This window comes from Mucilaginibacter sp., from assembly GCF_041660805.1.
Lineage (GTDB): Bacteria > Bacteroidota > Bacteroidia > Sphingobacteriales > Sphingobacteriaceae > Mucilaginibacter.
Genome location: NZ_JBAZVP010000004.1, coordinates 346,029 through 396,656, shown reverse-complemented (window position 1 = coordinate 396,656; position 50,628 = coordinate 346,029). Strand labels below are relative to the sequence as shown.

General features: G+C 42.4%; 47 protein-coding genes and 1 riboswitch (1 of these 48 cut by a window edge). Of the genes, 20 read left to right on the top strand and 27 right to left on the bottom strand.

Going from position 1 to position 50,628, the window contains the following annotated elements; genetic code table 11:
• The 5 genes from WC743_RS08840 to WC743_RS08820 all read right to left on the bottom strand — a co-directional run.
• The coding region (locus tag WC743_RS08840; RefSeq protein ID WP_373011563.1) for a DUF892 family protein at positions 1–397 on the bottom strand (397 nt) is incomplete at its 3' end.
• Positions 398–561: 164 nt separating this feature from the next.
• The gene (locus WC743_RS08835) at positions 562–1,332 is read right to left on the bottom strand and encodes a Ku protein (RefSeq protein ID WP_373011562.1); all 771 of its coding nucleotides are present in this window, start codon (positions 1,330–1,332) and stop codon (positions 562–564) included.
• Positions 1,333–1,395: 63 nt separating this feature from the next.
• Positions 1,396–2,727 carry an APC family permease gene (locus WC743_RS08830; RefSeq protein ID WP_373011560.1) on the bottom strand — a complete coding sequence of 444 codons (1,332 nt, stop codon included), beginning with the start codon at positions 2,725–2,727 and terminating at the stop codon, positions 1,396–1,398.
• An 89-nt stretch (positions 2,728–2,816) separates the two neighbouring features.
• Positions 2,817–3,551 (bottom strand): SDR family oxidoreductase, encoded by a 735-nt coding sequence (locus WC743_RS08825; protein ID WP_373011559.1) that lies wholly within the window; start codon positions 3,549–3,551, stop codon positions 2,817–2,819.
• 92 nt (positions 3,552–3,643) lie between these two features.
• On the bottom strand, positions 3,644–4,303 hold the full coding sequence (locus WC743_RS08820) for a Crp/Fnr family transcriptional regulator (RefSeq protein ID WP_373011558.1): 660 nt from the start codon (positions 4,301–4,303) through the stop codon (positions 3,644–3,646).
• 14 nt (positions 4,304–4,317) lie between these two features.
• Between WC743_RS08820 and WC743_RS08815 the strand changes: the two genes are divergently transcribed.
• A complete protein-coding gene (locus WC743_RS08815; RefSeq protein ID WP_373011557.1) occupies positions 4,318–5,610 on the top strand; it encodes an HAD-IB family phosphatase in 1,293 nt (430 codons plus the stop codon).
• Positions 5,611–5,643: 33 nt separating this feature from the next.
• Here WC743_RS08815 and ispF read toward each other — a convergent pair whose 3' ends face one another.
• Entirely contained in the window at positions 5,644–6,126 is a 483-nt protein-coding gene (gene ispF / locus WC743_RS08810) for a 2-C-methyl-D-erythritol 2,4-cyclodiphosphate synthase (RefSeq protein WP_373011556.1), read from the bottom strand.
• The gene (gene porV, locus WC743_RS08805; RefSeq protein WP_373011555.1) at positions 6,126–7,301 is read right to left on the bottom strand and encodes a type IX secretion system outer membrane channel protein PorV; all 1,176 of its coding nucleotides are present in this window, start codon (positions 7,299–7,301) and stop codon (positions 6,126–6,128) included. The genes ispF and porV overlap by 1 nt, the downstream gene beginning before the upstream one ends.
• Before the next feature lie 222 nt (positions 7,302–7,523).
• Here porV and WC743_RS08800 point away from each other — a divergent pair, with 222 nt between their 5' ends.
• Positions 7,524–9,161 carry an SUMF1/EgtB/PvdO family nonheme iron enzyme gene (locus tag WC743_RS08800; protein ID WP_373011554.1) on the top strand — a complete coding sequence of 546 codons (1,638 nt, stop codon included), beginning with the start codon at positions 7,524–7,526 and terminating at the stop codon, positions 9,159–9,161.
• Between the two features lie 77 nt (positions 9,162–9,238).
• Here the strand turns inward: WC743_RS08800 and WC743_RS08795 are convergent, their stop codons facing one another.
• From WC743_RS08795 to upp, 4 genes are all read right to left on the bottom strand, one after another.
• Positions 9,239–10,093 (bottom strand): UDP-2,3-diacylglucosamine diphosphatase, encoded by an 855-nt coding sequence (locus WC743_RS08795; protein WP_373011553.1) that lies wholly within the window; start codon positions 10,091–10,093, stop codon positions 9,239–9,241.
• A gap of 253 nt (positions 10,094–10,346) precedes the next feature.
• Complete coding sequence (locus WC743_RS08790; RefSeq protein WP_373011552.1) at positions 10,347–10,877, bottom strand: DinB family protein; 531 nt, start codon at positions 10,875–10,877, stop codon at positions 10,347–10,349.
• Positions 10,874–11,602, bottom strand: coding sequence for a YjjG family noncanonical pyrimidine nucleotidase (locus tag WC743_RS08785; RefSeq protein WP_373011551.1), 729 nt, complete (start codon positions 11,600–11,602; stop codon positions 10,874–10,876). Before WC743_RS08785 ends, WC743_RS08790 begins: the two co-directional genes overlap by 4 nt.
• Positions 11,603–11,714: 112 nt before the next feature.
• The gene (gene upp / locus WC743_RS08780) at positions 11,715–12,359 is read right to left on the bottom strand and encodes a uracil phosphoribosyltransferase (protein WP_373011550.1); all 645 of its coding nucleotides are present in this window, start codon (positions 12,357–12,359) and stop codon (positions 11,715–11,717) included.
• A gap of 248 nt (positions 12,360–12,607) precedes the next feature.
• Here upp and uvrB point away from each other — a divergent pair, with 248 nt between their 5' ends.
• The 4 genes from uvrB (at position 12,608) to WC743_RS08760 (ending at position 17,902) form a co-directional block, all read left to right on the top strand.
• Positions 12,608–14,632 carry an excinuclease ABC subunit UvrB gene (gene uvrB, locus WC743_RS08775; RefSeq protein WP_373011549.1) on the top strand — a complete coding sequence of 675 codons (2,025 nt, stop codon included), beginning with the start codon at positions 12,608–12,610 and terminating at the stop codon, positions 14,630–14,632.
• A 141-nt stretch (positions 14,633–14,773) separates the two neighbouring features.
• Entirely contained in the window at positions 14,774–15,025 is a 252-nt protein-coding gene (locus WC743_RS08770; protein ID WP_373011547.1) for a DUF4834 domain-containing protein, read from the top strand.
• 5 nt (positions 15,026–15,030) lie between these two features.
• Positions 15,031–15,327: a hypothetical protein gene (locus tag WC743_RS08765; RefSeq protein ID WP_373011546.1), complete on the top strand. Its 297-nt coding sequence runs from the start codon at positions 15,031–15,033 to the stop codon at positions 15,325–15,327.
• Positions 15,328–15,415: 88 nt separating this feature from the next.
• Positions 15,416–17,902 carry a YfhO family protein gene (locus WC743_RS08760; RefSeq protein WP_373011544.1) on the top strand — a complete coding sequence of 829 codons (2,487 nt, stop codon included), beginning with the start codon at positions 15,416–15,418 and terminating at the stop codon, positions 17,900–17,902.
• A 184-nt stretch (positions 17,903–18,086) separates the two neighbouring features.
• Here WC743_RS08760 and WC743_RS08755 read toward each other — a convergent pair whose 3' ends face one another.
• Positions 18,087–18,836, bottom strand: coding sequence for a glycosyltransferase family 2 protein (locus tag WC743_RS08755; protein WP_373011542.1), 750 nt, complete (start codon positions 18,834–18,836; stop codon positions 18,087–18,089).
• Complete coding sequence (locus WC743_RS08750) at positions 18,833–20,110, bottom strand: glycosyltransferase family 4 protein (protein ID WP_373011541.1); 1,278 nt, start codon at positions 20,108–20,110, stop codon at positions 18,833–18,835. Before WC743_RS08750 ends, WC743_RS08755 begins: the two co-directional genes overlap by 4 nt.
• Before the next feature lie 115 nt (positions 20,111–20,225).
• Between WC743_RS08750 and WC743_RS08745 the strand changes: the two genes are divergently transcribed.
• Positions 20,226–20,759 (top strand): serine acetyltransferase, encoded by a 534-nt coding sequence (locus WC743_RS08745; protein ID WP_373011540.1) that lies wholly within the window; start codon positions 20,226–20,228, stop codon positions 20,757–20,759.
• Positions 20,759–21,505 (top strand): class I SAM-dependent methyltransferase, encoded by a 747-nt coding sequence (locus WC743_RS08740; protein WP_373011538.1) that lies wholly within the window; start codon positions 20,759–20,761, stop codon positions 21,503–21,505. Before WC743_RS08745 ends, WC743_RS08740 begins: the two co-directional genes overlap by 1 nt.
• Positions 21,506–21,798: 293 nt before the next feature.
• Here WC743_RS08740 and WC743_RS08735 read toward each other — a convergent pair whose 3' ends face one another.
• A complete protein-coding gene (locus tag WC743_RS08735) occupies positions 21,799–22,863 on the bottom strand; it encodes a branched-chain amino acid aminotransferase (protein WP_373011537.1) in 1,065 nt (354 codons plus the stop codon).
• A gap of 267 nt (positions 22,864–23,130) precedes the next feature.
• On the opposite strand from WC743_RS08735, the gene WC743_RS08730 reads away from it, so the two are divergent.
• Entirely contained in the window at positions 23,131–23,586 is a 456-nt protein-coding gene (locus tag WC743_RS08730; RefSeq protein ID WP_373011536.1) for a hypothetical protein, read from the top strand.
• A gap of 12 nt (positions 23,587–23,598) precedes the next feature.
• Here WC743_RS08730 and WC743_RS08725 read toward each other — a convergent pair whose 3' ends face one another.
• Positions 23,599–24,552, bottom strand: a complete 954-nt coding sequence (locus WC743_RS08725; RefSeq protein WP_373011535.1) for a tryptophan 2,3-dioxygenase family protein — start codon at positions 24,550–24,552, stop codon at positions 23,599–23,601.
• Between the two features lie 107 nt (positions 24,553–24,659).
• Positions 24,660–24,724: riboswitch (Fluoride riboswitch) on the top strand.
• Between the two features lie 28 nt (positions 24,725–24,752).
• Here WC743_RS08725 and WC743_RS08720 point away from each other — a divergent pair.
• Both WC743_RS08720 and WC743_RS08715 read left to right on the top strand, forming a co-directional pair.
• Positions 24,753–26,087, top strand: coding sequence for a voltage-gated chloride channel family protein (locus WC743_RS08720; RefSeq protein ID WP_373011534.1), 1,335 nt, complete (start codon positions 24,753–24,755; stop codon positions 26,085–26,087).
• A gap of 60 nt (positions 26,088–26,147) precedes the next feature.
• A complete protein-coding gene (locus WC743_RS08715) occupies positions 26,148–26,624 on the top strand; it encodes a universal stress protein (protein WP_373011533.1) in 477 nt (158 codons plus the stop codon).
• Positions 26,625–26,891: 267 nt separating this feature from the next.
• On the opposite strand, the gene WC743_RS08710 is transcribed toward WC743_RS08715, so the two are convergent.
• The 8 genes from WC743_RS08710 to WC743_RS08675 form a co-directional block, all read right to left on the bottom strand.
• Positions 26,892–30,266, bottom strand: a complete 3,375-nt coding sequence (locus WC743_RS08710) for a glycosyltransferase (RefSeq protein ID WP_373011532.1) — start codon at positions 30,264–30,266, stop codon at positions 26,892–26,894.
• A 46-nt stretch (positions 30,267–30,312) separates the two neighbouring features.
• Positions 30,313–30,474 (bottom strand): FeoB-associated Cys-rich membrane protein, encoded by a 162-nt coding sequence (locus WC743_RS08705; RefSeq protein WP_373011531.1) that lies wholly within the window; start codon positions 30,472–30,474, stop codon positions 30,313–30,315.
• Between the two features lie 70 nt (positions 30,475–30,544).
• Positions 30,545–31,738: a hypothetical protein gene (locus WC743_RS08700; protein WP_373011530.1), complete on the bottom strand. Its 1,194-nt coding sequence runs from the start codon at positions 31,736–31,738 to the stop codon at positions 30,545–30,547.
• Between the two features lie 234 nt (positions 31,739–31,972).
• The gene (locus tag WC743_RS08695) at positions 31,973–32,836 is read right to left on the bottom strand and encodes a type 1 glutamine amidotransferase (protein ID WP_373011529.1); all 864 of its coding nucleotides are present in this window, start codon (positions 32,834–32,836) and stop codon (positions 31,973–31,975) included.
• Positions 32,837–32,932: 96 nt separating this feature from the next.
• On the bottom strand, positions 32,933–34,030 hold the full coding sequence (locus tag WC743_RS08690; RefSeq protein ID WP_373011528.1) for a carboxylate-amine ligase: 1,098 nt from the start codon (positions 34,028–34,030) through the stop codon (positions 32,933–32,935).
• A gap of 6 nt (positions 34,031–34,036) precedes the next feature.
• A complete protein-coding gene (locus WC743_RS08685) occupies positions 34,037–34,498 on the bottom strand; it encodes a DUF4262 domain-containing protein (RefSeq protein ID WP_373011527.1) in 462 nt (153 codons plus the stop codon).
• 141 nt (positions 34,499–34,639) lie between these two features.
• Positions 34,640–35,719, bottom strand: a complete 1,080-nt coding sequence (locus WC743_RS08680; protein WP_373011526.1) for a RimK family alpha-L-glutamate ligase — start codon at positions 35,717–35,719, stop codon at positions 34,640–34,642.
• A gap of 103 nt (positions 35,720–35,822) precedes the next feature.
• Positions 35,823–36,530: an esterase family protein gene (locus WC743_RS08675; RefSeq protein ID WP_373011525.1), complete on the bottom strand. Its 708-nt coding sequence runs from the start codon at positions 36,528–36,530 to the stop codon at positions 35,823–35,825.
• 234 nt (positions 36,531–36,764) lie between these two features.
• On the opposite strand from WC743_RS08675, the gene WC743_RS08670 reads away from it, so the two are divergent.
• The 8 genes from WC743_RS08670 (at position 36,765) to WC743_RS08635 (ending at position 46,452) form a co-directional block, all read left to right on the top strand.
• Positions 36,765–37,577, top strand: a complete 813-nt coding sequence (locus WC743_RS08670) for an alpha/beta hydrolase (RefSeq protein WP_373011524.1) — start codon at positions 36,765–36,767, stop codon at positions 37,575–37,577.
• Positions 37,578–38,643: 1,066 nt separating this feature from the next.
• The gene (typA, locus tag WC743_RS08665) at positions 38,644–40,455 is read left to right on the top strand and encodes a translational GTPase TypA (RefSeq protein WP_373011523.1); all 1,812 of its coding nucleotides are present in this window, start codon (positions 38,644–38,646) and stop codon (positions 40,453–40,455) included.
• A gap of 540 nt (positions 40,456–40,995) precedes the next feature.
• Positions 40,996–42,312, top strand: a complete 1,317-nt coding sequence (locus WC743_RS08660) for a flippase (RefSeq protein ID WP_373011522.1) — start codon at positions 40,996–40,998, stop codon at positions 42,310–42,312.
• Positions 42,309–42,962, top strand: a complete 654-nt coding sequence (locus WC743_RS08655; RefSeq protein ID WP_373011521.1) for an FkbM family methyltransferase — start codon at positions 42,309–42,311, stop codon at positions 42,960–42,962. The genes WC743_RS08660 and WC743_RS08655 overlap by 4 nt, the downstream gene beginning before the upstream one ends.
• Before the next feature lies 1 nt (position 42,963).
• Positions 42,964–43,737 carry a class I SAM-dependent methyltransferase gene (locus tag WC743_RS08650; protein WP_373011519.1) on the top strand — a complete coding sequence of 258 codons (774 nt, stop codon included), beginning with the start codon at positions 42,964–42,966 and terminating at the stop codon, positions 43,735–43,737.
• 54 nt (positions 43,738–43,791) lie between these two features.
• Positions 43,792–44,718: a glycosyltransferase gene (locus WC743_RS08645; protein WP_373011518.1), complete on the top strand. Its 927-nt coding sequence runs from the start codon at positions 43,792–43,794 to the stop codon at positions 44,716–44,718.
• A 231-nt stretch (positions 44,719–44,949) separates the two neighbouring features.
• The gene (locus tag WC743_RS08640) at positions 44,950–45,192 is read left to right on the top strand and encodes a hypothetical protein (protein WP_373011517.1); all 243 of its coding nucleotides are present in this window, start codon (positions 44,950–44,952) and stop codon (positions 45,190–45,192) included.
• A 165-nt stretch (positions 45,193–45,357) separates the two neighbouring features.
• On the top strand, positions 45,358–46,452 hold the full coding sequence (locus WC743_RS08635; RefSeq protein ID WP_373011516.1) for an AI-2E family transporter: 1,095 nt from the start codon (positions 45,358–45,360) through the stop codon (positions 46,450–46,452).
• A 2-nt stretch (positions 46,453–46,454) separates the two neighbouring features.
• Here WC743_RS08635 and recO read toward each other — a convergent pair whose 3' ends face one another.
• From recO to WC743_RS08620, 3 genes are read right to left on the bottom strand one after another with little or no spacing between them, the layout of a single operon-like run.
• Positions 46,455–47,180, bottom strand: a complete 726-nt coding sequence (gene recO, locus WC743_RS08630; RefSeq protein ID WP_373011515.1) for a DNA repair protein RecO — start codon at positions 47,178–47,180, stop codon at positions 46,455–46,457.
• On the bottom strand, positions 47,170–47,535 hold the full coding sequence (locus WC743_RS08625; RefSeq protein ID WP_373011514.1) for a diacylglycerol kinase family protein: 366 nt from the start codon (positions 47,533–47,535) through the stop codon (positions 47,170–47,172). Before WC743_RS08625 ends, recO begins: the two co-directional genes overlap by 11 nt.
• A gap of 57 nt (positions 47,536–47,592) precedes the next feature.
• Complete coding sequence (locus tag WC743_RS08620; RefSeq protein ID WP_373011513.1) at positions 47,593–49,134, bottom strand: CotH kinase family protein; 1,542 nt, start codon at positions 49,132–49,134, stop codon at positions 47,593–47,595.
• Between the two features lie 182 nt (positions 49,135–49,316).
• Here WC743_RS08620 and WC743_RS08615 point away from each other — a divergent pair, with 182 nt between their 5' ends.
• Positions 49,317–50,093: an SDR family NAD(P)-dependent oxidoreductase gene (locus tag WC743_RS08615; RefSeq protein WP_373011512.1), complete on the top strand. Its 777-nt coding sequence runs from the start codon at positions 49,317–49,319 to the stop codon at positions 50,091–50,093.
• Positions 50,094–50,148: 55 nt separating this feature from the next.
• Here WC743_RS08615 and WC743_RS08610 read toward each other — a convergent pair whose 3' ends face one another.
• Positions 50,149–50,628, bottom strand: partial view of a DUF3667 domain-containing protein gene (locus WC743_RS08610; RefSeq protein WP_373011511.1) — the 3' portion only. The gene runs 303 nt beyond the window's last position; only the last 480 of its 783 coding nucleotides appear in the window; its start codon lies beyond the right edge, outside the window — the gene reads right to left on this strand; it ends in the stop codon at positions 50,149–50,151.

Below are 50,628 nucleotides of genomic sequence, written 5' to 3'. Positions count from 1 at the left end.
AGGCTGATATGATGCCGGCATCACGGGTGATGCTACCGTCTTCGGTGCTTTCAACTATTTCTTCCGATTCTTTAATCAGGCCGGCCATAGCTTCACATTTTTTGGCAACAGCTTTTTTATTTATCGATTGAAATACCTGCTCTAACCGTGTTACCTGATTTTCGGTTTGCATAATGTGGTTTTCAATAGCACCGCGCAATTCATCAGTGGTAGATTTTTTGGCTAACTTGGCTAAGGCCTTTGTCAGGTGTTTTTCGGCCCAGTAAATATCTTTTAGTTCATCAATAAACAATTCATTTAATGCTGATTCTTGTACAGCAGTAGTTGTTTCAGGGGCCCTTTTTACTCTGGGCATTTTAATCGCTGCCTTTTTAGTTGGTGTTTTAGTAGTTGCCATATTTGTAAATGTTTATGTTTTGGTATGTTATAATTTAACATAAATTCCATTTATTGGTTTTGAAAATTATACTAATTATTTATATATTTAATTATAACGATTATTTATTATTGTATAACGCTCCCCAAAGGCTGTTTGCACACCTAACAATTATCTATAACTAATTACGCGCCTTTCTTGGCGGTAAGGCTTTGCATTAGCTGACTATACAGATCTGTACCGGTAGTTTTATGTGGTTTAAGTTTTTTGACAGTAGCACGTTTACCTTTTGCTTTTGCCTTAATTATCTTTAGTAACTCATCGGTGTACTCATCTTTAAATTTCGATACATCAAAATCTTCGGTATATTGGTTAATGAGCGCCAGGCCAACGTCCAGCTCTTTTTTGCTCACGTTTACATCATCGGCAATGTTCAGCTCATCGGTATCTCTAATTTGCTGCCCAAAACGAATACGGGTTATAACCAAAACATTTTTTACCGGGTGTACAATACAAAGGCTTTCGGTGCTGCGTAGCACAAAACGGGCCAGGCCTGCCTTCCCTGATTTTTTTAGGGCCTGGAGCAATAACGCATAAGCTTTGTTGTTTTTAGTATCCGGCTCGGTATAGTACGATGTTTCGTAAAACATGGGGTTAACATCGGCTATATCAACAAAGCTTTCAATCTCTACTACTTTGCTTTTTTCAGGGGCGGCAGCTTCAAAGTCAGCCTCTTCCACTATTATATAATCATCGTTAAGCTTGTAGCCTTTAACTATTTTGTCATAAGGCACCTCTTTGTGCGTATGTTCATTTACCCGCTGATAACGGATACGCGAGTGGTCGCGGCTATCCAGCATATCAAGATCAAGCGAAGTTGCTTGCACCGCCGAATACAGTTTGACCGGGATACTTACCAGCCCAAACCCCAGTGAGCCTTTCCAGATAGATCTCATTATATAAAGATTTTGTATCTGTTATAACTATTAAAAGAGGGAAAGGGTTTTAATAGGAGGATATTAAGCTGCTTTAACTTTAAGATGTGGTTTCTTCCAGCTGACCAATCGCCACGCCCCTTCGGCAGTAAGCAGGATGCATATGGCAAACAATGCTGCCTGTATTGATTTTGGTGTTGAAGAAAATGCCCCGGCCAGTGCAATAAAATAAACACCAAAGGGCAATATCATTGCTATGTACAATCCGGTTATACTTAATGGGATCCTGAATGGGCGCTTTGTATGCGGTTCGGATATCCGGAGCTTAATAAGGGAAATATACTCAAGGGACAGGCCTGCTCCGTAAACTGTAACATCAATTATAAGCAGCGCATCAAAAGGCCACAGTATCATAAAACTTACCACTACCGAGCATAGAAAAATGGAAACGTATGGCGTTTTAAACCGGGAATGCAATGAATTTATCCGTTTAGGGAGCAGCCCGTCATCAGCCATGGCCTTTGGCACACGGGATACAGACAGCAACACCGCCGAATATATGCCCAACGAACTTGCCATACCACCGGCTGCTAATATGGCGCCAAGCCATCGCCCGTTAACCAGTTCGCCAAGCGCCGGAAAGCCGTAAGAATTAAAAACACCATGGTTTATGCCCGACTGTTGTGCAACCATTATGGCAAAGAAATAAATAACCATAACCAGTGCAAAAGCAGTGAACACAGATACCAGGTAAGAGCGTACCGGTTTTTCAACCTCTTCGGCGTAGGTGGTAATGTTATCCCAGCCAAGGCAGTTCCACATAACAGTGTATAACGCCATCCCCAACGAAGAAAAAGGAACTCCTTTTAAGCTTTGCGATGGAATACTGAAACTGCCCCCATGCTGATAAATAACCAGCACAAACAAAATGATCAATGGCGATAATACGGCCGCCCCTAAAAACAACGACACTCTGCCCACCGGTACTATCCCTAATATGTTTAAACCTGCCGATAACCATACAATAACGATACAAACCGGGATGCGATAAGCTTCAATCCCCGGGAAAAAGAAGGAAGCATAGGTTACAAATAGTACGGGGTAAATAGCAAGGTCAACAAAGGTGTAGATCCATGTCCACCAACCTTCATAAAATCCCCAGCGGGTACCTAACGCATGCTTAACCCACTTATAATAACCGCCGGTAACGGGCATCATACTATTAAGTTCTAAAACCGTAAAAATGGCGGGGATATCCCAAAGCAGCGGGGTTATCAGCAAAACTAAAATAGCGGCATGTTCCCCTGCATAAATTAATAAAGGCTCCAGGCCATATGGGCCGCCTGATACGGTAAAAAATACTAAAGCAACAAGTTGAAAAGGCTTTATTTTTCTGTTGATGACCGGTTGCCGCATAAGCCATAAAAATATTATTTATGTTTTAATTAGCCACCGGTTATCGCTGTTATTTTAAATATAATGCCAAACAGCGTTCAACTGGTTATTTATACCAACACCGCTCCACCGTCTATGATAATGTTTTGACCGGTGCCAAATTTTTGCTTCATCAGGTAAGTAAAAGCTAATGCAATATCTTCTGCCTCGCCAACGCGTTTAACCAGCAATGCATCGCCTACAGATTGGAATAAGTTCTCGCGGTCGGTATCTGCCATACTGCTCCACAGGTTGGTTTTTATTACACCCGGTACAACACTATTAACCCGTATAGGCGCTAATTCAACAGCCATCGCCCTTACAAAACCTTCCATAGCACCACAGATACTGCTGGCTATTGACCATCCCTTACCGGGCCGGGCACCGGCAATACCACCTGTTAAAGAAATTGACCCGCCCGCATTAATTAGCCGCGATGCATACTTAACCGCTGCCAGCGCGCTCCAAAAACGAAGATTAAAAAACTGGCGCGCTTTGTCTATCTCCGTTTCGTTTAAGGTATTTAACGTGAGGTTTTCGGCAGCTGTATATACAAGGTGATCAAAACTACCTGTCATTTCAAAAAAGTTTTTGATGTTCTCTTCCCTACTTAAATCTGCAGCATAACCTTCACATCCTTCTGGTAGCTCTTTTAAAGCCTGGTCTATCCGGTTTTGGTTGCTTGATACAATAATAATGTTGGCGCCTTCTGCCGCGGCGGCTTTAGCGGTAGCTAATCCTAAACCCGAGCTTCCGCCTAATATAATTACCCTTTTGCCTCTTAATAGCTTTGTTTGATTTTCCATAATTACTAAATTTATTATGGTACAAATTTCCGTCACAAACAGCCGCTTCCACTTAACATATGGTAAAAACGGAATAGCCGGTAAAAGAAAAATTATTTGATGCTTTTGCGGATGCGACTAAGCGATTGCGGTGTAATACCCAAATAACTTGCAATATCTTTTAAGGGAACGCGCAATACAATATCCGGTTGTTGCTGCATAAATAGTTTGTAACGGGTTTCAGAATCCGCGCCCAGGTAGGCATTCCGGATCTGGATCTTATCTAGAAGTCTGTTTTGCATGATCTGGTCTAACAGTTCCTTTAAACCGGGTACCTGCTTGTAAAGGGCCAGTAATTTCGATTTGCTGATGGCTAGTACATCTGCATCACATGCGGCTTGTATACTTTCGGTAGCCGGTACTTCATTATTAAAACTGTGTAGTATAGTGCAAAACATATCTTCTTTTAAAAAGAAATGGGTAAGCTCTGCACCCTTTTGGTTGGTTACCATTATGCGTAATACCCCGTTACATACAAAAAACAGCTCCCTGCAAATATTGCCGCCTTTAAATAATTGGCCTCCTTCTTTATATGACCGCGGTTCAAAACTGTCTTTGATCAGTTGCTGTTCATCGGCACTAAAAAATCGATATTGCTGCAGGAATGCTATAAGCCGGTTAGTCATGCTAACAAATATAGATGATATGATTTCGATTAATAAATCTTTACTGGTTGACACTTCAATCAAATTTTGCACATTTGTACTGCTCATATTACACCCCTCAAATGGATCAGTATTTTATAATAGATTTCGATAGCACATTTACACAAGTTGAAGCTTTAGATGAGCTAGCACGTATTTCTCTAAAAAACCACCCGGATAGGGAAGCTATTTATAAGCAGATTGAAGATCTTACCAATGCATCAATGGAGGGCAAATTGTCCTTCACGGAGAGTTTGCAGGCAAGGGTTAAACTACTTTGCGCTAACCGCGAGCACTTGAAACAATTGATCACGCACTTAAAGAAAAAGGTTTCTACCTCTTTTTCGCGCAATACTATATTTTTCAAAAATCACCAGGATGAGGTGCTTATAGTATCTGGTGGATTTAAGGAGTTCATTATACCGGTAGTAACCGAGTATCATATTAAAAAAGAAAACATATACGCCAATACTTTTGAGTTTGATGAAGACGGCAATATAATTGGCTACGACCGCAGCAACCCTCTTTCGCAGGAAGGCGGCAAGGTAAAGCTGTTAAAAGAACTTAATCTGCCCGGTGAGATCTTTGGTATTGGAGATGGCTATTCTGATTTTCAATTAAAAGAATCGGGAATGATCAAAAAATTCTTTGCCTTTACGGAGAACATTGAACGCAAATCTGTAGCCGAAAAAGCCGATCATATTACACCCAGCTTTGATGAGTTTTTATATATAAACAAACTGCCGAGAGCTATATCTTACCCCAAAAACCGCATAAAATGCCTGGTTGTTGGTAATATTGATGAAGATGCTTTAGGGCAAATGAAACGCGAGGGCTATAATCTGCGCCATCGTGATAGCATTGAAGAAGAATATTTGGTTGAAGCCGGTGTATTGTTCTGCGATGAGCAAAACCAGCCTAAACCCGAGCAATTGCAAAATGCAGGGCGGTTAAAAGTTATTGGATGTTTTGGTAAAATAGGCAGCCGTAAACTGGCCGATACCGCTTGCGAAAAAGGTATCATTATTTTTGATGACCCAAAGCAAAACCCACGTAATTTTGACTTTATACCCCGCCGGGTTATGGCTTTTATGAACGAGGGCCGTACGCACATGAGCTGCAATTTTCCTGATCTGCAGCCGCCGCGCAATAATAACGCGCACCGCTTAATACATATCCACAAAAACGTACCGGGTATACTGGCTAAAATAAACGAAGTATTTGCCCGGCACAATATCAATATAGTAGGCGAGTTTTTGGTGACCAACCCACAAATTGGTTATGTAATTACCGATGTAAATACGGGTTACGATCCTGAAGTGCTAAACGAGCTGAAAGCGATTGAGCAAACGATAAAGTTCCGTTTGTTGTATTAAGATCCTTATCAATCACACGGGAATACCGGTAACCTAAGCTCTTTCTATTAAACAAACTGCATAGGCAACCACACCTTCTTCGCGGCCAATAAAACCAAGGCTTTCGTTAGTGGTGGCTTTAATAGATATATCTTCTTCGCTGATGCCGGCCGCCTGTGCAATGTGAGTTTTCATGGCCGGTATGTGCGGGTTTATTTTAGGCGCTTCCAGGCATACCATGGCATCAATGTTACCTATCTGCCAGTTTTTTTCGGCAAGCAGGGCAACCACATTTTGTAACAGAACAAGGCTGCTAATGCCTTTCCACCTGTCATCGGTATTAGAGAAATGAAAACCAATATCGCGCAGGTTGGCGGCACCTAAAAGGGCATCGCAAATAGCATGCAGTAAAACATCCGCATCAGAATGACCAAAAGCACCTGAAGTATGTTCTAAATTTACACCACCTAAAATAAATGGATGCTGTAGTTTTAACTGGTGTACATCAAAACCAAACCCTACCTTAATTTTAGCCATTATTGTTTAGCAGCGTTGGTGGTTCCGCCAAAGCTGGCAGAAAGCGTGAAACGTAAAGTGTTTGCAAGTGGGCTATTTTGCTGGCTTGCTGCCAGATATGAAAAGTCGAAGTTAAAAACATCATACTTTAAGCCTACGCCAAAAGTTGCGTAATGCCTATTGCCTTTGTTTGGGTTTTCGTAAAAATAGCCTGCACGTAAAGCAAAGCGATTATTGTACAGGTACTCCACGCCCGGCGAGAATGAGTATTCTTTAAGTTCTTCGCTAAAGCCGCCCGGCGCATCACCAAATGACTGGAAAAAGCCTGCCGGAACTGACACATTATCGTTATGCCCTGAAACGATGTTGCCATCAGCATCCCTGATAGGCGGGGTAGGCACCAACAATTTATTTATATCAAAAGCAAATGTGAACTTATTGGTACTATCAAGTGCCCACGTGTTAGCCACGCCAATTTTTAAGTTGGTAGGCAAAAAGTATCGGGCCCCTGCATCGCTGTATCCAATCTTGTTACCAATGTTGGAAATATTTGTACCAAACGCGAAGGTCTTATTATCGCCGTATGGCTTCCTGTAAAATACCGATACCCCTGCCGCTATAGCAGTGCCCGCCTTATTCTGCTGGCCCGAGCCGGAAATGAAGGCGCCGTTAGAGAAATTAGAATAAATATAACGCATGGTTAAACCTAATGACAGGTTATTGCCAAATTTACGCGCGAATGATGCATCAAGCGAAAACTCGCTTGGTTTGTAGGTGCCCTGGTCTACCTGGTTTTGATCTATCAGTTGTATTGATCCTAAATTAAAATAGCGTAATGATGCGCCAAAGGTATTACGGTCGTTTATTTTGTGGGCATAGCTCAAATAGGTCAAACTAACATCAGGCACCAAATGCCTTAGCCATGGGCTGTATGATAAGGAAATGTCATTATTATTCTCCATAAAAGCCAGCTTGGCCGGGTTCCAGTAGTTGGCATTTACATCGGGCGATAACGCCACTCCGGCATCACCCATAGCGCCTGAGCGCGAATCGGGTGTGATATTTAAAAAAGGTACCGCGGTTGATATTGCATTTGCGCCGCTTCCGTTTGTGCTTGTGCCTGACTGGGCCGCTGCAAAAACAGGTAAGCTGAATAAAACACAAAACGTAAGGTTTCTAGTGGAAAAAAATATCATTGGTGCAATTTAGTCTTATTATTTAAAATATTAAAAATATGATACTGTTAAATACGTAAATACGTTTGTGTAAAGTGTTAATAGTTCAATATATTGTAACTCAACTTGTAAATAATACGTTTAACTAAGTTATGGAGTTAATCTGTGATATAATTGCTCAAAATAAGGGCAATGTTTTAACTGGATTTTTTTTAAATTTACCTCCAATATATATTCGCAAATATGAAAGTACTTTTTACTAATACTGCTTTGGTGTTGTTGGGTTTAGGGGCCATGCTAAGCAGCTGCAGTAAACCACAGCAATCACAAAAGACCGGTTTGAAATATAACGACCGTACTAATGGCGGCTATGTGCGTTACAGGCAAACACATCCAAGCCCCGGCCCGGGCCTTATCCCTATTGAGGGAGGTACGTTTGTACTTGGGGGCAGTGCCGATCAGGATGTGAATTACGAATATAACAATATTCGCCGCAGGGTAACTGTACCGTCCTTTTACATGGATGAGACCGAAGTATCAAACCAGGATTGGCTGGATTACCTGCACTGGATAGCGATCACTTTCCCTGACGATAGAGAATATTATTACAATGCAATACCCGATACATTGGTATGGCGTAAACCATTATCATATAACGAGCCTTACGTAGATAACTATCTGCGCCACCCGGCTTTTCAGGATTACCCTGTTGTAGGTATAACCTGGGATCAGATACAGGATTACTGTACCTGGCGTACAGACCGTACCAATGAAAATATTTTACGCGAAGGCGGCCAGTTAGTTACCTGGAAGGATGCATCTAAAAAAGGTGCGCCCGCTGTGGCTTCAACAACACCGTTTAATACAGACTTGTATTTGAACAATCAGATACAAGGCCCTGGAATTGATGGTAAAAAAATGCCAAAAGATCTTAGTCCTGCAAGAGCAGCCGGCGGAACCGCAACTGCGGCTAAAGGTGGCCCAAGAAGGCCTGTACGTTTAGAAGACGGTGTCCTGAAATCGGGCTACCGTTTACCATCAGAGGCTGAATGGGAATATGCTGCTTTAGCGCTTGCGGGCAACACCCAGTTTGAGAATATTAACGATGGTAAAATATATCCATGGAATGGCCTGGGCGTGCGCTCTCCAAACCGCAGAACACGCGGATTGATCTTAGCCAACTTTAAACGCGGCGCCGGTGATAACGCGGGTGTTGGCGGTGGCTTAAATGATAAGGCTGATATTACAGCACCGGTACGTTCATACCCGCCAAATGATTTTGGTTTGTATAACATGGCAGGGAATGTTAACGAGTGGGTAGCCGATACTTATCGCCAAACCTCGTTTGAGGATGTTGACGATTTTAACCCCTTCCGCGGTAACGAGTACACTAACAAACGTCTGGCCGATCCGGCAAAAGGCTTATATGCCAAAGATAAATATGGCCGCCCTATTAAAGACCCGGCTAAATCAGACAAAAAATTAAAGTATAGCGAACTGATAGCACAGCAACAAGGCCAGGCGGCACCTGCGGTTAACGGAGCAGCAGCGCCTCCAGCTAACGGAGCGGTAACTCCTGTTAATCCTATTGCAGGCAAACCTTTTAAAGCTGATTTAAGAGGTTATGGCGATACTTTAAACACAGCATTGTACGGAACCACTTCGTTGGTTAGCGATCACTCTAAGGTGTACAAAGGAGGGTCATGGAACGATATGGCTTATTGGTTAAACCCGGCAACCCGCCGTTTTATGAACCAGGATGATGCCAGTGCCGAAATTGGTTTCCGTTGTGCAATGACCATGGTTGGCGCGCCGGAGATCAATTCAAATGGCAAACAATATTTCCCGGTTAAAAAAGCTAAAAACTACAAAGGAAGGTAATAACCCTGTTATAAAGCAAAAAAGCCGCCCCGGAAAGGGCGGCTTTTTTACTTTAAAGCTATTGCTTTCAATAACCATTAATCCGGCTCCTGCCTGAATCTTGCTAATAAGCTTTTTATATCAAGTTTGGCGTTCAGGTCTTCCGCGTCGGTAGTGTCCTCTTCGTCATTATCCTGTTTAAAATCATCTGCATGATATTTGAAAATTTTCCAGTCGCCGTTATTGTATTCCAGTGCGGTAAGGCTCTCCACCCAGTCGCCGCTATTTAGGTAAAGCACAGAGCCGGTTTGTTCTGTAGAATTCATTAGCCTTATCTCGGCATGGTGGATATGGCCGCATATTACATAAGAATAGGATTTCTCAACGGCAAGGTCAGCAGCGGTTTGCTCAAACTGGTTAATGAATTTTACCGCATCCTTAAACCGGGCCTTTACTTTTTGCGAAAAGCTCATTTTGGGCCTGCCTATAGTAGTAAGGAACCAGTTGGTTAAGCTGTTGATGAGTATCAGGGTATCATAACCTACCGCACCCAGTTTGGCCAGCCATTTGGAGTGCTGCATGGTAACGTCAAAAACATCGCCATGAAATATCCATGCTTTTTTGCCATCAATATTGAGTACTATTTTATCAAGCAGCTGAAATGTGCCGAGATTAAAATCAGTGAATTTACGCAGCATCTCATCATGATTGCCGGTAAGGTAGTAAACAGGGATGCCTTCGGTAACGAATTTAAGAATGCGGCGTACCACCTTCATGTGTGCCTCGGGCCAGTATGATTTGCTGAATTGCCATATATCAATGATATCCCCGTTGAGGATAAGCATTTTTGGCTTTATACTTTTAAGGTATTTTAGGAGTTCTTTGGCATGGCAGCCATATGTGCCCAGGTGCACATCAGATATAACAACAATGTCTACCTCGCGCTTTGCCATTAAAGTTTCGGGGTTATTGTTCCGGCCGGTAATTGAAACCGGAAAATTAGTATTGCGGGGCGGCTTGTACTGTTATTCCTCGTCGTCCTCTTCATTAACCTTTAGTTCGTAAGGGCTAAGATAAAAGGCGCCAAGGAGCACCAATAATCCTACTACAAACAAATAAGCAAATTCAAAATTCATCTTTCCTTGTTTTTACAAATATCCTATAATCAAATAATTATACTGTTAAGACTATGTTAAATATAAAAGGTTACTTCTTTGAAAAATTATTTTTTATACGATCCAGTTGTTTTAGATGATGTTGTAAATGTATACGGATAAATTTAAACCATTGTTGTGCATTGAGCATCCCCATACGCGGATGCTGCCAGCGTGTTTCTGCCGGTGCATTCTTTACCAAACCGGCAATTCCCTCAATCCGTTTACGGGTTTTTATGATCAGGTTGCGGGCCTCTTCTTTATCAATTTTCCTGGGGGCCACTTTGGCGGCTACCGATTTGGGCACTTTGGTTTTAAACGGCGGGAAGCTTTCCATTAACAATAAGTACCAGCCGGCAAAGGTAACTCCTTTATTAGTAGGCGGGCAATTATTATGTGTGCAGCGCTCCAGCGCTATGCTTGATCCTAAACTTGCCTTCATAATATGATCATAAACTTCGGCATAACTCCAGCCACCCGTTGGCGGAGTGGTATCAAAAAGCTCACAAGGCAGCAAATCTAACTGTTTGCGGTAACTGTCTAATGCCGCATCAATGGCCTGGCGCTCTTTGACAATGTTCATAATAATAAAGTTAACTCTTTTAAATGGGTTATTTGCGCCGGTACATCGGCCGGTTTCTCCAGGTTAAACGGGTTAAAATAAATAGCATCCATCCCAAAAGCCAAAGCTCCCCGAATATCTGCTTCAATGCTATCACCAATCATCAGGCTTTCTTCTTTTGTTGTTCCCGCCAGGTCAATGGCATGCTGAAAAATAAGCGGATCGGGCTTATTTACACCAACCACTTCAGATATGATAATGTTTTGAAAGTAAGGTGAAAGATTAGTGCCCGCTACTTTTATCTCTGTAGATTCTTTAAACCCGTTGGAGATCAAATGCAGCGTGTACTTGCTTTGCAGGTAGGCCAATGTTTCGTGCGCATGCGGAAACAGGTTTGTTTTGGTTGGCCCGAGCTTTACGTACTCATCTTCAAAGTTGTTTGGCATCAGATCGGGCGGCACGCCAAGTTCAATAAAAGTTTTTTTGAAGCGGGCATCGCGCAGCTCATCTTTAGTGATTGCGCCTATGTGGTACTGCGCCCAAAGCAGGTGATTATTGCGGGTGTAAGTTTCAATGAACAGGTCGGCCGAGTGCAGGCCAATCTCGCTTAACCTATGCTTGCCATATAGCTCATGCAGGGTTTCCTCGGCATTTTTATCAAAATCCCAAATGGTATGATCAAGATCAAAGAAGATGTGTTTGTATTTGATTTCGGATTTCGAATGTTCGATTTCGGATTTAAGCATGATAGTTCAATTGCAGATTCTTACAATGATGTTGATCTCATTATAACGAGACAAAGTTAAATATTAATACATTTCACAAATTCGAAATTGAACATCGTAATCGTAAATTCCCTTACGCCTTCTCCCCAAACGCCAAATCACCGGCATCACCTAAGCCCGGTACTATATAGGCCTTGCTGGTCATTTCTTCATCAACGGCGCATACCCAAATTTTTGCTTTTGGGAGGTTAGCACGTACATGGGTAATGCCCTCCACACTTGCAATAACAGCTACTATGTGCAGCTCTTTAATTTTATATTGTGCCAGCAGTTCTTTACAAACCATTACAATGCTTTGGCCTGTGGCCAGCATGGTATCGCACATAATTAATATTTTGTCATCAAGGTTAGGGTTAGAGATATGATCTACCTGTATGGTAAAACTGCCACTTTTCTTAATCTTACGGCAGGCCGTTACAAAGGCCGAATCTGACTGGTCAAAAAAGTTCATGAAGCCCTGGTGCAACGGTAAACCGGCCCGCAGGATGGTTGCCAGCACGGGTTGTACATTGGGCAGGTTAATATTGGCAATGCCTAAGGGTGTGGTTATTTCGTTTTCGGTATAAGTGAAAGTTTTGCTTATTTCATAGGCCAGTATCTCGCCCAAACGTTCCTGGTTCTTACGAAAGCGAAACTTATCCTGCTGCGCAGATGCATCACGCATTTCGGCCAAAAACTGGTTGGCAATGGTATTTGTTTTGTTTAAAATGAAAAGCATTGCGTAGAAATTGGCGGTTTATGTTCGTGAAATAAATATAGCATATATTTTACTGTAGCCACAACCATCAGGCCACAATATAATGGGCATTTAAAATAAATTGTGTCCTTAATCGTCTGCTGACATAGGGCTGTCATCAATCCCTATTTACTTTGCATTTAAATGAATTAAACATTCAATGGTCAAAAATGGTTAGTAACTAATGCTAACCTTCAAACTCTAATCACTATTGCGTAAATTTGTAATTGATGGATTTTAAAATAACCTCTCAATACGTACCTACCGGAGATCAGCCCAGTGCTATTAAGCAGCTGGTTCAAGGTGTAAACAACGGCGACCCTTTTCAAACCCTTTTGGGCGTTACAGGATCAGGTAAAACATTTACCATTGCCAATGTAATTGAGCAAACCCAAAAGCCGACACTGATACTAAGCCACAATAAAACGCTGGCAGCCCAGCTGTACGGCGAATTTAAACAGTTCTTCCCCGAGAACGCGGTGAACTACTTTGTGTCCTATTACGATTATTACCAGCCCGAGGCTTTTATCCCCTCATCAAATACTTATATAGAGAAAGATCTGCAGATAAACGAGGAGATAGAGAAACTGCGCCTGCGTACCACATCGGCATTGATGAGTGGCCGCAGGGATGTGATTGTGGTATCGTCTATATCCTGTATTTATGGTATGGGTAACCCCGAAGATTTTGCCAATTCGGTATTCAAATTCGCGGTAGGTACCCGCATCAGCCGGAACGCTTTTTTACACCGCTTAGTTGAGATACTTTACGCACGCACCACGGCAGACTTTAAACGCGGAACATTCCGTGTTAAAGGTGATACTGTGGATATTTTCCCTGCATATATGGATTATGCCTACCGCATATCTTTTTTTGGGGATGATATTGAAGAGCTGAGTACTTTTGACATCACTACGGGTAAAACCATTGAGAAGATGACCCACATGGTGGTTTATCCTGCCAACTTGTATGTTGCCCCGCGCGAACGCTTTCAGCAATCGGTTTGGGCTATACAGGAGGAACTGGAGACCCGCAAAAAGCAATTTATAGATGATGGCCGCTATATTGAAGCCAAGCGTTTAGAAGAAAGGGTTAATTACGATCTGGAGATGATCCGTGAGTTAGGCTATTGTTCCGGGATCGAGAATTACTCCCGCTTTTTTGATGGCCGCGAACCGGGGATGCGCCCGTTCTGTTTGTTAGACTATTTCCCTGATGATTACCTGATGGTGATTGACGAGAGCCATGTAACCGTACCGCAAATACGGGCGATGTATGGTGGTGACAGATCAAGGAAGATCTCATTGGTTGATTATGGTTTCCGTTTGCCTGCGGCGATGGATAACCGCCCGCTCAACTTTCAGGAATTTGAGCGTTTGGCACCGCAAACCATTTATGTGAGTGCAACCCCTGCCGATTTTGAATTGGAGAAATCAGGCGGTGTGGTGGTTGAACAGGTTATTCGCCCTACAGGGTTGCTTGACCCGGTAATTGATGTTCGCCCGGTTATTAACCAGGTGGATGATTTGCTGGATGAGGTAGATAAGACCATCAAAATGGGCGACCGCATACTGGTGACCACCCTTACCAAACGCATGGCCGAAGAACTGGCCAAGTATATGGATAGGCTGGGTATTAAATGCCGTTACATACACTCAGAAGTTAAGACCCTGCAAAGGGTAGAGATATTGCGTGGCTTGCGTTTAGGCGAATTTGATGTGCTGATAGGTATTAACTTACTGCGGGAGGGACTCGATTTGCCTGAGGTTTCTTTGGTGGCTATTTTAGATGCTGATAAGGAAGGCTTCCTGCGATCGGAGCGTTCACTGATACAAACCATTGGCCGTGCAGCCCGTAACGATAGGGGACGGGTTATTATGTATGCTGATAAGATCACCGATTCGATGCAGATTACGATGGACGAGACCAACCGCCGCCGCGAGTTGCAGATCAAATACAATACGGAGCATGGCATTACGCCGCGTACAGTTGGCAAATCCCGCGAGGAGATCATGGAGCAAACGTCTGTGGTAGACTTTAAAGGTGGGGTACAACAGGCCTATGTAGAAACTGATATGCTTACCCTTGCCGCCGACCCGATTGTGCAGTACATGACCAAGGCCGATCTGAAGAAATCAATTGAAAGTACCCGTAAGGATATGGTCGCGGCAGCAAAAAACATGGATTTCCTGCTGGCCGCCAAGCTGCGTGATGAAATGTTTGCACTGGAAAAAACAATGGAGGAGAAGTTTTAAATGTGCTGATTACAGATGTGCAGATATGCAAATGAGAATGCGATTCATCTGCACACTTGCACATCTGCATATTTACACATTGTATAATTTGAAACAAATTATACGTTATAATCTTATATTTGTAAGCTTAATTTTAAACAGATGATACTAATACGTTTTCTAATTATATCTATTTGTGTTTTATATATACTGCGCAGTTTGGTACGCTTTCTGCTACCTATGCTGTTTAACAGCGTAATTAACAAGGCGCAGGAACAAGCACGTCACCAACAGAACTACCAGCATCAACCACGCCCGGATGGCCGTGTTAAGGTTGACCATATACCAGAAGGTAAAAAAGGAACCGTGCCCGATACTGAAGGTGAATTTGTTGATTATGAAGAAATAAAGTAAACCGCATGTTACCTGAAGGGTTATATAAACGCCGCAAAAGGCATAATAACACTCCGCCAACAGTGCTTTTGGTGCTAACCAACTGCATTGTACTGGCTTTGTTAATACAGGCGTTTACCGGGTGCACCAGCATCAATAACTTTTTTTGGGTAGCAATTGCAGCACTTGCCTTATATAACGTTTACACCATTCGCCGCAACCCGGATGAGTACAACCGGGTAAATGCTATCATTTATTTTGGCAGCATTTCATTCATGGTGTTCCTGTTCTTTTACTTTAACAGCCAACCCCATAATTGCTAAATAATATCTTATAAAAACTTATCGTTTCTATTCTCATTCAATTTTCTATTTTTGAAGATAAAATAAATTTATCCCTTAAAAGATTTAAATGAATAACTGGTTTAAACGTAATGGCACGCACATAGCTGTTATTGCCCTTTTTGTAGCTATATGCTTTTTATACCTTACGCCTGCCTTCCAGGGTAAAACATTAGGTCAGAGTGATGTTATCGGCGCGCAATCCACCCAAAAGGAAATTATGGATTACCGTGCCAAGGATACCACCATATTATGGACCAACCAGATCTTTGGCGGTATGCCCGTATTTCAAATATGGGCGCCATACCCCGGTAATATTACCACGCATATCATATCAGCTGTAAAAGCAAGCTTCCCTAACCCGGTTGATACAGTATTGATCCTTTTAATAGGTACCTATTTTTTATTCAACGTATTAAAACTGAACCCCTGGCTTGCAGCAGCAGGCGCTATCGCGTTCACTTTTTCTACCTATAACATTATTTTGCTGGTGGCGGGGCACTCCAACCAGGCCTTTGCCATAGCCTTTTTCGCGCCGGTACTGGCAAGTATCATCTTAACGTTGAGAGGCAATTACTTCACAGGCGGGGCATTAACAGCTTTGTTCCTGGCAATGGAGATCAGGGCCAACCACGTGCAGATGACCTATTACCTGATGTTGGCTATATTTATTTTGATAGGTATTGAGCTGTATCATGCCATTAAAGCAAAAGCAACAGCAGGTTTTGTACGCTCATTAGCGTTTTTAGGTGCAGCTACCGTACTTGCCCTTGCAGTGAATGCTTCTATCCTTTGGAGTACTTATGATTATGGTACCGAAACTATTCGTGGTAAATCAAACCTAACCAAGAACACTAAAGAACCAAGCAATGGTTTAGATAGAGATTATGCTTACCAATACAGCCAGGGTATTGCCGAAAGTTTAACCTTTTTAGTGCCGAATGCCGCAGGTGGTGGTTCGGGCATGGATAACATTGATGCTAATTCAGAATTTGTAAAGGTATTCAGTTCTAAAGGTATCCCTGAAGATCAGATCGGTAATGCTGTTAGTCAAATTTCCCGTTTTCCCGGTTACTCTATGTATTGGGGGCCTAAAAGGCCATCCACTTTTGGTCCGCATTATTTTGGTGCTGCCATATGCTTCCTGTTTGTTTTAGGATTGTTGGTTGTTCGCAGCCGTTTAAAATGGTGGTTACTGGGAACTGTTGTATTAACCATGCTGTTATCATTTGGTGGTAACTGGCCATATGTGTCTGATATATTCTTTAATTACTTCCCGCTTTACAATAAGTTTCGCGCGGTTGAATCTGTACTTGCAGTAACTTGCCTTTGCTTCCCAATATTGGCATTGCTTGCTATTAAAGAATTCATTGATAACCCTGATAAAGCAAATTTATTCAAGAAATTAAAGATTGCCTTTTACATAACCGGTGGTTTAGCCCTTATATTGGCAGTAGTTCCAGAATTATTATTAAGCTTTAAACCATTTGACCAGGCCGAAGGTGTTAAAGCCCTTGCCCAGGCAATGAATAATGATACTGGCATTGCTAATGCTGCTGCCAATGCATTAGTTAGGGACAGAACTAATTTAGAGAAAGCAGACGCCTGGCGTGCATTAGCTTTTATCGTGATTTCATTCGGTTTATTATGGGCATTTGTTAAGCAAAAGGTTAACGTAACGCTTATGTCGGTAGGGTTTTTGGCCATTATTTTGGTTGATATGTGGCAGGTAGATAAACGTTACCTTAAGGACACAAGCTTCCAGGAAAAGCAGGATGCCGCACAGGCTGTTCAGCCGCGTGAGGTGGATACCTTTATTATGAAAGATACTGATCCAAACTTCCGCGTGTTTGATATGAGCGATTTATCGAGTATAAAAATGGATACTTACAATCCTTTCTTTCATAAATCAATTGGCGGTTATTCCGCAGCACGTTTAAAAAGATATGAGGAATTGTTAGATAACCAGTTCAGCAAAAGCGTTAACGAAGATGTGCTGGATATGCTGAACACCAAATACATTATCACTACCGATCCTAAAACCGGGCTGGCAAGCATGCATGCAAATTCAACTGCCTGCGGCCATGCATGGTTTGTAAAAAGTGTTAGGTATGTTGAAAATGCTGATGAAGAAATGCAGGCGATCAGCAGCTTTTCGCCAAAAGATGAGGCGATGGTTGATAAGCGCTACAAATCAGTTGTTGAAGCAAAACAGTTGGGTGCTGATCCTAATGCGACCATAAAACTGGTTAATTACAATCCGGATCATTTGGTTTATCAAAGCAGTTCGGCAAGTAACCAGGTGGCTGTATTCTCTGAAATATACTACAATAAAGGCTGGAAAATGCTGATAGATAATGTGGAGCAACCATATTTCCGCGCCGACTATCTGTTGCGTGCAGCAGCCATCCCGTTGGGAAACCACAAAATTGAGTTTATCTTCCATCCGGCATCATATTATACCGGCGAAGGCATTTCAATGGCAGGTTCGATATTGCTTGTACTTGCCTTAGGCGGTGCTGTATTTATGGAAACCAAAAAGAAGAAAGCTGCATAAGCACAATAGCTTTAAACTAATATTAAAAGAGCGATGGGTGTAAAACTCATCGCTCTTTTTGGTTATTTGATTTGTATGTCATTGCGAGCGATAGCGTGGCAATCTCGTCGCATGTTAAGCGGTTATGCAATGGCTACGGGATTGCCACGTCGTTTCACTCCTCGCAATGACACGGTGTGTAGTGTCAGTCGTTCGTTCTTCTATTCATCAACCAATACCAACCTAATTTAAAAGCGATAACCACATGATTAAGCACCGTAGGCAGCAAACCGTAATGCCTTTTCATAATATCAAAACGCTCCGCCAGGCTTTGGCGATGTTTGGCTTTTGACATGCCCCCAACAAGATATTTAGCCACATAGCCATCAACCTTAACAATCTTTTTAGCTTTTTTAGCCGCGCGGATTATCCAGTCAATATCGGCGCTTAGCTGGTATTTGGGGTCGTATGGTTCTATAAGCGACCGCTTGATATAAATAGCCTGATGACTAACACTCATGCCATAATTAAAGCTTCGCCAGGTAAAATTTTCTGGTGCTTTGTGCCTTCGCTGACCAAGACTTTGTTGCAGGTCATTAATCATTTCTGTTTCGCCGTAATAAATATCAGCGTCATCTGCAGATGCAAAGACTTTTTCAACGGTGTCGTCGGCGTAAAATTCATCGCCCGAGTTCATAAAGATGGCGTAATCGCTGGTTGCCAGTTTAAGGCCTTTGTTCATGGCATCATAAATGCCATTGTCTTTTTCGCTGATGAGTTTTGCAATACGGTTTTCGTGACGTTTTATAATATTCAGCGTACCATCTGTAGATGCGCCATCTACCACAATATATTCTATCTGCGGATAGGTTTGATTTAAAACCGATAGCAGGGTGCGTTCAATATCCCGTACGTTATTGTAAACTATGGTGATTACAGACAGGGTGGGTTTCATATGCTGCCTTTATTTAAGATTGAACGATACAGCCCTATATATTGCCCGGCGACTTTCTCATTGTTAAACTCCCGCAAAACCTTATCACGCGCAGCGGTAGAAAATTCATTCGCGTTAGCAGAATTTAAAAGCTGATGAATGCCCGCAGCCAGATCCGGAGCTGATTCAAATTCGGCCAGGTAACCGTTTTGCTGGTGATCTATCAGGTCGGGTATACCGCCGGTGTTAAACGCCACAGCGGGTGTTCCGCAGGCCATAGCCTCCATAATGGTATTGGGCAGGTTGTCTTCAACAGATGGGGAAACATAAACATTAGCTATGCTGTAGATCTCCGCCAAATCACCAGGTGAACTGATAATATTTAACTGATGCACAGGGAAGGGCAGGGTAGTGGTATCAAAATGCTTGTTCTTGCCAAATATCACCATCTCAACGGGGCTATTCTGCGGGTAGTTATTTTTTAAATGATGCAGGGCCTCTACCAAATAGGTAATGCCTTTGCGCCTGTCGTTGATATTGGCTGCCCCAAACAGAATGATTTTTGCTGATGGATCAATGTTCCACCTTGCTCTTGCAGCAGCTTTATTTTTAGGCGAAAAAATATCGGTATCTATAGGGTTGGGGATAGCTTGTATGCTTGCATTTTTTAAAAGTGAACTTTGCTTAGCCACCCTGCCCAGCCAATTGCTGCAGGTTACAAAACTGATGTTTTTTGCCGCGGTATACATATCGCTTTTACGCAACCATCCGCTGTACGAAATATCATCATCGTCAGGGCTGCGCAAAAAATAACAATTACCGCATTGGTTTATAAAATGCTTACAGGCACCCGCGTAATGACAGCCACCGGTAAAGGCCCACATATCATGCAAGGTCCAAACGATGGGTTTATTAAGGGCGAACAGCTTTTTAAGATCTTTGATAGAAAGAAAGCCGGAGTTAGTCCAGTGCAGGTGCAGGATATCCGCATCTTTAATTACCTGCTCTTCGCTGATATCCGTACCGGTATTAGCGGTTGAAAATGCGAACCTTACAGACTTATCACGTGCCTGGAAAGCGATAAAGGGCAACCGCTCGTAAAAAAAATTAAAGTTAGAGTGGGCTTTGTCGATAGCGCTTTTGTCTATAGAATAAACACGGGCCTCTGTACGCCTTTTATCCTGTACCACCATGCCAACATCCACCTGCTGTAATTGCAGTGCTTTTAACAGGCGCATACAGGCTTCTGCGGCACCTCCGCCGGCATCAGATGTGTTTATTAAAGCAACCTTCATTCAGAGCAGATCATTTATCATGGCAAGTATAATGATACTAAAATTAAAAATTTTACTTTTGAACACTTCATCCTTTATCAATATGAAGTTTAACAGCTAAAACCACGCAGCAAAGATGAATTTTTTCGCTTATTTATTCCAGGATTGGAGAGCCAACCGGGGCAATATAAAAGGGCGGATTGTGCTGTTTATGTTCAGGCTGGTAAATGCCATTAACCGGTACATGTTGTTAAAGATCCTGTTTTTTTGGTACCTGATGATCTATCGTTTTTTTGTGGAATGGGTTTTAGGTATTGAGTTGCCCCGTAAATTAACCGCAGGGAAAAACCTGATATTTTATCACGGACAAGGCCTGGTAGTAAATTATAAAGTGATACTTGGCGATAACTGTGTATTGCGCAATGGCGTTACCATCGGGCATAAAAAATTAGTGGATGGTAGTTTAAGCGCTCCGCCGCGAATAGGGAACAATGTTGATATTGGTGCAAATGCCTGTATAATTGGTGATATTACTATTGGCGATAATGTGATAATTGGCGCTGGTGCGGTAGTGATAAAAGATATTCCTGCAAACAGCATTGCGGTAGGTAACCCGGCAAGGCTTTTAGAAAATAAAGGTGAAACGGTAACCCGAATTGAAAATATTTAATGGAGAATAATTTAACCGACCGTTCCTTCTGGAAAGCATTTTGGGAATCAAGAAAAGGACTGATATTTAAAATTAAGCCTAATTATGTTTTTGGCGATATCCTGGCTGGCATCATCGCCGAAAAGGGAATTAAAACCGCTGTTGAACTGGGAGGATTTCCCGGGTATTATGCTATTTACCTGAAAAAATATCAGCACCTTAAAACTTCGCTGCTTGATTATTTTATACATCCGGGGCTGGTTAATGAACTGTTAGAAGTGAACGACCTGAAGCCCGGTGATATTGATATTATTGAAGCCGATCTGTTTACCTATGAACCTGTCGAAAAATTTGACATGGTGCTTTCCTTTGGATTGATAGAGCACTTTAACGATACCAAATTTATAATAAAGGAGCATCTTAAGTTTTTAAAGCCCGGCGGTACGCTGTTCATTACCCTGCCAAATTTTAAAAGTGTTAACGGCTGGGTGCAAAAGAATTTCGACAAGGAAAACTACGATAAGCACAACATTAGCAGCATGGACCTCGATCTGCTCAAAACAGCCTGCAAAGATTTGGGTTTAAAAGAAATTGAGGCTTATTACCATTTCAAATTCTCGGTTTGGCTTGAAAATAAATCAGAGCAATCGGGCATTGCCAAGGCCCTGGTAAAAGCTATTTGGGTAGCTGGTAAGATTGTAACCAAACTGGTGCCGGTTGAAAGCAAATTGCTGTCGCCGTATATTGTGGTGAAGGCAACGTTATAAAAGAATAATCGAACGCGTCATTGCGAGTTTTAAAATCCGAGGCCTCTGAAGGGAAATGACATTTGCTGGGTCATCCTGAGCTTGTCGAAGGACGTGCGCAAAGGCCCGCCCGCAATGCTTCGACAAGCTCAGCATGACCCAAACCCTCAAATTTGTATGATAGCAGTAGCGAAGAATATATCGGCTATGCATTGGCGGCCAGATGCTTCACTATGTTCAGCACGACAAAGTGACAAAACAAAAAATCCCCGCATTTTTCAATGCAGGGATTCAAATATTCAAACTCTTTATACTTATACCATATAATTCCAGCCGTGCACGTCTTCGCTGCGGCCGTATTTAATATCGTCAAGAGTTGTTAAAACTTTCTTAGAGAATTCTCTTGTTTGCGGGTCGCTTAAAAAGTATTCTTCGCCATTGTAACTTATAGATGCTACTGATGCAATGGTAGCAGCAGTACCGGCACCAAAAGCATCGGTTAGTTTACCACTTTTAGCGCCTTCAATCAATTCAGCTACTGATACCTTGCGCTCTTCAACAGTAATTCCCCAGTCTTTAGCTAAAGCAATAACTGTATCGCGGGTTACACCGTCAAGGATGGTATCTTTTGCTTCGGCGGTTATCAGTTTGCCATCTAAAAGGAACATCGCGTTAGCCGCGCCCATTTCTTCAATGTATTTATGCTCTTTAGCATCGGTCCAAATCAGTTGGTCAAAACCTTCTTCGGCAGCTTTACGGGCAGGCAGCATTGATGAACCGTAGTTACCGGCAGCCTTCGCGTAACCCATACCGCCTTCGGCAGCGCGGGTATAATAGGTTTCTATTTTAACCCTCAAAGGTTTTGAAAAATATGGGCCAACAGGGCCAATAAGTACCATATATTTATAAGTTGCCGATGGCGTTACGCCCAAAAATGGATCAGTAGCGAACATGAACGGGCGGATGTATAAAGCATGATTAGCTTTACCGGGGATCCAGTCGCGGTCAATATCAACCAGGGCGGCAATACTTTGTACAAATATTTCCTCGGGCAGTTGCGGCATGCAAAGCCTGTCTGCTGATTTGTTAAAACGAATCGCATTCTTATCCGGGCGGAAGATAGAAACCTTGCCATCAGCATGTTTGTATGCTTTTATACCCTCAAAAAACGACTGGCCATAATGCAGTGCAGAAATAGCCGGACTAAGCTCTATAGGCCCGTAGGGAAGGATCTCAAAGTTCTTCCATTCGCCATCAGAATAATCGGCCATAAACATATGGTCAGAAAAAACTTTACCGAAAGCCAGGTTACTAAAATCTGTTTCAGCTAAACGGGAAGTTGAAGTTTGTGTTATTTTTATGTCCAGTGTGTCGGTCATGTCAGTACGTATTTAAATCGGAAAATGGCAAGTTAAGAAATTTCGGGGATTTTCTTTGAAAGATATTTTTGTTCCGCTGTTCCGTTCCGCTAAAAACGGAACAGAAGCGGAACAAAAACGGAACAGTATTCCATTTTGCGGTATCTGATAAATGGCTCCGTCGAATTGTTGCGGTGACGAAACTGCAGGGGCTGAATGAAATTTTGTATTAGTAATGAATTTTAAGATTTGGAAGAGTATCTTACAGCACATTAACAAACAACAAATATGCCTGTTTACGAATTTAGCCCCGAAGGAAATGCTGACCTAAAAAAGACCTGGACACGTACCATGCTGGCATATTACGCGGTTATTATATTGGTTTTTGCATATAACCTCCTTTACAAAACCGGCACTGCATTAACCATGGGCATATTCGCAATTATTATTGCGGCATTAGCTGCAGGGTTTGTTTTTGGGCGTAAAAAGTATTATGCTATTATGGATAGTACGCAATTAATTACCACAGATAATGATATAACGCTGCGTGTTTTGAACAGGCCCGATGTAACGGTGGCTTTTAACGATATCAAAGAAATTAAACACCGTAAGGATGGAATTTATCTTGTGAGCAAAGCGGCATCTAAACCGTCATTGCTGATCATCAACAAATTCGAAAATTTTTACGAGATAGAAAAGTTGATAAACGATAAGATCGGGAAAAGCCAACAGCTAACTAGTTAGACCGTTAACGGGTTATAGTTCGCTCACCACTTTATCTACCCAGCCTTTACCCCAGTTCTCCAGTTCATCAACAGACCATAGTGATGGATAAAAGATTCGGCGCTGAAAACGTGGAGGCAGGTATTTTTGCCAGTTGGTGCCGCCGGTAGCTTTAATTTCTTCGGGTTCGCGCTGCAGGTAACGTACGGCAGATTTATAGTGCGATAGCGGCCAGTTTACGTTTACATTAACATCCAGCTGGCGTAACTCTTCTTCCAGTTCTTTTGTGCTTTCGCCTTTATATTTAAATTGCTGTAATAAACTATTGAAATTTGTAGTACTTACTGATTTACCCAGCTCAATAAACGTTTTGGCATATTTTTTCTCAAACTGTTTAAGCGTAAGTGTTTTTTTCCCGGTTGATAGCTCAGTTGCACCAAACTTCCAGTAAATGTGCTCAAACTGTTCTTCGATAACAGCATTTGCCATATTTTGGCGTTCATCTGCAACTACCAGGTTAATAAAGTCTGTAGCGTAGATCTCTATCATGCGGTATTGCCCGCTTTGGAAACCGCTTGCCGGCAGCAGCGACATCCTAAACTGCAGAAACTGCTCTTTCTCCATTCCATCTACCATTATTTCAAATGATTGGGTAAGCGCCTCAAAATAGCGGTTAATGCGTTTTATGCGGGCAGTGAAAAATGTAGTGGTCAGGATCTCTGCTTCGGTGATCTGTTTACATTCGTGCAAGGCAAGCTTAAAATACAGCTCTGTTATTTGATGATACATGATAAAGATCTCCTCATCAGGGAACGGCGTTTTAGGGCTTTGCAGACTTAGTAAGGTATCCAGGTGAATATAGTCCCAATAGGTTAAAAAATCGGCATGCAGCAAGCCATCAAGATAGGATATCATATCCTGCCCCATGGCATTATATTTTTCCTGCAATTGGTTAAGCCTTTTCTCTATTTCGGGAGTGATACTCATGAGGGCAAATATAGAAAGTATAGAGTTAAAAGTTAAAAGTTTAAAGTCCGGAGCAGGCATGCAACTTTGTACTTTACACTTTGAACTAAAAATCTATATTTGTGTTGTAAAACAAAGGCAATGGTGTTCTGCCTATTTGAACCGCTGCAAAGCTGATGACGCCTACCCAAATAAGTTGTTTATTTATTTGCATGTAGGTTATGTTTAAAAATATCTTTTCCAAACAATTATCCCTTCTGAAATATCTGATCCGCTGGACGCTGATCAGTATTCCCGTAGCTTTCGCTATTGGCAGCATGGTAGCCCTTTTTCTGTGGTTATTAAGCTGGGCAATCCATTTTAGGTTTCAGCATACCTGGCTGCTGTATTTGTTGCCGGTGGCGGGTATTGTAATTCATTTACTGTACAAATGGTACGGGCAATCTGCCGAGCTGGGCAATAACTTAATTATAGATGAGATCCATGAGCCGGGTGCAGGCGTTCCTAAACGGATGGCCCCGCTAATATTGGTTACCACAGTTATTACGCATTTATTTGGCGGCTCGGCTGGCCGGGAGGGTACTGCTGTACAAATAGGCGGCAGCCTGGCTAACCTGTTTGGCGGTTGGTTTAAGCTTAATGAAGCAGATAAGAAAGTGGTATTAACCGCGGGAGTAGCGGCTGGTTTCGGTGCTGTTTTTGGTACGCCCTTAACCGGGACCATCTTTGCGCTTGAAGTGATTGCTATTGGCCGGATCCAATATAATGCCCTGCTTCCCTGCTTAATTGCCGGTTTAGTTGGCGATGTTACCGTATCAGTATGGGGTATACAGCATACTCAATACCATATTGATCTGGTTAATACGGGGCAGGTTATTTATGGGCGCCATTTGCCGGTTGGCTTTTGGTTGCTTGCAAAGGTCATCATAGCATCTGCCATATTTGGTTTGGTAAGTTATGCCTTTGCCAAGGCTGTACATTTTGTAAAAAATTTCTCATTGAAATTGATAAAGGTTACCTGGCTTATCCCGCTTTGCGGTGGTATCATTATCATAGGCCTCACGTATGTTTTAGGCAAACCCGATTATTTAAGCCTGGGTGTTGATGCAGAGTATCCGGGTGCGGTAACTATTGTATCGGCCTTTCAACACGGCGGTGCCGATGTGCTAAGCTGGTTCTGGAAATTGATATATACAGCCATAACTTTAGGCACTGGCTTTAAAGGCGGCGAAGTAACGCCCCTGTTTTACATTGGGTCGACTTTAGGAAACACCCTGGCTGAACTTTTAAACGCGCCTGTTAGCCTGTTTGCTGCTTTAGGTTTTATAGCGGTTTTTGCAGGCGCTACTAATACGCCGCTGGCCTGCACTATTATGGGTATTGAGTTGTTTGGTGGCCAGTATGCTTTATTTTTTGCTGTTGCCTGCTTTACCGCCTATTTTTTTAGCGGCGAAGGCGGCATTTATAATGCGCAACGGGTAGCCTCGCCAAAAATTGCAGTAAATGAATCTGATAAAAAATATATGCGACGGATGTTTTCTAAATATAAGCTATAGTTTATAAAAACATATTCGGTTAGGTTTGTTATAACAGATATTAAACCAACTCCTTATATCATGAAGATCAGCAAGATACTTATAGGCATTGATGATAGTAAGTTTGCCGAATATGCAGCCTCATATGGTTTTGATATTGCTAAAAAATTTAATGCCCATGTTGGCCTGGTTCATATAGTTGAGCCCAGCGTAACGCCTGTAACCAGTACCGATAGCATAATGGGGATGCCGATGCAGGACCTGGGTGTTGATCAGTTAGAAATAATGGATATACAAAGCCATCAGGGAGAAACCATAATTGAGCGGACTATAAAAAAGTATGCCGGCGATCTGCAGGTAACCCATTTTAATGAGTTTGGTTCGACAGCTGATGGTATTTTAAACTGCAGTAAAGAATTTAAAGCAGACCTTATAGTGTTAGGTACCCATAGCCGCACGGGTATAGACCGCTTTTTAATGGGCAGCGTTGCAGAGGCCGTTGTAAGAAACTCTGAAGTGCCGGTACTTGTAGTACCGCTCAAGGAAATATCAAAGTAAGAATCCGTTTATTATGTGTCAAGATTCCTTCGCAATACGCGAACGGAAGCAATTGCCGTGTATTTTCACCCGGGTGAATAGACCACAACATCACAACTGTTCGGAAGATTAAAAAGAAGCGGTGGGTTGTGCGATTCCCCTCTTGAGAGGGGTGGAGGGGTGTGTCCTTTGCATGCGAATAACACACCCCTGCAGCCGCACTATCAACGCCCCCCTCTCAAGAGGGGAATTTGTTAGCAATACCAATCATCCAAACACCTGTGACCACTACACCGGTTCATCGCTAACCAGATCACCTTTCTTAATGGTTGAGTTACCTGTACGTTTTAATACGCCCCAGCCGCTTAACTCGCCTTTTAGTGCTTTACGGATAGATTTAAAGAGGATATAGTACATTAACTGGCGCCATATAAAGCGTTGCGGAATAATGTAAATAAGCTTTTTATAATTTTCCTTCTCCATTTTAAAGGCAATAATAGCCACCAAAAAATCTATCATTACAAATGCCACGTAGTATGACAGGATCTTCTCGGGCTTGTTTCCAAAAAGGCCAATGATCATCATTAAATCGGCCAGTGGGGAGAAAAGTGGCAGTATGATCTGGAAAATAAGAATGTTAGGCATGCCCACCATCCCAAAGAACTTATATTTTTTATTGAATAGCGCGTCGCGGTTTTTCCAAAAGCTTTGTATCACCCCAAAACTCCAGCGGAAACGTTGTTTAAGCAGCATGTTCAATGTTTCGGGCGCTTCGGTATAAGCTAAGGCTTCAGCACAATTACGTATGATGTAGCCTTGTTTTAGTATGCGCATGGTTAGGTCGCAATCTTCGGCAAGGGTATCATAGGTAAAACCACCGGCCTTAAATATGGCCGATTTACGGAATGCGCCAATAGCACCCGGTACAACTGTAATGCTGTTGATAAGGTCAAAAGCACGGCGGTCCATGTTTTGAGCGGTAATATATTCTATAGATTGCCAGCGGGTAATAATATTGGTTTCGTTCAAAACCTTAACCGTACCGGCAACAGCGCCAATCTCGTCATCAGTAAAGTACGACATCAGGTGGAAAACGGCATCGTTCTTTAACTGGGTATCGGCATCAATACAAACCACAAAATCATTATCAGCATGTGATATACCAAAGTTAAGCGCTGATGCCTTACCGCCGTTTGGCTTGGTTAATACCCTAACCAGCGGGTGGTTATGATACGCCTTGTAAACAACATCATAAGTGCTGTCCTTTGATCCGTCATCAACAAAAATGATCTCAAAATCGGGGTATTCTGTTTTTAAAAGACTGTCAATAGTTTTAATGGCCGTAACCTCTTCATTATAGGCCGGTACAATAATGCTTACCGAAGGCATTTGGGGAGGGTTATCCAGCTTTATCCTTTTATTATCGCCAAATTGTTTAATGGCTAAAACACCTATTAAAACAATGCGGCCAATTGCCAGGAATATAGCCGATAAGAAAAGGTAAAAAACAAATTTGTTCCCTAAAAAGAAACCTACAACTACTACATCATAAAACCTGCCCCAAAAGGTTTTGTCATCACTGGTTGGCATTGGCATCAGGTCATCTTTGCTTTTGCCCAAAATATCGGCAATGGTAGTAAACTGATACCCCTTGCTTTTAAAGAATTTGATAATACCCGGCAAGGCCTTTACGGTCTCCTCGCGGGTATCGCCACCGGCATCGTGCAGCAATATCATTGATCCGTTTTTATACTGCCTGATGGTCCGGGCGAGGATACTATCGGCAGATACGCCGGGTTGCCAATCCCAGGGGTCTATAGATTCGCCAATGGTAATATAACTTTGCTTGCGGCTTTCTGCCACAGGTATAACCTCCTGCAAGGTTTGCGGTTCAGCATCGGCATTAAATGGCGGGCGGAATAAGATGGTGCTGCGACCGGTGACTGATTCTATCAGTTTACGGGTAGCATTCAACTCCAGCTTAACGCGCTCCAGGCTAATAGTTGAAATATCCGGGTGCAAATAAGTATGGTTGCCAATTTCGTAGCCCTCATCATAAATACGGCGCAGGATAGGTATGTTTTTCTCCACCATTGATCCTACAACAAAAAACGAAGCCGGTACTTTTTCCTTTTTCAGGATATCCAGTATTCGCGGTGTGAAATCAGGATCGGGGCCATCATCAAAAGTTAAAACCACTTTGCCGGGCTTGTAGCCGTACCTTCGGATAACATACTTAGTTGGCAGCTTAATATATTTTTGATTGGTAATGGTATAGTTTACCGTATCCATTGCCACATCAATTTCTCCAATTTTTGGTTCGGTTATCAGGTCTAATACCTCACCACCTTCGCCGGCATAATCAATTTTGTTATTTAAGCCAACAGTGGTTAGCCTTTTAACATCAACACCTGTTTTTTTTAATGAGTCTATTGAAAGGTTTTTTTGAAAATAGGTCCACAAGCGTGGGTCTTCGGCACCTAAACGCCATAACGATACACCGCCGGTAGCCCAGTCATCCGCCATGCGGATAACGTTAAAATTTGTAGCAGCATCCGCAAAATAAACAATATGGTTAAAGCCATCATTACCCAAATAATTGTAATGCAAATTGGCAGACATGGGGTCGTAAACGATCTTGCTTTTCTTTTGTTGTGCGGTACTAATAGCTTGTGCATAGCCAATTGGTACACCTAAGCTATTCTCCGGCCAGTCAAAACCACCGGCTGCAAACGTTAAAATAATTTTTTCGCTTGGGATAACAGAGCATACTTCATCTAAAATTTCTTCCACCCAATGTTGGTTCGCCACATCGCCCGAGTTGCTTGAGTCGGTATGCTCATCAATGGCCATTACAAACAAAAAGTCGTTTACGTGTTGTAAACGTTTAAGGTCATAGTCTTCGTCCCTTGGTATAACGTTTTGGGTTACCAGTAAGCCCCGGGCATGAAAGTTGGCGTAAAGCTCGTTCTGGAACGCAATGTAATCTTTGCTGTTACGGTTCTTAATATCTTCCAGATCAACGTTAATACCATTGAATTTATAGTGCTCAAGTTTATCGGCAATGCTGTTTATAAAATTTGTACGCAGCTTTTTACTTTTAAAAATGCGTTCAACATCCTTTGAGTCATATCCGCCCCTTACATTATCATAGTTAACGTAGTTGGATAAGGTTACCAATACCTGCTTTTTATACTTTTTATTAAGGTTGATAAGGCCGGTATCAATTGATACTTTAATGGTATCGGCATTTGGCGAAAAGGCAAAGCCCTCGGTTACCACCATATCTAAATGGGGCATGTAGGCTAACAGTGAATTATATGCCTGTGCTTCCCAGGCTTTGTAAAAAGCGGCGTTTATACGGTTGGCATTGTTAGGGTGTTTACTTTGATGTAAATGGCGCGCCCTTGCAAGCTGCTCTATTTCAGCCTTTTCAATTTTAAAATCTTTATATTTTTTTGACTTTTTTAAGGCATCCAAATCCTCTTTTGAGATCTTTTTTGGGACAGGATCGAGATTGGGTAAAACAGGATATTCCCTTGAAGTAACAGTAATAGCGGCCGCAACGGCACCTACTACAAATATGATCAGTATTATTCGGCTAAGCCATTTAAAGCGGTTCCACCTGCCGGGGTTATCAGCTTGAAAGACCTGTTTTGACATGATGGGGGCGATTAACTATTCAATGATAAGGTGACGATAATTATAATTATTGGTTTTGCTTACCGGTTTCAATGCCCGAAAAATCAACCCCGCATTTACAATTACTGCCGCAGCCTTTTTTAGCAAATATGCTTTTGTACATAATTCGGCCTACGTAAAAAACCGCTGCAATAAATATTAAAATTATAATAATTGCTTGTATGTTCATGCTGCAAAATTAAACTTTATTATTAATACGTACATATAATTAAAATAGTATGTGTAAAATGGCATGTGGCTTATTTGTGCATAAAGGCCACTGTGCCACCAACCCAGTCAAAGTCCTTATTATATCTAACACCTATCATTTTACCGCGGCTTAGCCGTGCCAGGTTAACTGCAAGGGTTGGTTTGGCATCATCATCCGGCCACAGGTATAGTAAGCGGATCTCTACTTTTACCCCGCCATCAGGCGATTCTACTACAGGTTCATAAGTTACTTTTTCCTGAAGGATCCAGTTCTCCGGGTCTTTAATTTTTTCAATGTCACCATCCATAATATCAATGATAACGCCTTGCCCGGCAAAAGAAAACAAAGGTTTTAAAACATGGTTCTGCAAATCCTGAGGTACCTCCTTTAGCTCATGCAGGAATTGTGTTTTTGGGATATGATCGCCTTCCAAAAGGGGTATAGTGTATTTACTGATGCGGTAAAACCAGTTGGGATGGGTTACCCATTCCACATCAAGCGGCTGGCGGATATCCACCACTTTATTGAATATTTCCGGGTCGTTTTCTATTTCATCAAATATCAGGCGGTTATATATGCGGCGGATGCGTTTTTTTTCGCCCCCATGCATATAAAAGAGCTGATCGCCTTCTTGTATCAGGTCGGCAAGGGATACTACGGGTGTGCCTAAATAGCTTTCGGTGATATGAAAATCTACCGCGGTTTTTTGATTAGGGGCATCAACATCCATTATCACCACCTCATGCGGCTGGTAAGGGCCGAGGACGGTTTTTTTAAACAGGTCTAAATAGCCGCTTTTGTTTAAATCATTAAAATAAATGGTTTGGTTACCGTGGATATTAAAAGTATGCCTGTAATTTTCGGCCAGGTGCACCTGAAAACCATATAATGATGGGAAGCCCTGCATCTCTATCAGCTTTGGTACAATGTTGCCTTCACCGTCTTTACAAACACCAAAATCAAGCGCTATAAAGTGGGGGTGACCATTCTCATTAGCCACCTGCCATTTACCGGGAATGGCCCGTTTGCTCAGTTCTTTAAAATTTGGTTTCAGGAGTGTGGCAATTATTTCGTTACCCGCTCGTACCAGTTTATCCCTAAAATCGTCCGTTAAAAACACCGGTGTTTCCGCAATACGGAATTCAATAGGGTTTTTAAGACCTGCGTTCAGGTCCACCAAAAAATCAGCATACTTTTCTTCTGTGAAATTTTCGTTGTAGGTTTTTCTGGCTGATGGGTTCATGGGTTAAATTCCTTAAAATTGTCATCCTGAGCAATAATGGCGGATCTGTTCACCACTTAATGCACCACCTCGATTTTTTCAGGCGGCCATTCCATTATCTCACTATTTAAGAAAGTCCAATTTGGGTTTTCTTGTTCTATTAAATTTAACTTTTTTGCTCTTTCCCAACCTTTTATTTCTTTTTCCCGCTCAATTGCGTGATTTATATACTGCCAATCCGGAGGAACGAAGGATCTACCTGCCGATAGTTCCTTCGCTATCGCTCAGCATAACAGAGTACTTCAATATTGCTTCATCCAAAAAATTAGGGATAATAGTGTTTTGTGTATGCGCTATCTTATTCGGTTCTTCCAGTCGCTCTATCATTTCTCTGTATTTGCCCTCACCGTGTTCGTTTATTACTTCGTCTTTTTTATCTCCCCGTTGTAGCAGCAGCTTCATGCCAATAGCATCTGCTTCGGGATGAAACTGGGTGGCTATAAAATATTCATTAAAGCGAATGGCCATTAAAGCGCGCGGCAGATCAACATACGGTCGTTCTTTTTCTAATGCCAGTATTTCCATACCCAGTTCTTTAAAACGATCCATATTTGGATTGATAACCTGCCAGCTGCGCGAGTCTACTGTGTAAAATGGCTCTGCTAATCCTTCAAAAGCTGGCTCCCGCGTGCCTGCTTCGGTCATATGAACGGGTAGTATCCCAAATGATGCTGAGCGCCTCAGATTAATATCGCCCAGGCCATACCTGCGGCACATGAGCTGAAAAGAATGACAAACAAAAAGTACATGTTTTTTCTGCGGATCATCGCTTTGGTTATGCGCTTCCAGTTTATCAATCAGCTGAAAGTATTTTTTCTCCCATTCAGTTCCCTCGCTATCCAGCGGACTGCCCGGGCCGCCGCTTGATATGTAGGCATCAAAGTTTAAACCCGGTACCTGCGCTTTGCGGCGTACATCAAAAATTTCGTATTTTAAATTAAGGCCGTGCTTAACCTTATAGCGCTCCAATATATCACGGAAACCACGCATTCCCTCATTCGCAATGCCATCATACAAGTCCAGTATGGCAACCCTTATTTCCGTTTTATCTGTATTCATTTCTAATAATTATTGTTTAGCCTCACCTAAATCCTCTCCAAAGGAGAGGACCTCCTTTTTTGAACCCTCTCCTTTGGAGAGGGCAGGGTGAGGCCCCTATATCCCCTTCAATGTTTGTGATGTAATGTAATCTACCACGTCTTCAAAGTTATTGTTTTGGTTGTAAACGGCCAACTGCCTGTCGGCGCCGGTACCATTTTCCAGTATTTTATGCACATATTGCAAGTCATCGCGGCAGCCAAGATCATCTACAACATCGTCAATAAAATCAAGCAGCTCCAGGATCAGTGCCCGGGTATTTACCTCAAGTTCCTTACCAAAATCTATCATTTTACCATCAATACCATAACGGGCGGCGCGCCATTTATTTTCGTTGATGAGTGCCCGGTTATAAGTAATGAATTTCATGTTTTGCAAACGCAGCTTATATAGCTTGGCACAAATACACTGAAACAAGGCTACAAAGGTCATGGTCTCATCTATCAGCATAGGGCAATCGCATACGCGGAACTCGATGGTCTCAAAGAAAGGGTGCACACGCAAATCCCACCAGATCTTTTTGGCGTTGTCAATACAGTTGGTTTTTACCAGTAGTTTAACGTAGTTGTCATAATCTTCAATGCTGGCAAAATAATCAGGGATGCCCGTACGCGGGAACTTGTCAAACACCTTGGTGCGGAAAGATTTATAACCCGTGTTACGCCCTTCCCAAAACGGCGAATTTGTTGATAACGCATACACATGCGGCAAAAAATACCTTGCCTGGTTGGCAATATGGATAGCCATATCCCGCGATTGGATACCCACATGCACATGTAAACCAAAAATAAGGTTTGAACGGGCGGCCTCCTGCAATTCATCTACTATCTCGAAATACCTCGGGTGGTCTGTTATTAGCTGGTGTTGCCAGTGAGAGAACGGGTGTGTACCCGCCGCGCCAATGCGCAGCCCAATATCTCCGGCCAGATGTGCTACCGTTGTGCGCAGCTTGCCAACCTCTTTACGGGCTTCCTCGGTATTGCGGCAAATGTGGGTGCCCACCTCCACAACTGCCTGGTGCATTTCGGCCTTTACCTGGTCCTCGTGGATCTTTTGAGCGCTATCAACAATTTTTTGCTCGTGCGATTTCAGTTCCCTGGTAACAGGGTCAATCACCATAAATTCTTCTTCAACACCTAAGGTGAACTCGTTCATAATTGGTTAGGGGTTTTGTTTAATTGAACCTAAAATTGGTTGTAAATCTTTTATTTCTTCAGGCCATTCTTCTTCCCATGGATAAATTCCTTTAACTGTTGGATAAATGCATTGTATTAAAGGAAAATCGCCCTGGTAATAATTTTGTGCCTGACAAACGTAATTGTCGTAGTTTGATTTATCTACTTCGATAATATAACAATCAAAATCATCTAAAATACTTGCTTCAAAATTAAGTGGACTATATACTTTTCCTTCTTTAATTTCATAAGCCATATTGTTTATCAACGTATGTGCTAAATCTTGTTTAAGGCCTATCATAATTATTTCGGGATGGCCGTAGCTTTTAAATAATCCAATGGAATAAGTAAAGCCAGGGCCGGTTTCGTCTTCTAACACATGCAGTACTTGTAAACCGTATTGTTTTATATCATCCTCTAATTTTTTTTCCCGTTCGGCCTTGTTCATTTGTGCCCTCGTATTAAATTAAAATTCATTTTGGCGTTGCCTTCGGCCGGGCTTTCCGCTCATACTGCACAAGCCTTAGCCACAAGGCCGGTATCCGCTGCAATCCCTAACGCAGGTATTGACCCATCAATATACTGTAATCTACTTCTTGGCTGCCTTTTTTGATTCAGTAGTTTTTGCTTTTTTAGGCCTTAGTTTAACTTCTTCTTCTATAGTATGGTCCATCGGACTTACCGAAACCTTTGCTTTCTTTTGGGCTTTTGCAGCAGTTAATGGCGACCCTGCTACACCTGTTCTTACATACTGGCCCCAGGTTAAATTATCCCGATTGTCTTTTTGGGCTTTAGCGCGTTCAATGGCATAAGTGGCAGCGGTTTCAACCACCCATTCAAAATTGTCCTGGCCAACGCTGGTTACTTCAGCATCAGGGGCGGGGTTGCAAAAATCTATAGCGTAAGGGATCCCATCGCGCACAGCAAATTCCACGGTGTTAAAATCATAACCTAAATATTGGTTCAGCTGCAATACGTATTTGGTAATGGTATCCAGCATTTTTTTAGATGCCGGTGCTTTGCCATGCTCGTAACGCAGATGGTGCGGATTTCTTGGTTCATACTGCATAATGCGTACATGCTTACCGCCAATACAATAGCAACGGAAATAATCGTCAAAGATGATCTCTTCCTGCAGCAGCATTACCAACTGATTAGTTTGAGCGAACTTGTCCCAAAGGTCTTCTCTGTCGCTGATCCTGTAAACATCGCGCCAACCGCCACCGTCAAACGGTTTCATGTATGCGGGGAAGCCTACGTAATCAAATATCGCATCCCAATTTAGCGGGAAGGCCAGGTTGCGGAAAGATCTGTCGGTTGTGCCGTTCGGGTGATCTTTTGATGGCAGCAACGCTGTTTTTGGTACCGGAACGCCCAGTTTTACCGCTAAAGCGTTATTGAAAAATTTCTCGTCGGCGCTCCACCAAAAGGGGTTATTAATAACAGCGGTACCGGTAATAGCCGCGTTTTTTAAGGATGCCCGGTAAAAGGGTACATCCTGCGAGATCCGGTCAACAATTACGGAGTAGCCCAGCGGCTCGCCCTGCATTATCTTATCAATACGTACAAATTCGGCGCAAATATTTTTTTCAGCCTTTTCATTTATACGGTCAACAAATGCTTGCGGAAACGAGTTTTCCTGCCCGAATAAGATGCCTATTTTTTTCATGGTATATGTTTAGTTTGCAGTTGCCCGGTTTGCAGTTTGCGCCGGTGGTGCGTTTATATTGTGTTTCTAAAATCGCTAATTCATTAATTCAATAAATCACTAATTATTTTATCGTGCTCAGATAATGGGGGAACATTTTCTTCCAGATAGGCCAGTCGTGACTGGCGAACGGGCGGATGTCCAGCCAATGGTTAATGTGTTTTTCGCTCAGAATGTTTGCCATCCGGATATTATAGTCCTTACACATGTCATGTTCTGATGTTCCCAGGATAATATTCATCTGCCATAGTTCGGGCTTATTGCTGCCGGGCAAAAAATCTACCGGGTTGTTGTAAAAAACGTTATCGTCATAATAACCATCCGTAAACATTTTAATATCAAACGCGCCGCCCATAGTAAACAGATGGGCCACCATTTCCGGGTGTTTAAACGCGAAGTTTGCCGCATGGTAACCGCCAAAGCTGCAACCGGCAACCGCTACTTTGCTAACACCGGTTTCGTGCATAGCCCAGGGGGCAAGTTCTTCAACCAGCATTTTATCATACCAGGCGTAGTTGCGGGCACGGTCGGCAGGGTGGATGCCTTTGTCATACCAGCTGCGGTCATCAATAGTATCGGGGCAGTATATCTTTACCAGTCCTTCGTCAACAAACCATTTTACGCTATCAATCAGTCCAAAATCTTTATTCTGATGAAAGCGGCCTTTAGTGGTAGGGAAAAGTATCACCGGGAACCCCCTGTCGCCAAAAACCAGCATTTCAAGATCAAGATTTATGTTTGGTGAGTGCCAGCGGTGATATTGTTCAGTCAAAACGTTGTGTTTAAGATTGTAAGATAGCAGGATTGCACGTAAATGTCAACAGCGTGCCAAATAATTATGTTTTAGGTATTTATTAAAACTATAACGGTATTTTTGCCCCCTTTATTAATAGGGCCTCACCCTGCCCTCTCCAACGGAGAGGGTTCTAAAAGAGGTTTTTAAATCCTCTCCATTGGAGAGGATTTAGGTGAGGCTTTTTTTACCCTTTATTAATTTTATATTGCCATGTACTACAGTACAGATACTGAAATGAAGATTGCTGAACAGGAACTTACCATAGCATCAAAAATACTTGAACGTGAAGTTACCTGCACTTTGCTAATGCCCGAAGAAGGCACTGTAGCAGAGCCCTTAAACTTACTACTGCTAAACGACGGACAGGAACTACAAAACCTGAAACTGATAGAAACCCTTGAGGATTTATACGAAAGAAATTGCTTAAAACCCATATTGGTTGTTGCCATACATGCCGGTGAAGACCGCATACAGGAATATGGTGTTGCCGGTAAGCCCGATTTTAAAAAGCGCGGCGCCAAAGCCCATCTTTATACCCAATTTATAATAACAGAGCTATTGCCGTTTATTAAAGAGCATACGGGGATAGAAGATTTTGCAAGCACCGCTTTCGCCGGATTTTCGCTGGGTGGACTAACAGCTATGGATATTGCATGGAACAACCCCGAGTTGTTTGATAAAGTGGGTGCGTTCTCGGCCTCTTTTTGGTGGAGAGGTAAAGACCTTACTAAAGGTTATACCAATGACGACCGCATTATGCACAGCGTTATTAAGAATACCGAAGGTAAACCCGATTTGAAATTCTGGCTGCAAACCGGCACCAAAGACGAAACTGCCGACCGCAACAAGAACGGCATTATTGATTCTATTGACGATACTATTGACGTTATAAAAGAACTGCTTGCCAAAGGCTACGAGCGCCCCGCGGACATCCAATACCTGGAAGTTTTAGGCGGAACGCATGATACCGAAACGTGGGGCAAGGTAATGCCTAAGTTTTTAAGTTGGGCGTTTGGTAAATGAACCGGGATTGAGCGGATTTTTGAGATTAAGGGATTTTGATTGCATGGCTATATAAAAAAAACATGTCATTTTGAGGAGAGTGTAGCAACGTGGCGATCTCGTCGCATGTAAGTAGCGCACTCTCTACCCCACGCGTCATTGCGAGGTACGAAGCAATCTCCGATAGAAAAGTAACAAACCATGTCATTGCGAGCGATAGCGGGGCAATCTCGTCGCATGCAGATAACCACTAAGCCTCCCCACGCGTCATTGCGAGGTACGAAGCAATCTCCCGATAGGTTGGTGTTGTGTTTTAATGAACGTTAGCCCGCTCATAGCCGCGGATGCCTATTACTTTTTCCTTGATGAAAAAGTAACAAAAACTAAGCGTAGCGACCTCATGAACGCCACAAAAAAGCGAAAAGTAATTGGTGAATAAATCAAGTCAGAGCGACGCTTCTGCCCGCCTTGCCGGTTCTTAACGCTTTTGCTGGATGACTCGCTGTGCTCGCATCACAACGCAAAAGCTAAACCGTCATTCCTGCCATACACCCGGCCCGCCCGCTCTGACAGGTGGTCCCGCGCTTTAAAAGAATCTTGTCAATATATAAGCCCTCAAACCAAGATTCAGAAATCAACGGAATCCCCTAATCATTCCAATCAGCGGTTTAGACGACCGCGTTAGGGATTGCAACGGATACCGGCCTCGCGCCTAAGGCCTGCAGGCGTATAAGTGGAAAGCCCGGCCGCAGGCAACGCCATAATTGGTGAGTAGTGAAATGGTGAGTGGTGAATGGTTGCAAAGTTCGACACCTGTTTCATCGAATAAAGATTCCTCTTCCAACCGTGTCAAATTATACTAATAAGGAGATTGTAGCTATCAGCCCAACCATCATCTCACCATGCCAATCCCCGCTTCCGGCATCAACACTCCGCACTAAACTTCCCGCAATCTCAACCTACGTTCCACCCACCCACCATGTTACCCAACAATTAAGTAATAATCAAACAATTGTAAAAAGCAGCCCGCACTTTTTAATACCATATATAAACCGTATCTTTGCGCCAAATTTAGAGGCCGCATTTTATGCAAAAAATAAGAAATATAGCGATCATCGCACACGTTGACCACGGTAAAACCACATTGGTTGACAAAATTTTACACAGTTGCGCCATTTTCCGTGACGGACAGGAAACTGGTGAACTGATACTTGATAACAATGACCTGGAGCGTGAGCGTGGTATTACCATTGTATCAAAAAACGTTTCGGTAATGTACAAAGATGTTAAGATCAACATTATTGATACCCCTGGTCACGCCGATTTTGGTGGCGAGGTTGAGCGTGTATTGAAAATGGCTGATGGCGTTTTATTATTATGCGATGCATTTGAAGGCGCTATGCCTCAAACCCGCTTTGTAACCCAAAAGGCTTTGGCTTTAGGCTTAAAACCTATTGTGGTTGTAAACAAGGTTGATAAAGAAAATTGCCGCCCTGAAGAAGTTTACGAACAAATTTTTGAATTGTTCTTCAACCTTGAAGCTACTGAAGATCAGCTGGATTTCCCGGTTATCTACGGTTCATCAAAACAAGGCTGGATGAGCACAGACTGGAAACAACCTACTGAGGATATTTTCCCGTTGATGGATGCTATTTTGGCAAACATCCCACCGGCACCTGTTAATGAAGGTACTTTGCAAATGCAGATCACTTCGTTAGATTATTCATCTTTCGTAGGTCGTATTGCAATTGGCCGTGTTGCGCGTGGTACTATCAAAGAAAACATGCCGGTATCGTTAGTAAAACGTGACGGTACTATTCAAAAATCAAGAATTAAAGAATTATACACTTTTGAAGGCTTAGGTAAAGTTAAAGCAACTTCAGTAAGTGCTGGCGATATTTGTGCTGTTGTAGGTATTGAAGGTTTTGATATTGGTGATACCATTGCCGATTTCGAAAAACCGGAGCAATTGGAAGTTATCCATATTGATGAGCCTACCATGAACATGTTGTTCACCATCAACACTTCACCATTTTTTGGTAAAGAAGGTAAATTTGTAACATCACGCCACTTACGTGACCGTTTGTACAAAGAGATGGAGAAAAACCTTGCGCTTAAGGTTGTTGAAACTGAATCTCCGGATTCATACTTAGTATACGGCCGTGGTATCCTCCATTTATCAGTATTGATCGAGACCATGCGTCGCGAAGGATACGAGTTACAGGTAGGCCAGCCACAGGTTATTGTTAAAGAAATTGATGGTGTTAAATGTGAGCCGGTTGAAACCTTAATAGTTGATGTACCGGGCGAGGTTGCAGGTAAAGTTATTGAGTTGGTAACACAACGCAAAGGCGACCTGTTGGTAATGGAGCCTAAAGGCGATTTACAACACCTTGAATTTGATATCCCTGCACGTGGTATTATTGGTTTACGTAACAACGTATTAACCGCAACTGGTGGCGAGGCTATTATGGCCCACCGCTTTAAAGCATATGAGCCTTGGAAAGGCCAGATCCCTGGTCGTTTAAATGGTGTATTGGTATCTATGGATACTGGTAAAACTACTGCTTTCGCGATTGATAAATTACAGGATCGTGGTCGTTTCCACATTGATCCGGGAGTTGATGTTTACGAAGGACAGGTATTAGGCGAGCACATCCGCGATAACGATTTGGTTATTAACTTAACTAAAGGCAAGCAGTTAACCAACATGCGTGCATCTGGTAGCGATACCAACGTGCGTATTGCACCTGCTATTAAATTCTCTTTAGAAGAGTCAATGGAATACATACAAGCCGACGAATACATTGAGGTAACCCCGCAAAGCATCCGTTTACGTAAAATATTCCTTAACGAGAACGAAAGAAGGATTAACGCTAAGAAATTTACTTCTCAATAAGTGAGAGGTAAGATATAAGGATCAAGAGACAAGACCTCGTTTTGTTTCTTGACTCAAAGTATAAAAGGGCTGTCAGTAATGACGGCCCTTTTGTTTTAAATAACTCTTAGGAAACGAGCTTTATTTCCACGCGTCATTGTGAGGTACGAAGTAATCTCCCCACAGGCCTGGTTAACCCAACTTGTCATGCTGAACGATAGTGAAGTATCTATGAAATGTGCTTGTTTTGTTAGTGCTCCGTTAGTAATGGTTCTGTTTTATGAACCGTCAGTGGATGTTCATTTCTTTTGACACCAAAAGAAACGAACCAAAGAAAAGTGCCGGCTACGTTACGTTTTGTGAAAGTCAGTGTTTGTTCAGAGCCTGTACCACCCAAACGTTCCTGATGCCGGTTATTGAGCTCATCGTTCCTTTCGTCGGGCTTACATATCTAATATCTACCCACCACTGGAGAGAGAACCTCTTTATAATAAAATAGCGCACAGTTGACCCGACATTCCTCTCTTCTCTCAATCAACTAAAACAATATCTTTGTGCAATATGCGTATTCCAAGCATTCCCGGTTTTGATCAGCAGGCATTAGAGAAGTATTTTAAAAATACGGGATGGCTTTTTGTTGGGCGCATAGGCAGCTTACTTATTAAGTTAATTGTAAGTATTAAAATAGCCAACTACCTGGGCCGTGAGAGTAATGGAGTTTATATAGGCGGTACCACTTACATCTACTTTTTTTCGGCCATTGCCACGCTGGGGCTTGATCAGTTTATTGTTAAAGAACTGCACCAGTTCCCCAAAAACCGCGACCAGATATTAGGTACATCCTTTTGGATGAAAGTATTTGCGGGCCTTTCTTGCATCCCGCTCATATGGCTGGCCTATCAAATTTATCCGGCAGAGGGTACGCCTTATTATTTTGTGCTCATTTTTTCTACCATAGGCATCGTACAATCGTTAAACGTTATCGATTCGTATTTCCAGTCGGAAGTGCAGTCTAAATACATTATGCAGGTGCAGGTTGCCGGCAACCTGGTATCAGCGGCAATAAAAATAGCGCTGATTATTGCCGAAGCGCCAATTGTATCTTTTGTGTATGCTTACGCGTTTGATTTTTTACTTATTTCTATCGGGTACTTTTTCACTTACCAGCGTAAAGGCCGCAATATTTTTAACTGGACATTTAACGGTAAGCTGGCAAAAAAACTGTTATTGCTTTCGTGGCCGCTTATTATATCGGGTATTATGGTTGCCCTTTATATGAAGATAGATCAGTTGATGATCCAAAACCTATCGGGCACTAAAGAATCTGGTGCCTATGCTACGGTAGCCTCGTTAAGCGAAGCCTGGAATTTTGTGCCATCGGTAATTGTTACCTCTTTATTCCCGGCAATATTAAATGCCCGCCGGGATGATCTGAACCGTTACAAAAAACGCATTCAAAACCTATACGACCTGATGGTTTACCTGAGCCTTCCGGTTGCTTTAGTCATTACATTTGCATCGCCCCTAATCTATAAGTTTTATAATCCCGAATATTCTTATGCCGCGCCTACATTGTCGGTACATATATGGTCCGGTGTTTTTGTGTTTTTAGGTGCGGCCAACAGTCAGTATTTAATTGCCGAGGGCTACGTAAAGCTTACTTTCCTGCGTACAGGCTTTGGGGCTATAGTAAATATATTGCTCAACCTGATCCTTATCCCTAAGATGGGAATGATGGGTGCGGCTATTGCTACCCTGATAGCTTATGCAAGTTCGGCCTTTTTTGTTTTATTTATCCCTAAAGTTAGGCAGCAGGGATTGATGATGTTTAAATCATTATTTTTAATTTCACTGTTTCAAAAAATCATAAAGCGTTGAGTACATTTTCATCACTATTAAAAGTATTAACTAATCCTGCGCATTTGCGTTCACTGCTGTCATTTAACAGTAAAGGCTATCTTAATGATATTGGCTGGTTCAAGGCTTTCGACAGTAAATCGCCGGTTGACCGTGATGGCAACCCAATACCCTGGGTAACTTATTCATTTATTGATTTTATAAAAGACAGGTTGGGCAAACAGCATACCGTGTTTGAATTTGGATCAGGTAACTCCACCTTTTTCTACGCCAGGTATGCCGGGGTGGTGGTTTCTGTAGAGCACGATAAGGAATGGTACGATAAAATAGAGAAATCTGAAGATAAACCGGAAAATTCAGAACTAATTTATACCGAATTAGTACGCGGCGGCGATTATTGCCAGATGCCAATTAAGCTGGAAGAAAAGTTTGATATTATTATAGTTGATGGCCGCGACAGGGTAAACTGCTGTAAGCAAGCCGTTGAGGCATTATCCCCGGATGGCGTTATTGTACTTGACGATTCTGAACGTGAAGTGTATACTGAAGGGGTTGATTTTTTGATAGGTAAGGGCTTTAAGCATCTGCCTTTCAGCGGTATCTCACCGGGCTTGTTCTACCTTAAATCAACATCGGTATTTTATAAACCTGAAAATTGCCTGGGAATATAATATGGCAGAAGATAAATTAAGCGGCAATGTAAAAACCGCGTACGACGAGTTTTACCAAAAGCATGACGAAGCCTGGCGTATGCTGGGTGCCAAGTATAAAGCGCAGCACATTGTTGATGTATGCAAGGGCCAAACCTTTGCTAAAGTGCTTGAGGTTGGTGCCGGCGATGGCAGTATATTAAAGTACCTGTCCGACTGGGGTTTTGCGCCCGAGTACCATGCTGTGGAGATATCTGATAGCGGAGTAAAGCACATTAAATCGCGCCAGATAAAGGGCCTGGCATCAGTGCAGGAGTTTGATGGTTATCATTTGCCGTTTGAGGATAATAGTTTCGACCTGCTCATTCTGTCGCACGTGTTGGAACATGTAGAGCATGAGCGCCTGCTGCTGCGCGAAATTAAGCGCGTGAGCCGCTCTTTTGTGATAGAGGTACCCATTGACTACAAACCCGGAGTTGATAAGCGTATAAAGCATTTCCTGGCTTATGGGCACATTAATGTTTATACGCCAACATCATTAAGATATTTATTGCAGACAGAAGGCTTTGAGGTTGTAAAAGGTCTTACTTCAATGATTGAGCCCGAGGTAACTTTGTTTAATACTTACATTAACCAAAAGAAACCAAAAGGATTGGTGACCAGTATGAAAATTACTGCTGAGTATTTTGCCAAGAACCTGGTAACTAAACTGGGCGGCACTAAATGGCACGAAAAACTGGCCAATGCTTACACCGTATTGTGCAATAAAACCGATAAACAAGCTGATATTTTTTAAATTTATAGTTAGTTTTTAGTTCTTCAATAACTCACTAAATCAATAACTAAAGCCTTGCAAAACCTTGCGCCAATTGCACTTTTTGTATATAACCGGCCCGATCATACCCGCCGTACATTAAGCTATTTGCAAAAAAATTTACTGGCAGAAGATTCGCGCCTGTTCATTTTCTCTGACGGGGCCAAAACTGATGCTGATAAAGCCAGTGTTGAAGAGGTTAGACAGATAGCGGCAGATGTTACCGGCTTTAAATCTGTAAAGGTGATTGCCAGGAAGCAGAATATGGGGCTTGCTAACTCCATTATTAGCGGGGTTACCCAACTGGTTAATGAGTACGGCAAAGTTATTGTATTTGAGGATGACCTGCTGTCATCATCACACACTCTCCGGTTTTTTAATGATGCCTTAATCCGTTACGCCGATAATGAAGACGTAATGCACATTGGCGCTTATATGTTTGATCTTAAGGACAAGAACCTGCCGGAGACTTTCTTTTTCCGCGCGGCTTTTAGCTGGGGATGGGCTACCTGGGCACGCGCCTGGAAAAACTTTGAGCCCGATATTGATAAGCTCATGGCGCAGTTTGATGACGAAAAGGTAAAACAGTTTTCGATAGACGGCACCATGAACTTTTGGAAACAGATGCAGGGCTTTAAGGCCGGCAAAAACAACTCATGGGCTATCAGGTGGTATGCATCCATTTTTTTAAAGAACGGGCAAACGCTTAATCCGCGGCATTCACTTATCCATAACATTGGGCATGACGGCTCCGGTGTACACTCCAATATTGAGAACATGTACCAGGTACAGATAGCACAAAAAGCGGTTAAACAATTCCCCGCCATTGTGCAGGAAAATGAACAGGCTTATCGCGCCATAAAACATTTTCTTAAAAATAGGAAGGGTAACCTTTTGCAACGCGGCTTGCGATTTTTTAAACAATTTGGAATAAAGCACTTACTTAAGAATAATATTTATTAACATTTATAATAAATATTAGCTATTTGTTAATAAATATATCTCTAAAATATTAGTCTGCTAAATCCATAGATATTATATTTGAGATAATTATTATTATCGTCCTATCCACCATCGTTCTTTATGATATAATGAGGTCAGTAAAAACTTAAAAGAGAGAGCCGCCTGGTTTTCTCTTTTTTTGTTTCTGAAACATTGGTGCGTTTTTTAGTGTTATAGTAAAAAAACTAAACCATGATAGAAGAAAAAGACACCTCGCCCGCTGATAAAGACGGGAAATATGAATTTCAACTGCACTACTCGGGCCGGGAAGTTCCCTGCCGTGTACAAAAGGAGCAAAATAAATTAATCGTACACATTGACGATAATATTGAAGCCGAGCTTACCATACAAGCAGATGGCAGCGTTATTCAAACCGGTGGCAATGACCTGGCCGACTCGGCCATAGATTATATTAAAAAACGCATTTTAGGCTAACAGGCTTTGCCACAGAGATTGCAAGGGTTAATACAAAGCACACTAAGATTGTGCAAAGTTATCAGGTAAAATATTTTTATATTAGGCCTGTTGGCTATTAAAGCTTAGTGTACTTTGTAATTTTTCTTTTTGTGTTATCTGTGGTTAAATATCAATCGAATTTGAATGAGTACAGCCTACCTTAACCAAACCCTTCGTATCCTTACTTTATTTATACTGGTTTTCGGTATACTGTTTTTTGGCCGTACCGTATTAATTCCGCTTACGTTTGGTGCTGTACTGGCTATGCTGCTGTTACCCATTTGCCACTGGCTGCAAAGCAAGGGCATGAACAATGGCCTGGCATCAGCACTAAGTGTTGTGTTTTTGTTGCTGATAATAGGGTCGCTAATTACCCTGCTGCAGTACCAGCTAAGCGACATTATAAATGATCTTTCCAAGATAGAAGAACGCATAAACGACATTATTACCGGGCTTAAAAGCTATGTAAGGCAGCATTTCGGGATCTCGAATCAGGAACAGCAAAAAATAATTAAAGAACAGCAATCCGGCGGAATGGGTAAAGTGGCCGGTATATTTACAGCCCTGCTTGGCTCACTGGCAGGTATTATAATTGATACCATTCTGGTATTGGTTTATACTTTCCTTTTCATCTTTTTTAGAGGGCATTTCAAAAAATTTATTCTGCGGATGTTTAAGCCGGAGAATCGCGATACAACCGCCGAAGTACTGCAAAATGCAGGCACGGTTACCCAGCAATATTTGGGCGGACTGGGCCTTATGATCATCATGCTTTGGGTGATGTATGGCATAGGTTTTAGCATTGCCGGTGTAAATAACGCGCTGTTTTTTGCTGTGCTTTGCGGTATACTGGAACTGGTGCCGTTCGCGGGAAATATTACCGGCACATCTATAACTGTTTTAATGGCCCTGGCACAAAGCAGCGATACCAAAGTAGTAATTGGCGTTATTATTACTTACGGATTGGTACAGCTCATTCAAACCTATGTTTTAGAGCCCCTTGTAGTAGGCGACAGGCTCAACATTAATCCGCTGTTTACCATACTTATTATTGTAGTAGGCGAAGCCGTATGGGGCATTCCCGGCATGATACTGGCCGTGCCGCTGCTGGGTATCTTCAAAATAATTTGCGATAACTGCGACTTGCTTAAAGATTACGGCTTCCTGATAGGCCCGCCTAAAGAGAAAAAAGGTGAGGAAGGGAACTTTATTACAAGGATGTTTAAGAAGAGTAAGTAGCGCTACCCCAAAACCTCCTCTAACACCTCATGCGAGCGGATATTTCCAAAACCTTCTATATGCATGGCATAATACTCCAATAGTTTATTTATCAGGTAACGGCGCTCGTCATTACTCAGCTTAATTTGATCAATATGCCCGAAACCACTTTTTAGCAGGTTATAAAAATTGCTGGTATGCGGCGGCGACAGGTAGGATGCACTGTCCGGTTTATACGGACTAAATACCCCGTTCTTCATATCAAAATAATTGGCGTTCTCTACCTGTGTGCCGTGCGGATAAAAGCCCAGGTATCGCGTTAGCTGAATTAGAAAAATCAAATGAAAATTTGCCAGTCCGTGTGTGGCGTTATCCAGCAGTTCAATGGCATTAAAAATAAAATCGAAGCTGTTTTCATCAGCGGTTTGCTGTTTTATGGCTTTATAAAGCACCTCGTTCAGGAACATGGCCAGGCAGCTTTTTATAACATCATAAGGGATGGTTTGCAGCAGGGGCGAGTTCTTTAGTTCGGCGATGCGCTGTATGTTGCCCGTTGTTTTGTGGTAAACCACCATATCAACCAAGCTAAGCGGCTGCAGCATGTTACGGCCAATTTTTGCCTTCGGTTTTCTGGCGCCGTTAATGATGTATGATTGTAACCCAAACTTCTCGGTAAAGATCTGTACAACAACGCTGCTCTCGCTGTAATCGGTAGTTTTAAATACTATGCCCCGTGTTTTATGCAGCATTTATCAGCAGTAAAATTTTCGGTATAAAAATAATGGCGCCCGTAGCCAGCGAAAAAAACGCGATTATAAGTACTGCCGCGGCACCAATGTCTTTTACGTGCCCGGCCAGTCTGTTATATCCCGGCGATACCAGGTCTACCAGGGCCTCTACAGCTGTATTGAGCAGTTCTGCTACCATCATCAACATAATACACAGCATTACCCACTGCCATTCATCTGCGCTGATGTGCAGAAAATATCCCAGCCCGCAGGCAATTATAGCGGCAAATACATGTATCCTAAAGTTTTGCTGGGTGGCAAAAGCATATCCTAATCCTTTAAAGGCAAAACCAAAGCTGCGGAATAATTTATTCATGGAGTCGTAAATTTAGGCAATATTGCAGCATTTTTTAGTTGGAATGCATGCATGTAATTATTTTATATTAGAATCCAGCCATGCTACACGTTGGGTAAGCCAGGTATTCAGCTGATCTACCTCGCCCCCGTAGGTATGATAAATGGCAGGGTTTGGCCATACATAGGTATCCAGTATGTTCCAGGTGGTAAAGTTCCGGCTTTGTGATAACGCCAGATAATTTTTTGTAGCGTTAATGCTTGCATACATAGCCGGTATGCCTGTTGCTTTAAGCACATCCCAGCGGGCCTTTACTTTGGCTTTAAATGCGGGGTCTTCATATAGGCGGCTTATCCACACGCCATCTTTAACCCACCAGCCTTCGGGTTTTACAGATTCGCTATAATTTACGTTACCGGCAGCCAGGTCAAAATCCCATGCGGGGCCCATTCCCATTTTACCATCGCGGTCTTTAAAATAAAACATACTGCTGAATTTTTTTGCATCCTCGTTCTTAAACAATTCATTAACCAGGAACCAGTTAATGAACGAATCTGTGTTGATGTATTTAGCATAGCCATTATTAGGGTCGGTAAAGTTGGCTGCAAAAATGGCATCTTCTGTTTGCTGCATGTAGCCTTGTATATAGTTCAATTGTTCGGGAACATAATCTTCCGGAGATTTAATAACGAAAGGGATATCCTTTTTTGTGCGGAAAGAAATGGTTTCGCCCACGCGGTTTTCCAACTCCAGTAAATATCCGCCGGTTATTTCTGCCGGGCTTATATTAGCAGGTTTTAGCTCCTTAATATTTACCCGGTTGGCATCAACTTCCACCTGTTCTGTAAGCAGGTAGTTACCCCGATAGTATCCGTTCAAATAAACCTCCACAAAAATACCATGAGGTGCATAGTCAGATTTTAAGGACTGTGCAACGCCAAATGCCAGGTAATTACGCATTAAAGTTTTATCAGAGTAATTGGCCAGTAACACCCAGTTTTTAGCGGCAGGCAAGCCAAGTACCGGTGTTTTGGTGTTAAATTTTAAGCGGTAAGGCTTTTTATCAAACAATGCCCATGTAGAGTTTCCACGGCCTTTTATTTGCAGATCTATACTTTTTACGGTTTGTTCGGCAAAGCCATTAGCATTTATGGTAAGGTTACCGGTAACGTAGTTGTCTTTTGAAACGATTGGCCCGGCGCTTGAAATATTAAAAACAGGGATGCCGGTAAAATTGAAAATACGAATAGTGTAGGTTTTAACACTCCCGCCCGAACTTACGCTATAAGTAACCGGCTTAGAAAAATCATTAGCGGTAACACCGCTGGTTTGCACCACATCATTTACCTTAACAACAGCTGCGGCATCAAGTGTTTTAAAGGTCATTATAAAGTTCCTGCTTTCAACCAGGGGCGATAGGGAACCATAAAAGCTAACGTTATCAATATTGCGGATGCAGGTTACATCTTCTGTTATTTTGCCGGTGTTGTTTTTAGTTTCGAGTTTAAACTCAACCTCGGCCTTGGCTGCTGGCAGCGTAGTGACTGTTATATTAACCGGGTCTTTTTTACAGCCAAATACCAGTAACAGCAGGCAAATGCAGGTAATTGTTTTTCTCATGTATTATAATTGGTTGTATAAATATATTGAAAACTATCGATCCCGCAATACAAGACTGTGTAAGAGTTTGTTAGTGTTGTGGGTATGGATGCATCTTATATTTTACAGAAATATGAATTTACTTTATATACCTTGATGCAATAATTTGAACAAGCATATCACTCAACCGTTGTAATACTAATATGGATCTGAAACTAAACAACAAGGTGGCCATTGTATTGGCAGCCAGTAAAGGATTAGGCAAGGCAATTGCCCTGGGTTTATCACAAGAAGGCGCAAAGGTTATTATTGGCTCGCGCGATGCGGATGAGCTGAATAAAACCGCCGATGAAATAAAACGGGCTACAGGTAATGAAGTAGTGGCTATCCCGGTTGACGTATCAGATGCTGGCCAGCTAAGCAATTTTATTAAACAGGCGGCAGAAACTTTTGGGCGGATAGACATATTACTGAACAATGCCGGTGGCCCGCCGTTTGACAAGTTTGAGAACTTTGATGATGAGCAATGGCAAAAAGCTTTTGAGTTGAACCTGCTGAGCTTTGCACGTACCAGCAAGCAAGTGCTTCCTTATATGCAAAAAACAGGTAGTGGACGTATCATTAATATCATCAGCGGATCGGTTAAGGCGGTGTTGGGTAGCTCGGTATTATCTACCGCTATGCGGATGGGTGTAGTAGGCATGGCCAAACTAATGGCCGATGAATACGGCCCTTACAATATCACCGTAAATAATGTAGCACCGGGCTTGATTTTGACGGATCGGATCAAGCATACCCTGCCTAAAGGCGTTGACCCTGACGAGGCCGTTAAAGACAAAGCTAAAAGCATCCCGCTTGGCCGTATTGGTAAACCCGAAGAACTGGCCGCGCTGGTTACTTTTTTGGCATCAGAGCAGGCATCCTACATCAGCGGGACGACTATCCAGGTTGATGGCGGGGCTAATAGGTCAATTATGTAATTAAGCGCGGATCAATCCTGTTATGGCGAGTTGGAAGCGGGTTTTGCTGGTCATGCTAATAGAATGTATACATTACTTTTATGGCATTACCCAGGCCATGTACGTTCTGGTTGTCAAGCATTTTGTCTCCAAAAAGAAGATAGAGCTGTAAAAAGCCGTCCATCATATAAAATACATTAACCAATATTAATACTGCTAAGATGTAAGCGGGTTGCTTTCGTGCCAATACCAGACTGCCATGCAGCAATATGATCAGATAGGTAACGATCAGTAATATGTTGTCTATTAATGTTTTGTTTGATATGAACAAAAAGTAAAAGGGCATTACAATTATGCGAATGGTGTAGGTAAAGCCAAGGCAAAAAAGCATAAACACCATCACCTCTGCCAGGTTAAATCTTTTATGAAAAACCAGCCATAGCAGTAGCGCTTCAATAGGAAGTAAAATTAACGCACGATATTTAACCAGATGATACATCTCACGTCCAAATTCGTTATGCCTGTTGGTTACTTCGTCCTCATAATCAAAAACGTG

Excerpts from the sequence above, each read along its gene's own strand:
- WC743_RS08835 (WP_373011562.1), bottom strand. The coding sequence starts at position 1,332 with ATGAGATCTATCTGGAAAGGCTCACTGGGGTTTGGGCTGGTAAGTATC.
- WC743_RS08830 (WP_373011560.1), bottom strand. The coding sequence starts at position 2,727 with ATGCGGCAACCGGTCATCAACAGAAAAATAAAGCCTTTTCAACTTGTT.
- WC743_RS08825 (WP_373011559.1), bottom strand. The coding sequence starts at position 3,551 with ATGGAAAATCAAACAAAGCTATTAAGAGGCAAAAGGGTAATTATATTA.
- WC743_RS08820 (WP_373011558.1), bottom strand. The coding sequence starts at position 4,303 with ATGAGCAGTACAAATGTGCAAAATTTGATTGAAGTGTCAACCAGTAAA.
- WC743_RS08815 (WP_373011557.1), top strand. The coding sequence starts at position 4,318 with ATGGATCAGTATTTTATAATAGATTTCGATAGCACATTTACACAAGTT.
- ispF (WP_373011556.1), bottom strand. The coding sequence starts at position 6,126 with ATGGCTAAAATTAAGGTAGGGTTTGGTTTTGATGTACACCAGTTAAAA.
- porV (WP_373011555.1), bottom strand. The coding sequence starts at position 7,301 with ATGATATTTTTTTCCACTAGAAACCTTACGTTTTGTGTTTTATTCAGC.
- WC743_RS08800 (WP_373011554.1), top strand. The coding sequence starts at position 7,524 with ATGAAAGTACTTTTTACTAATACTGCTTTGGTGTTGTTGGGTTTAGGG.
- WC743_RS08795 (WP_373011553.1), bottom strand. The coding sequence starts at position 10,093 with ATGGCAAAGCGCGAGGTAGACATTGTTGTTATATCTGATGTGCACCTG.
- WC743_RS08790 (WP_373011552.1), bottom strand. The coding sequence starts at position 10,877 with ATGAACATTGTCAAAGAGCGCCAGGCCATTGATGCGGCATTAGACAGT.
- WC743_RS08785 (WP_373011551.1), bottom strand. The coding sequence starts at position 11,602 with ATGCTTAAATCCGAAATCGAACATTCGAAATCCGAAATCAAATACAAA.
- upp (WP_373011550.1), bottom strand. The coding sequence starts at position 12,359 with ATGCTTTTCATTTTAAACAAAACAAATACCATTGCCAACCAGTTTTTG.
- uvrB (WP_373011549.1), top strand. The coding sequence starts at position 12,608 with ATGGATTTTAAAATAACCTCTCAATACGTACCTACCGGAGATCAGCCC.
- WC743_RS08770 (WP_373011547.1), top strand. The coding sequence starts at position 14,774 with ATGATACTAATACGTTTTCTAATTATATCTATTTGTGTTTTATATATA.
- WC743_RS08765 (WP_373011546.1), top strand. The coding sequence starts at position 15,031 with ATGTTACCTGAAGGGTTATATAAACGCCGCAAAAGGCATAATAACACT.
- WC743_RS08760 (WP_373011544.1), top strand. The coding sequence starts at position 15,416 with ATGAATAACTGGTTTAAACGTAATGGCACGCACATAGCTGTTATTGCC.
- WC743_RS08755 (WP_373011542.1), bottom strand. The coding sequence starts at position 18,836 with ATGAAACCCACCCTGTCTGTAATCACCATAGTTTACAATAACGTACGG.
- WC743_RS08750 (WP_373011541.1), bottom strand. The coding sequence starts at position 20,110 with ATGAAGGTTGCTTTAATAAACACATCTGATGCCGGCGGAGGTGCCGCA.
- WC743_RS08745 (WP_373011540.1), top strand. The coding sequence starts at position 20,226 with ATGAATTTTTTCGCTTATTTATTCCAGGATTGGAGAGCCAACCGGGGC.
- WC743_RS08740 (WP_373011538.1), top strand. The coding sequence starts at position 20,759 with ATGGAGAATAATTTAACCGACCGTTCCTTCTGGAAAGCATTTTGGGAA.
- WC743_RS08735 (WP_373011537.1), bottom strand. The coding sequence starts at position 22,863 with ATGACCGACACACTGGACATAAAAATAACACAAACTTCAACTTCCCGT.
- WC743_RS08730 (WP_373011536.1), top strand. The coding sequence starts at position 23,131 with ATGCCTGTTTACGAATTTAGCCCCGAAGGAAATGCTGACCTAAAAAAG.
- WC743_RS08725 (WP_373011535.1), bottom strand. The coding sequence starts at position 24,552 with ATGAGTATCACTCCCGAAATAGAGAAAAGGCTTAACCAATTGCAGGAA.
- WC743_RS08720 (WP_373011534.1), top strand. The coding sequence starts at position 24,753 with ATGTTTAAAAATATCTTTTCCAAACAATTATCCCTTCTGAAATATCTG.
- WC743_RS08715 (WP_373011533.1), top strand. The coding sequence starts at position 26,148 with ATGAAGATCAGCAAGATACTTATAGGCATTGATGATAGTAAGTTTGCC.
- WC743_RS08710 (WP_373011532.1), bottom strand. The coding sequence starts at position 30,266 with ATGTCAAAACAGGTCTTTCAAGCTGATAACCCCGGCAGGTGGAACCGC.
- WC743_RS08705 (WP_373011531.1), bottom strand. The coding sequence starts at position 30,474 with ATGAACATACAAGCAATTATTATAATTTTAATATTTATTGCAGCGGTT.
- WC743_RS08700 (WP_373011530.1), bottom strand. The coding sequence starts at position 31,738 with ATGAACCCATCAGCCAGAAAAACCTACAACGAAAATTTCACAGAAGAA.
- WC743_RS08695 (WP_373011529.1), bottom strand. The coding sequence starts at position 32,836 with ATGAATACAGATAAAACGGAAATAAGGGTTGCCATACTGGACTTGTAT.
- WC743_RS08690 (WP_373011528.1), bottom strand. The coding sequence starts at position 34,030 with ATGAACGAGTTCACCTTAGGTGTTGAAGAAGAATTTATGGTGATTGAC.
- WC743_RS08685 (WP_373011527.1), bottom strand. The coding sequence starts at position 34,498 with ATGAACAAGGCCGAACGGGAAAAAAAATTAGAGGATGATATAAAACAA.
- WC743_RS08680 (WP_373011526.1), bottom strand. The coding sequence starts at position 35,719 with ATGAAAAAAATAGGCATCTTATTCGGGCAGGAAAACTCGTTTCCGCAA.
- WC743_RS08670 (WP_373011524.1), top strand. The coding sequence starts at position 36,765 with ATGTACTACAGTACAGATACTGAAATGAAGATTGCTGAACAGGAACTT.
- typA (WP_373011523.1), top strand. The coding sequence starts at position 38,644 with ATGCAAAAAATAAGAAATATAGCGATCATCGCACACGTTGACCACGGT.
- WC743_RS08660 (WP_373011522.1), top strand. The coding sequence starts at position 40,996 with ATGCGTATTCCAAGCATTCCCGGTTTTGATCAGCAGGCATTAGAGAAG.
- WC743_RS08650 (WP_373011519.1), top strand. The coding sequence starts at position 42,964 with ATGGCAGAAGATAAATTAAGCGGCAATGTAAAAACCGCGTACGACGAG.
- WC743_RS08640 (WP_373011517.1), top strand. The coding sequence starts at position 44,950 with ATGATAGAAGAAAAAGACACCTCGCCCGCTGATAAAGACGGGAAATAT.
- WC743_RS08635 (WP_373011516.1), top strand. The coding sequence starts at position 45,358 with ATGAGTACAGCCTACCTTAACCAAACCCTTCGTATCCTTACTTTATTT.
- recO (WP_373011515.1), bottom strand. The coding sequence starts at position 47,180 with ATGCTGCATAAAACACGGGGCATAGTATTTAAAACTACCGATTACAGC.
- WC743_RS08625 (WP_373011514.1), bottom strand. The coding sequence starts at position 47,535 with ATGAATAAATTATTCCGCAGCTTTGGTTTTGCCTTTAAAGGATTAGGA.
- WC743_RS08620 (WP_373011513.1), bottom strand. The coding sequence starts at position 49,134 with ATGAGAAAAACAATTACCTGCATTTGCCTGCTGTTACTGGTATTTGGC.
- WC743_RS08615 (WP_373011512.1), top strand. The coding sequence starts at position 49,317 with ATGGATCTGAAACTAAACAACAAGGTGGCCATTGTATTGGCAGCCAGT.